Source organism: Arthrobacter sulfonylureivorans (assembly GCF_022637435.1).
Lineage (GTDB): Bacteria > Actinomycetota > Actinomycetes > Actinomycetales > Micrococcaceae > Crystallibacter > Crystallibacter sulfonylureivorans.
Genome location: NZ_CP093326.1, coordinates 3,927,712 through 3,972,796, shown reverse-complemented (window position 1 = coordinate 3,972,796; position 45,085 = coordinate 3,927,712). Strand labels below are relative to the sequence as shown.

Below are 45,085 nucleotides of genomic sequence, written 5' to 3'. Positions count from 1 at the left end.
TCTGAGTCGCTGCTGCTGAAGCAGACAAAACAGCGGCCAAACCCCTTCAAAATACGCCAGGTTCTGGTGCGTTTTACGCGCCTCTGGGGGGGACTTGTTTGGGGGCCGGGATTCGGACCTGAATCCGCCGGAAACGGCGATTTGCAAAGGTCGCGGGAACCGGGTAAGTTAGAAAAGTTGCTCCGGAGCGATGGAGGGCCTGTGAGGGTCGTCTTGGTGCCGGGTGCTCCTGTTGTTTGAGAACTCAATAGTGTGCCAAGTTTGTTGATACCAATTATTTATTGGTTGAAGTGCCGTGGCGTGCCGCCCCTGTGGTGTGTCGCGGTTTTATCAGCCTGGTTTGAATTTAGTGCAGTGTCTTTGGTCGTTTTCCCGGCCTTTGGTGCTGTGTCTGTTTGAAACATTAACGGAGAGTTTGATCCTGGCTCAGGACGAACGCTGGCGGCGTGCTTAACACATGCAAGTCGAACGATGATCCGGTGCTTGCACCGGGGATTAGTGGCGAACGGGTGAGTAACACGTGAGTAACCTGCCCTTGACTCTGGGATAAGCCTGGGAAACCGGGTCTAATACCGGATATGACCTGTCACCGCATGGTGGTGGGTGGAAAGATTTTTTGGTCTTGGATGGACTCGCGGCCTATCAGCTTGTTGGTGGGGTAATGGCCTACCAAGGCGACGACGGGTAGCCGGCCTGAGAGGGTGACCGGCCACACTGGGACTGAGACACGGCCCAGACTCCTACGGGAGGCAGCAGTGGGGAATATTGCACAATGGGCGCAAGCCTGATGCAGCGACGCCGCGTGAGGGATGAATGCCTTCGGGTTGTAAACCTCTTTCAGCAGGGAAGAAGCGAAAGTGACGGTACCTGCAGAAGAAGCGCCGGCTAACTACGTGCCAGCAGCCGCGGTAATACGTAGGGCGCAAGCGTTGTCCGGAATTATTGGGCGTAAAGAGCTCGTAGGCGGTTTGTCGCGTCTGCTGTGAAAGCCCGGGGCTCAACCCCGGGTCTGCAGTGGGTACGGGCAGACTAGAGTGCAGTAGGGGAGACTGGAATTCCTGGTGTAGCGGTGAAATGCGCAGATATCAGGAGGAACACCGATGGCGAAGGCAGGTCTCTGGGCTGTAACTGACGCTGAGGAGCGAAAGCATGGGGAGCGAACAGGATTAGATACCCTGGTAGTCCATGCCGTAAACGTTGGGCACTAGGTGTGGGGGACATTCCACGTTTTCCGCGCCGTAGCTAACGCATTAAGTGCCCCGCCTGGGGAGTACGGCCGCAAGGCTAAAACTCAAAGGAATTGACGGGGGCCCGCACAAGCGGCGGAGCATGCGGATTAATTCGATGCAACGCGAAGAACCTTACCAAGGCTTGACATGGGCCGGACCGGGCTGGAAACAGTCCTTCCCTTCGGGGCCGGTTCACAGGTGGTGCATGGTTGTCGTCAGCTCGTGTCGTGAGATGTTGGGTTAAGTCCCGCAACGAGCGCAACCCTCGTTCCATGTTGCCAGCGCGTAATGGCGGGGACTCATGGGAGACTGCCGGGGTCAACTCGGAGGAAGGTGGGGACGACGTCAAATCATCATGCCCCTTATGTCTTGGGCTTCACGCATGCTACAATGGCCGGTACAATGGGTTGCGATACTGTGAGGTGGAGCTAATCCCAAAAAGCCGGTCTCAGTTCGGATTGGGGTCTGCAACTCGACCCCATGAAGTCGGAGTCGCTAGTAATCGCAGATCAGCAACGCTGCGGTGAATACGTTCCCGGGCCTTGTACACACCGCCCGTCAAGTCACGAAAGTTGGTAACACCCGAAGCCGGTGGCCTAACCCCTTGTGGGAGGGAGCCGTCGAAGGTGGGACCGGCGATTGGGACTAAGTCGTAACAAGGTAGCCGTACCGGAAGGTGCGGCTGGATCACCTCCTTTCTAAGGAGCTTCCTCGAACCGTTCCCAACACGCCACTGTGCGGGTTGGGTGGTTTGCAGGGCAAGCCCGTTGCGGACACGCAAGTTGTCCGGCGGGTGCTCATGGGTGGAATATCAACGGATTCGGTGTTGTCCGCGGTTCTCCGCATGCCAGTACGGTGCCCCTTTCGGGGGGTGCTTGGAACGTGTGGGGTGGGTCGTGGGGGGCGTCTTTTGGCACACTGTTGGGTCCTGAGGCAACAGGATCTTTGTCTTGCAGCGATGCGAGGTGGGGGCCGGTTGGTTTCCTCTTGTTCCCGCATTTTTCCGGTGCCGTGCACGTTGTGTGTGTGGTGTTGGTGGGTGACGGGGTTGTTGTTTGAGAACTACATAGTGGACGCGAGCATCTTAAAGCAATTTTTTTGATGAACCTGGTTTGGTCCCACTCCTTTTTGGGGTGTGGCTGTCCTGGTTCTCTCGAATAGCTGATTTTGATCTTTGTGGTCAAGTTTTTAAGAGCACACGGTGGATGCCTTGGCATCAGGAGCCGAAGAAGGACGTGGGAATCTGCGATAAGCCTGGGGGAGTTGATAACCGAACGGTGATCCCAGGATGTCCGAATGGGGAAACCCCGCCCGGCGCGCGAGTGACCGGGTGACCCGTACCTGAACACATAGGGTGCGTGGAGGGAACGCGGGGAAGTGAAACATCTCAGTACCCGCAGGAAGAGAAAACAACAGTGATTCCGTTAGTAGTGGCGAGCGAACGCGGAAGAGGCCAAACCGGTCCATGTGTGATAGCCGGCGGGCGTTGCATGGCCGGGGTTGCGGGACTTTCCGCTGCTGTTCTGCCGGACAGCGAAAGTGAGTGCGTGCGTATAGGTGAACGGTCTTGAAAGGCCGGCCGGAGAAGGTGTAAGCCCTGTAACCGTAATGCGTGACGCCGCTTGGAGAGTATCCCAAGTAGCACGGGGCCCGAGAAATCCCGTGCGAATCTGCCAGGACCACCTGGTAAGCCTGAATACTACCTGATGACCGATAGCGGACAAGTACCGTGAGGGAAAGGTGAAAAGTACCCCGGGAGGGGAGTGAAACAGTACCTGAAACCGTGTGCTTACAATCCGTCGGAGCAGCCTTGTAGCTGTGACGGCGTGCCTTTTGAAGAATGAGCCTGCGAGTTAGTGTTACGTCGCGAGGTTAACCCGTGTGGGGAAGCCGTAGCGAAAGCGAGTCTGAATAGGGCGATGCAGTGGCGTGATCTAGACCCGAAGCGGAGTGATCTACCCATGGCCAGGTTGAAGCGCGTGTAAGAGCGCGTGGAGGACCGAACCCACTTCAGTTGAAAATGGAGGGGATGAGCTGTGGGTAGGGGTGAAAGGCCAATCAAACTCCGTGATAGCTGGTTCTCCCCGAAATGCATTTAGGTGCAGCGTTGCGTGTTTCTTGCCGGAGGTAGAGCTACTGGATGGCCGATGGGCCCTACAAGGTTACTGACGTCAGCCAAACTCCGAATGCCGGCAAGTGAGAGCGCAGCAGTGAGACTGTGGGGGATAAGCTTCATAGTCGAGAGGGAAACAGCCCAGACCACCAACTAAGGCCCCTAAGCGTGTGCTAAGTGGGAAAGGATGTGGAGTTGCCCAGACAACCAGGAGGTTGGCTTAGAAGCAGCCACCCTTGAAAGAGTGCGTAATAGCTCACTGGTCAAGTGATTCCGCGCCGACAATGTAGCGGGGCTCAAGTACACCGCCGAAGTTGTGGCATCAGCGTATATATCCAAGCCTTCGTGGTTCAGGAGCGCTGGTGGGTAGGGGAGCGTCGTGTGGGCAGTGAAGCTGCGGCGGAAGCCAGTGGTGGAGCCTACACGAGTGAGAATGCAGGCATGAGTAGCGAAAGACGGGTGGGAAACCCGTCCGCCGAATGATCAAGGGTTCCAGGGTCAAGCTAATCTGCCCTGGGTAAGTCGGGACCTAAGGCGAGGCCGACAGGCGTAGTCGATGGACAACGGGTTGATATTCCCGTACCGGCGAAAAACCGCCCATGCCAATCCGGTGATGCTAACCGCCCTAACCGTTCATCCGTGCCCTTCGGGGCCAGTATGGGCGGGGCGCGCGGGACCCGATCCGGGGAGGTAAGCGTATTAACAGGTGTGACGCAGGAAGGTAGCCGAGCCGGGCGATGGTAGTCCCGGTCCAAGGATGTAGGGTGAACGGTTGGCAAATCCGCCGTTCGTGAAGCCTGAGACCTGACGGGACCCCCGTATGGGGGGATTCGGTGATCCTATGCTGCCGAGAAAAGCATCGACGCGAGGTTTTAGCCGCCCGTACCCCAAACCGACACAGGTGATCAGGTAGAGAATACCAAGGCGATCGAGAGAATTATGGTTAAGGAACTCGGCAAAATGCCCCCGTAACTTCGGGAGAAGGGGGGCCCGGACCGTGAAGAAGCCTTGCGCTTCGGGAGCGGGTAAGGGCCGCAGAGACCAGGGGGAAGCGACTGTTTACTAAAAACACAGGTCCGTGCGAAGTCGCAAGACGATGTATACGGACTGACTCCTGCCCGGTGCTGGAAGGTTAAGAGGACCTGTTAGCCCCCTCGGGGGCGAAGCGGAGAATTTAAGCCCCAGTAAACGGCGGTGGTAACTATAACCATCCTAAGGTAGCGAAATTCCTTGTCGGGTAAGTTCCGACCTGCACGAATGGAGTAACGACTTCCCCGCTGTCTCAACCATAAACTCGGCGAAATTGCACTACGAGTAAAGATGCTCGTTACGCGCAGCAGGACGGAAAGACCCCGAGACCTTTACTATAGTTTGGTATTGGTGTTCGGTGTGGCTTGTGTAGGATAGGTGGGAGACTGTGAAGCCCGGACGCCAGTTCGGGTGGAGTCATCGTTGAAATACCACTCTGGTCACTCTGGACATCTAACTTCGGCCCGTAATCCGGGTCAGGGACAGTGCCTGATGGGTAGTTTAACTGGGGCGGTTGCCTCCTAAAGAGTAACGGAGGCGCCCAAAGGTTCCCTCAGCCTGGTTGGCAATCAGGTGGCGAGTGTAAGTGCACAAGGGAGCTTGACTGTGAGAGCGACAGCTCGAGCAGGGACGAAAGTCGGGACTAGTGATCCGGCGGCACATTGTGGAATGGCCGTCGCTCAACGGATAAAAGGTACCTCGGGGATAACAGGCTGATCTTGCCCAAGAGTCCATATCGACGGCATGGTTTGGCACCTCGATGTCGGCTCGTCGCATCCTGGGGCTGGAGTAGGTCCCAAGGGTTGGGCTGTTCGCCCATTAAAGCGGTACGCGAGCTGGGTTTAGAACGTCGTGAGACAGTTCGGTCCCTATCCGCTGCGCGCGCAGGAAATTTGAGAAGGTCTGTCCTTAGTACGAGAGGACCGGGACGGACGAACCTCTGGTGTGTCAGTTGTACTGCCAAGTGCACCGCTGATTAGCTACGTTCGGATTGGATAACCGCTGAAAGCATCTAAGCGGGAAGCCGGCTTCAAGATGAGATTTCCATCCCCTTCGGGGGGAGAGGACCCCAGCCAGACCACTGGGTTGATAGGCCGGATGTGGAAGCGAGGACGAAAGACTCGTGGAGCTGACCGGTACTAATAGTCCGACAACTTACACCACACCACCCCTGCGGGTGGGTGATCAAAAGCATGCTACGCGTCCGCTATGTGGTTCCCAGACAACAACCCGTTGTCCCCAGGGGAACAAAACACAACTGAATACAAGTTCCAAGCACAAGCTTGTAGCCACAGATTTGCCGCCACACACCCCCAGGGGTGCCGGGCGTGCACGAAGGGTTACGGCGGTCATAGCGTGGGGGAAACGCCCGGTCCCATTCCGAACCCGGAAGCTAAGGCCCACAGCGCCGATGGTACTGCACTCGGGAGGGTGTGGGAGAGTAGGTCACCGCCGGACATTCTTTCAAAAGGGAAGGCCCCGCCAACGACGGCGGGGCCTTCCCCCGTTAACCCACCAATGCTGGCAGCCCCTGTCGCAAGCTTGGCCCGCTGGCGTAGCATGCACGTCATGGGGGATGACGAACTGCTCCGCCGCACGGCCGAACTTGCTGCCGACTATCTGCGGTCGCTGCCGGAACGCCCGGTCAAAACGGGAATGGACGTAGCCGAGTTGCGCCGGGAGCTGGTGGGTCAACTGCCGCAGCGGGGCGAGGACCCGCGGAAGGTCATTGAACACCTGGCCGACGTCGGCGGGCGGGCAGCTGTGGCGATGGCCGGCCCACGCTATTTCGGCTTCGTGATTGGCGGCGCCCAGCCCGCGGCACTTGCCGCCGACTGGCTGACGTCCACGTGGGACCAGAATGCCGGACTGTATGTAGCCGGCCCGGCCGCATCGGTGGTGGAAGAGGCAGTGGGCCAGTGGCTGCTGGACCTGTTCGGCCTGCCGCTGGACTGCGGCTTCGGGCTGGTCACCGGCTGCCAGATGGCCCACTTCACCTGCCTGGCTGCGGCACGGACAGCAGTGCTGGAACGTGCCGGCTGGGATGTGATCAGCGACGGGCTTTTCGGCGCACCGGAGATCGCCGTCGTTGTTGGAGAAGAAGCCCACAGCACCGTGTTGTCGGCCTTGCAGTACTTGGGGCTGGGGCGCCGCCGCATTCACCTGGTGGACACGGACGAGCAGGGCCGGATCACGCTGGAAGCACTCGACGCCGTGCTGGAACGGATCCCCGAGGGTCAGCCGCTGATCGTGAACCTGCAGGCCGGCAACGTAAACACCGGTTCGTTTGATCCCCTCCGGGCGGCTTTGGAGCGCGTGCAACGGCGGGACGGCGCCTGGGTGCACGTGGACGGCGCCTTCGGACTGTGGGCCACCGCGAGCCCAGAGCTCCGGCACTTGCTGGACGGCGTGGAGCTTGCGGATTCGTGGGCCACCGACGCGCACAAGTGGCTCAACGTTCCCTATGACTCAGGTGTCGCCATTGTCCGCGACTCCGATGTGCACCAGCGCACCATGTCCCCGCCGCATGCGGCCTACCTTGAGTACGGGCAGGAGCGGGACGAGGTGGCCTGGGTGCCGGAGTTCTCCCGGCGCGCCCGCGGTTTCCCGGCCTACGCCGCGCTGCGGACCCTTGGCCGCGACGGAGTGGCGGACCTCGTGGGGCGCTGCTGTTCGCTGGCAGCTCGGATGGCCGGGCAACTGGCTGGAGCAGACGGCGTCCAGATCCTCAACGACGTAGTGCTCAACCAGGTGCTGGTCCGGTTCACGCCGGAGGACGGCTCCGACCCGGACGAGTTCACCCGTGAAGTAGTCCACCGGGTACAGGAGGACGGGACGCTCTGGCTCTCCGGCACCACCTGGCACGGGATGGCGGCGATGCGGATCAGCGTCAGCAACTGGTCCACCACCGAAGCGGACGCCGACCGAAGCGTAGAGGCCATCCTGCGCTGCGCGCAGTGATGCTGGCCGAGAAGCCCGGGCGCACCGCCGTCGTGCCGGCGGGATCCGGAAGGCGGCCGCCGCGCTCGACCCGGCGCACCGCCGTCGTACTCTGAATGCAACGTTCCCACCTGCGCCGATGAGTTGACCTTAGGTAGGCTGGAAGGACACACGCCGCCAGCAAGACGGGAGCGCATCATGAAGATCAGCGTCGGACAGCTCAACCCCAGCGGGGAGATGTCGGAGAACCTTGCGACGGTGCGCTCGCTTGCGGAAGAGGCCAAGGCCGACGCCGCGGAACTGATTGTGTTGCCGGAAGAATCGATGTTCACTGTGCGGCATGTGCAGGGCGATCTGGCCGCTGCCGTGGACGCAAACTGGACCAAGTTCGTGCAGCAGCTGTCCTTCATCGCTGCTGAGGTCGGCATTGCGATCATCGCGGGCGGCTACGAATCCAGCGGCGAGGAGCGGCCGTACAACACGCTGGTGATCGTGGACTCCAACGGCCGGATTGTGGACACCTACCGCAAGCTGCACCTGTACGATGCCTTCTCCTACCAGGAGTCCAAGCGGATCAAGCCCGGGGACGGCGGCCTGAAGATCGTGCAACTGGGGGAACTGAACATCGGCGTGCTCACCTGCTACGACCTGCGCTTCCCCGAGCTGGCGCGGGCGCTGGCCTCGCAAGGGGCGGACCTGCTGTGCGTGCCGGCCGCCTGGTTCAAGGGCGATCACAAGATTGAGCACTGGGAAACGCTGCTGCGCGCCCGCGCCATCGAGAACACCTGCTGGGTGGCCGCGGCGGGGACCTCGAGCACCAACACCGTGGGACATTCGGCGATCCTGGACCCGATGGGGATCCCGGTGGCTTACCTGGACGACGAACCGCGCGGCGTGGTCACCGTCGACGTGACCCGGCGCCGGATCGACGAAGTACGCGAATTCCTGCCCGTGCTCAAGAACCGCCGGCTCGCCAGCACGGTGGAGATTGTCCCGGCGCACTGACGCCGGGAGAGAGCACAGCTATGCCGGCCACGCGATGTCAGCGCCCGGCAAGCGGTGGTGGACAGTTGCCATCATCACCGTGTCCATAGTCCATTCACCGGGACGTTGTCCGCCGCCGAGTCTGGCTCTATCGCCGAGGACCGGACCCTCTACGCCGCCTTGCTGGACCGAGGGCCGGCCACCCGCCCTGCTGGCGGCGTGGGGGATGTCGTTGAAGCCGGCCGCTGCCGGGCAAGTGCCGGTAGGACGTGAGGATCTGCGCGCACGCATTCGGCAGGGTTTGCTACGCGTGGCGGGCCGCCGAGGGCCGGCTGAACGCCGCGGCGCCGGGTATGGACGCCTACCAGTCCGGCCCGGTGTAGAGGCCTGGCCCGACGACTTGACCGCTGACAGATGACGATCTGTCAGCGGTAGCTCGAGAGCGGAGAGAGCCACTGTCCGGGGCGGTCCCGGAGCAGATTAAGCCACTCTGGGAGCAGCTTAAGACTGCGATGGGCCAGATCCCTGTCACGCGTTACCCCTAGGGTTTATCCAAGAAGCGGTTGATAAACGTAAAGGAGTTCTCATAGGCAACTAGAGAGGCTCTTCGTGGAAACGGCAGCGACGAAAATACCGCTCGGAGGTCAAAGCACCGCCAGCAGGAGCATCAGCGTCTCCCAGCGCGAGCTCGATAGCCGTCGTGCGACCGGCGGGGACGAGCGTTCCTGGGGCAGGGATTTGCGGTTTCGCTTGCTGCTGACCGACGCGTTGGTGATCGGGGCGTCAGTGGTGCTGGCCCAGATACTCTGGCTGGAACTGCCCGGCCATCACGTTCTGGTTGCTGGACTCGGCATTCCGTACACGGCGGTCACGGCCGTCTTGGGATTTGTCTGGCTGATTGCGCTGGGCACCAATCAGAGCCGTTCGGTGCCCATGCTGGGCTCGGGAACCGACGAGTACCGGCGGGTCATCGAGGCGACGTTCAGCGTGTTCGGCCTGTTCGCTGCCTGCGCGATGTTGCTGAAAATCGACCTTGCCCGCGGCCTGCTGGCCGTCGCCCTTCCGTTGGGGCTCTTCGCGCTGCTGGCGACGAGGCACCTCTGGCGCCTATGGCTGCGCGGCCAGCGCTCCCTGGGAGCATACAGCGAGCGGGCTTTGCTGGTGGGGAGGACAGCGGACGTCGCATTCGTAGCGGAGCGCATACTGAAGGCTCCGGATGCAGGCTACCGCTTGGTTGGTGCCGCCATCAGTGCCGCACAGGGGGAGAACGAAGCCTCTAGCCTCTCCATTGGACGTGCGCACAGCATTCCCGTCATCGCCGATCCGGATAACATTGTCGAGGCAGTGAACCGGCACAACATCGACGCGGTCATCATCGCGGGCACGGACGAGAGCAGGACGGCGCTGCGAGAGCTGGGCTGGGCCCTAGGCGAAACCGGAACGGTGTTGGTCGTAGCAAGCAATGTCGGAGACATCTCCGGCCCGCGCATCAACTGGCGGCCGGTCGAGGGGCTTCCCTTAATGCGTATCAGCCTGCCGGCGTTCGAGGGCTCCAAATATATCCTGAAGCGCGCTTTCGACGTCCTTACCACCGGCGTCGGTCTGCTGTGCGTCCTTCCGCTGATGCTGCTCGTTGCCATCGCGATCAGACTGGACAGCGCCGGACCCGTCTTCTTCAGGCAGGAGCGTATCGGATTGAACGGCAAGCCGTTCTGGATCCTGAAGTTTCGCTCCATGTACACGGACGCGGACAAGGACGTGGCCGGAGTGCTTGATTCAGGAATGCGTGTTTTCTACAAGGCCAAGTGTGATCCACGGATCACTAAGGTGGGCGCGTTCATCCGGAAGTACTCGCTCGACGAGCTTCCGCAGCTGTGGAACGTCCTGCGGGGGGACATGTCCCTGGTGGGCCCGCGGCCGCAGATAAACGAGGAAGTGGCGCTCTACGACTCGGCCATGAACCGGCGCTTGTTGGTCAAGCCCGGAATCACCGGCCTGTGGCAGGTCAGCGGCCGCAGCGACCTTGACCTAAATGAGAGCGTCCGCCTGGACCTGTACTACACGGAGAACTGGTCGCTGGCCGGGGACTTAACCATCATCATGCGGACTGTCAGGGCCGTAGCGAAGGGCAGTGGAGCTTACTAAGCCCGCCGCCTACTGTGGACCCCGGCTGCTGAGCCGGCCATAGGAGGACTCATGAACCGATCGGCGTCGGATCCATTGACCGTCAGCGTGGTCGTGCCGGTGTTCAACCGGGTGGGGACGGTGGAACGGGCGCTCCGCAGCGTGCTGGAGCAGCATCCGGCGGTTCACGAGGTAATCGTTGTGGACGACGGCTCCACCGACGGCACCCCGGATGTCGTGGCCGCCATGGCAGCCGAGGACGGCAGGATCCGTTGCCTGCACCAAACGAATCAGGGCGCCAGCGCGGCCCGCAACCGCGGGATTGCCGAGGCCACTGGCCAACTGGTTGCATTCCAGGACAGCGACGACGAGTGGCTCCCCGGTAAGATTGCGCGGCAACTCGAAGCGCGCGAGCATTCGGGCCCCGGATTCGTATTTTGCCGGCTGGCAATCCATCAGCCAGGAGCACGGACCATGACAGTCCCGTCTCCGCGGCGGACGCCCGGTAAGTATGCACTGCTGTGGGAAAATTTCATTTCCACCCAGACAGTGCTTGTGGACCGGGCCGTCTTGGCGGAAACGCCGGGTTTCGATATCCGCCTGCGCCGACTACAGGATTGGGACCTCTGGCTGGAGATCCTCAAGCGTCCTGCGGTCCCACTGGTCTTCGTACCCGAAGTGCTGGTTCATGCCTACCGCCAGCCGGACAGCCTCAGCGCGAGCGAGGCGGCGTTCTATTCAGCCATGGAGCACATCATGGGCAAGCATTGGAAGTTGATCGCAAGACATCCCTGGGGTCTTCTCCGGCACTGTTACCGCATTGTTAAAGGACGCGCTCTGCAGCTTGTACAGGCATAGACCACCCGGGCCGCATCGGGTATGAAGAGGACGTTCACTGCTTCGCTGAATGTTCAGGGACCCCAGGGGACAAAGGCACGGTCTGGAACCCTGAGTGTTTACCTTCGGCCGATTCCGGAACCGCGCCGGATATGTCGGCGGCAGGAATGGGGGCGTCCACGTAGTAGTTCTGCCCGTAGTATCCATACCGCTTGGCCTCAAAGCCATGGTTCGGGGCCCGGTTCAAAATGACGCCGAGGACGCGTGCTCCGACGAGGGAAAGGCTCTGACGGGTTCGCTCCAATTCTTCGATCCGGCTCCGTCCGGCGCTCACCACCACCAGTGCCCCATCCGCAATGCTGGCCAGAATGGCGGCGTCGGTGACCGACAGCATCGGTGAGGTATCGATCAGGACAACCGATTTGGCAGCCAACTCCCTGAGCATGTGGGTCATGGCTGCCGAGCCCACCAGTTCGCTGGGGTTTGGCGGGACACGACCGGCGCCGAGCACCATCAGGTTGGGCTGCGGCCCCCACGGCTGCAGGACGTCGTCCAGCTCGGCGCGTCCGGTCAGCACGTCGGTCACTCCGGCACCGGGAACCAGGCCGAAGGCCTCGGTGAGGGAGGGACGGCGCAGGTCGCCATCGACCACGGTCACTTGCTGGCCGGAAGCGGCGATAATACTGGCTAGATTGGCCGTCACCGTGGTCTTGCCTTCATCGGGCAGTGAACTGGTGATCACCATGATGCGCGGCGGATTGTCCACATCCACGAAGCTGAGATTGGTCCTAAGTTCACGCAGGGCTTCCCCGACTGCGTGTCCGTTCCGGCGGTCCGTGGATGCCCGCCCGGGCTGCGCGACAAGCCTTCCGCCCGCATCCAATGTCCGGTCAAGCGGAATTGTTGCCAGCACCGGAATGCTGAAATTCTCCTCGATGGTCCCTGCCGTGCGGATACGCCTGTCGAAGTGAACCTGGGTCAGCACGTAGCACAGCCAAGCGAGCAGGCCGGTGAGTCCGCCGATCGCCACGGTGAGGTTGACGTTCGGGAAGACGGGTGCCGTTGGTGTCGAGGCCTCGGACAGCAGATCTATCCGGACCAGGGACTCTTTTCCTTCTGAAGATCCCTGCCCCTCGATCTTTCGTGCTTGTTCCGCCAACGCCAGCACCCAGGCATCGGCCAACTCTCTGGCCTGGGATGGGGTCCCGGCCTCCGCGGTGACCCGCAGGACGGGAGTGTCTTCCACCGCGTCGACAGAAATCCGGGATACGAGCTTGTCCGGCGTGGTTTCCAGCGCCAGCGCGTCGATCACCTGCTCGGCAACAGGCCGGGTGGCGGCGACAACCTCGTAGCCTGCTGCCTTGGACCTGGCGATGCTCTCGGCTGACTGCAGCGATGCCAGGTCCTCACCGGAGCCGACCGCCACATAACCACTGGACTCAGCAGTGTAGACGGGTCGTTGCAGCTGGAGCCAGCCGATGGAACCGAGGATCCCCAGTGCCAGGGCGCACAGCAGGGCGATCCAGTGACGTTTGACCAGTACGCCATAGTCGCGCAGCTGAAATGACCCCGGCTGCACTTGATGTGGTTTTGACTCCAGCACTTTTCGTTGCCCCCCATGCGACGCGATGGGTCGCAGTCTACAAGAAACGTTGCACCTTCCGCACGCTTGTCTCTATCGGTCGCACCGACCGGACAGTAACGTACAAGCCATGAACAAGTTGGGGGAACTGCTTCGCCTTGGCCGGAGGAGCAGTCTGGGACAGGGCGTCCTGCTGTCCACAGTGGGCAACGTGATGACGCCAGCCGTGGGCCTGGTCACCGCGCCCCTGCTGGCGCAGGCACTCGGGGCAGGCGGACGCGGCGAACTGGCAGCCGCGACTGCCCCTTTGATCCTGGCCACCACGGCGGCCGCCTGCGGCCTGCCCGAAGCGGTTACCTACTATGTCGCCCGGGGAGGGCAGAACGTGCGGCGGCTGCTTTCCCGGGCCTGCCTGACGCTGCTGGGCATCGGACTGGCCGCCACTCTGTTCGTTGTACTAAGTTCCGGGCCGCTGAGTAACAGCCAGCCCCGCCTGCAAGGCTTGATGGTGCTGGCTATCCTTGCGTTGATACCGGCTCTGTTGCTCGGTGCCGTCCGCGCCGCCGCTGCCGGGTACCACGCGTGGGCTCTTGTCGGGTTGGAGCGACTGACCGGGGCAGTGCTGCGGCTCGGGGCGATCGTGGCGCTGGCCCTCACCAACAGTCTGACGCTGGAAGCAGCTACGGCAACCATCGCCATCACCCACTTTGCCGGTATAGGGATATACCTGATTCTTCCGGCCGTGATTCGCCGGCGTTCCCCCGCGCCGACTGCCCGGGCGGCGGACGGCCTCTTCAGATACGGCATGGTCATCTGGCCGGGAGCGGTGTTGGGCATCCTGCTGGCTCGCGTCGACCAGATGCTCATGATGCCGCTGGCCGGAGCGGTGGAACTGGGTATCTACGCGGTGGCAGTGACCATCAGCGAGCTAGCACTAATCTTCAACGCTGCGGTTCGAGACGTGATGTTCGCCGCCGAATCCTCGCGTCCAGATCAGGCTCGGATGCTTTCGGCGGCCAGGATCTCGACCATGATAACTGGGGTGATATCGCTGGTCATTGCGCTCGCTGCCGCCTGGGCTGTGCCGGAGTTCTTCGGTCCGGATTTCGCACCCGCCGTACCGGTCATCTGGCTCCTGCTGCTTGGCACAGTGCTGGGCAACCCGGGCTCCGTGGCCGGCGCGGGACTGAACGCTCGGGGGCGTCCGGGTCTGCGCAGCTGGTCCATTGCCTTGGCCCTAGGCGCCAGCCTCGCGGCCTTGATTCTGTTGGCACCCCCGCTGGGGGCAATCGGGGCCGCGTCGGCCACATTGATCGGCAACATAGTGTCAGGTGGTCTGAACATCATCTGGATGCGCAAGTACTTCGCGGTTCCGGCAGGCGGTTTTGTCGGTATCCGCAGCGTGGACCTCCGCGTTATCGCGGGTATGCTGTCCCGAGGCAAGAACAGATCCGCTGCTCCAGCTCTGACCGGGCCGCACGGAATGCCTTAGGTTGAGCCAATGGGGGTTTCGGTGGGGGAAAGCGGAGGGAGTGCGCCCGTGGGCGGGGTTCGCCGGTCACCGGCTTTTCGCCTGGCGGCAGCTCTGGTCACCGTGGTGTTTCTCAGTGGGTTCATCAACCTCGTGCCGCTGGGAAGCCAGCTTTACGCGGCCACTGTGGCTATTGATGTTTTGGTCCTGGCGCTGGCTGGCCTGGCCATACTCCAAGCGGTCCAGCGGCGGGGCGGCATTCGGTTCAGCCTGTGGATGCTGGCCTTCGTCGTGCTAAGCCTCACCTACCTCGCACTGATGCTGCATGGCAGGGAACCGCTGTTCGACAAGGTACTGGACTTTCGCAGCCAGGTTTTGTACATCGTTGCCGGTGTCGCCATTGCCATGGTCCTGACGAACCGCGGCGAGCAGCAACGGCTGATGGACCTGGTACTGCGGTTCGCCGTCTTTATCTCTGCCGTAGGCATCTGCCAGTTTTTATTTCGCGACGTTCTGCCCGGCTGGCTCCTGTACTCGCGGGACACTGTCCTTTTCCGCTACCACGGTACGGACATCACCCGTTCCACCGGCTTACTGGGAAATACCATTGTCTACGCCAATGTGCTGCTGCTGCTGCTGGCCTTGCAGCTGAGCAGGCTGGCATGCTGCTTCAGCTGGAGCCGGCTGGCATCGGCCGCCGTGGTCTTTCTAGCAATTCTGACGACGTTCTCCAGGATGGCCATTGCCGGTGCCGTTGTCACCGCCGTCTGCCTCATGCTGCCGGCGCTGTTCCGTGCTCTGCCGCAGCTTTCCGTGTCCAACCCAGCCAAAACGATTGCGCTCACAGCGGTAGCGCCGCTGGTTGTCCTGATCGCGGTACTGTGTGTGTTCACGTCCAGGGTCTGGACGCGCAGCATCGGAGAATCATTCTTGGTGCGGGAGCTTTTCCTGATGGAGAACGCCTCTGTCCGCGAATCCACGGACACCCACAACGAGTTCATCTCGATAGCGCTGGATATTCTAGCGGCCAGCCCTGCGGTGGGTGCCGGGCTCCATTCGCAAAGTGCCGACTCAATCAATGCCGAAAGTTCTCCGGTGATTCTGGATGGAGCCATCTGGCAGATTCTGGGTGAAGGCGGCCTGCTGCTATTCACGGCGTACGCGCTGCTGGTCCTGCTCTGTCTGGCCACCATGTTCAAAAGCTGGAGATCCGGCTCAACTAATGACGGCGCGGCGCTCGGGTTGCTGGTCTTCTCCCTGTATGAATTCGGGTTTGCCTCTGTCTACAACTCGGCGTTCTTCGGCAAGCCGTCGTTCATTCTCTTCTGGCTGGTCTTCGGCTTAGTTGCAGCCATGCACGCCCTGTCGGAACCCCGCCTGCAGCATCTGCGCCAAAAAAACGCTCGGGTGCCGGGCGAGCAATGGGATTCGGGGATCGCCGCACCCGGGCCGCGTGCGTTTGTCCGGTTCGATCTCGACCAGCGCCAGCAAGGCCGGTAGCAGACCGACGTTCGATCGCTCATCGTCTTCCGGTCGCCCCCGGCCGACTCGGCCTGCCCCCGCGAGGCCTCCCGGTCTCCCTCCTATGGGATCAGCTGGGCGGCTGTTTCGGTGGCGGCAGCGAGCTTGGCCAAATCCGCAGCGTCATAGGTGGCGAGGAGCTGTGCGTCGTTTCCCCCGGCCTGCACATTGTGCTGTTGCAGGGCCTGTTGCTGCGAGCGGTGGACCAGAGGGAAGTGCCGGCTTCGGGCTGAGACCTGCTTGACCTTGGTGCCAAGGCGCAAGGCGACCACATTCAGCCAGACGTCGTCGGCCCGGGGGCAACGCTGCAGGAAAGCGTCCCCAAGCGCGGCGAGGCTCCGCTGCACGGCGGGTGGATACACGGCTCCGGATACACCGGTAACGAAATGGCGGTGCGAGGGCCGATCGGTACGAACTGGCTGCCACTGCCCGTAAGGCTTCAGGACACCGCCGGCCAGACCGATCCTGTGCGCCCGGAAGGCCACCACGGCTGGCGGTTGCTGGCTCTCATAGTCCACCAGCAGAGTGTGCAGCCACCATTTGGGGTAGAGGATGTCATCGTCGCAAGTCACCAGAGGCAGCTCGGGCTTGGAATTCTCCGAAACGTACGGGAAGTACTTGGTGTGCGGCCCGAAGCTGCCGTGCGATCCCCGAATTTCCAGTCCCCGCGATTCCAGCCGCCGCAGCGCCCCCGGGAGGGCATGCGCATCCACCGTATCGTCGAGCCAAAGGATGAGGCGCCGTGGGCGCATCTGGCCCCGGCCCACCGATTCGATGGCCAGGTGCGCCTGCTTAAGCCGCGGGCCGTAGGATGTCAGGCACACGACGGCGTCGCCGTCGCCAAGCACCGTGGCCCTACTCCACCGGTTGCGCAGCCGGAGGCTGAAGGCGATCAAGCGGGCAATCCATGACCCGCAACTCTGGAGCAGGCGTCTGGCCGCTCGCATCGGTGTCCACCGCAACTTGCCTTGGGCGTCATGCAGCGAGAGATTCATGCTGCACCTGTCTCATCAGAAGGGACCGGACCGTTCCTGAGGCGATTCACACCGATATGCCCCACCGGATGAGGCGGGAACATTCCTAGGGCGAGTCCGCGCAGCACAAAACGGCAGGCAACCAGATCACCTTGGGCCAGCCGTTTGCCCAGCCGCAGTAGCAGGCGCCATCCCAAGCCAGCATAGGCGGTGCCGCCCATCCGGCGCGCGAGAACCGCCAGCCCCATCATCGAATACAGGTCGATCCAGCGGCTTGCTTTTCCGTGCGAGGCGGAAAGCTCATGCCGGACCAAGGCATCGGGAACCACCGCCAGCCGCAGTCCTTGCCGACGGCAGCGCATCCCGTATTCCACGTCCTCCCAGTACATGAAAAATCCTTCATCGAGCATCCCGATCTGCTCCAGGGTGGAGACCGGAACCAGCACGCAGGCGAAGGTGAGGTAATCCGGGTGGTATCCGGGGCGCACGGCACGCACGGAAGCAGCCAGCGGCCAGAAGCGCTCGCCGGCTGACTGGACCGAGCCATCGGAATTCAGGACGACGGGGGCGAAGAGGCCTGCTCTCGGGTCCTGGCATGCCGCAACCAGGAGGGCAGGTAGGCACCCCGGCAGCAGCTCGGCGTCGTTGTTAATGACCAGCAGGTAGCGGGTTCCGGGCCTGCGGGCCGCCAAGCCAAAGTTGATGCCGGCGGCAAAGCCCAGGTTTTGGCGGGACTCGATCAGCCGTACCTTGCCGGGCGGGAACCTGTCCGACAGGCCGCGCAGCAGACCTTCCGACTCGTTGTCTACAAGGATCACCTCTCCGGGCCCGCCCGGTCCCAGCAGGGAAGCAATGCACCTCGTCGTGCGTTCGGTGTCCTTCCAGTTCAGGACGACAGCGGTCACGTCCTCAGCAGCGGTAGGCATCCAGTACCTCGTTCACAGTGTCGGCTACCCTGTTCCATGAGTAGCGTGCGGTGTCGAAATCGACGCGGCTACGTGCCCGGCGCAGCATCCCCTGCATCAGCCGCGTCCATTCGGCCGGGTCATTGGCCTCGCGGAGAGCGAGGCCGTAACCGTCGCAGATCTCATGAACGCTGGCGCAGCCACGCCAGTACAGCACTGGGGTACCGCAGCTGAGCGACTCCACGGCAGGCAGGCCGAAACCTTCACGAGTGGAGGGGAACAGGGTGGCGACGGCCCCACGGTACAACTCAGCCAAATAAGAGTCGGGCACTGAACTGAGAACAGTGGACCGGCCGGCGACGCCGGCCGTCTGGAAGAGCCGGGTAAACCCGCCAACTTCCCCGGAGACCACCAGCAACTCCGCTTCGGGGACCCGGGCGAGGGCATGCAGGATCACGTCCACATTCTTGTGCCGCCGGGTGTTGCCGACGTAGAGGAAATAGGGGCGGTCCCCTGTATGGGCCTTACCGGTGGGGGTGAACACCGGGGAGCAGCCGTTGCCGGTGTTCACGATCTCCACCGACGAGCGACCGAGCCACTTGCGCAGCTCTAAGGCGGATGTGCGCGAGACTGTGAGCACCGTTCCGGCCGACCGAATGCGCGGCTTGATCACTGATTCGTAATAAACGCGGTAGGCCAGCGGCTGTGGGCCTGATCCCCCCAGATGGATCAGATCATGGATGGTGACCACCTGAGGCGCCTTCGTGGCCACAACGTTGAAGCCGGGGGAGTAGACCATCCTCGTTCCGGGCGGCAGCTTCCACCCGTCCAGCAAGCCCTGCACAGAAGCAGGGTTTCGGCTGCCGGGAAGCGCGGTCCAAGGCACGGTAAGCCGTCCGGTCACCTCGCGGGCATAGCGGGCAATTCCATGGTTACCGGTGAACCGAGCGTCTACGGCAATCACGTGGCGCCGCCGGAGTCTGCAGAAATGCCCGCATACCGGGCGGTCCAGGCCAGAATGCGGCTCTGGAAGATCTCCTCGGAATAGCTGGCCGCGCGCAGTCTGGCTGCTTCGGCTGAGCCGGAATTGGCCCGGCTGATGGCCTCCTCCAGTTCGTCCGGTCGCGTGAAGTCCGTCAACGCGCCCGTGGCGCCGTCGACGACGGTCTCTGCGGTGCCGCCGACCCGGTTGGCCAGGACCCGGGCGCCGGCAGCCATTGCCTCTACCGGCATGATGCCGAAGTCCTCCACCGGCGGAAACACGAACAACCGGCACCGCTGGTAGAGGGCAAAAAGAAGTTCGTCGGAGACAGTGCCGGGAAAATGCACCGGGACCCCCGCACGGTGTGCATCTTCGCGAAGCCGGGCACCGAGCGGGCCGCTGCCGGCCAAAACCACGGGCAACTGCATGCGCGCGCCAACCTCAATAACTCGATGGAGATCTTTGTAGCCGATAAAGCGTGAGGCGCCGAGCACGAACTCGGCAGGCAGAGCGGCCAGCAGATCCGCGTCCCGGCCGCCCAGCCGATGGGCCCAGTCAGGAACGGCCTGAATACGGCCGACATCGACCGGCGGGTGGATGACTTCGGCATCCAGGTCCCAGACCCGGCGGATCCTATCCCGGATGAAGGCGCTGTTAGCGGCCAGCGCCACGGATTCGCGGCTGCGGCGCCGGTCCAGCGGCTTCAGCAGCGACGCTGCGGCCTTCAGGACAGGGGCGCTGCCGCGGCTGTCCTGCTCCGGCGCCCAGATGTAGCGCGCTGGTGAATGAATGTAGCTGAGCTTGACCGCGTGGCGTGCGGGACCGGTGAAGCGTGCGTGATGGGCAAACAGATGGGAGCTGACCAGCATCCAGTCGTAGGCCTTGACTGCAGGCAGGGCGCTCCAGGTCCCGGGCATGAAGGGCAGCGCTGCCAGCTTGCTGCGGCGAAGCGGGGTGGCGGCCAACCACGTCTGGTGCACGTTTCGGCCCGGGAATCGGTCCGGAACATCCGTCCACAGGCACTGCAGGTCGGCCAGCGGAAACATTCTGGCCAGTGAGTCCAGCACTTTTTCCGAGCCGCCGGTGGCAGCGATCCATTCATGCACGAGTACGCCGGCCATACGGTTGTCCCCCCGGTCCCCATCCCCCAACGGTGTTCCAGTTCCCAGCTTACGGACGCAGTCAAGGGGCGCGGGGCCGTCTCTTTGCCGGCCGATGACGACCCAGCCGGATTTCTGGCATAGACTCGCATCGATTTCGATGTCAGGAGGCTGGCCCAGACCATGATCCGGATATTGGTTGTCTGCACGGGTAATGTCTGTCGTTCGCCTTTGGCCGAACACGTGCTCCGGCACAGGCTGGATGAACTGCGCCCCGGGATGTTCGAGGTCCGCAGCGCGGGTATCCAGGCGTTGGTGGCTGCACCGATGGATCAGCGGACCCAAGCGTTGCTGCACACTCTCGGCCTCGAGTCTTCGGGATTTACTGCCCGGCAGCTTGAGGACTCCCATTTGGATTCACCGGATCTGGCGCTGGCGATGACCACCGGGCATCGGGACTCTCTCGTGGCCATGGCGCCTCGGCTGCTTAAACGGACCTTCACCGTCCGGGAACTGGCCCGGATGCTGGCGGCGCTGGCGGCGGATCCGGCGATCCGGGTACCCTGCGGCCGCGCCGCCCCCGAGGTCTCGGAACGGTGGCGCCGTCTGCCGCAGCTGGCTTCCCTTAAACGCTACGCGGTACTGGCCACCGACCCGGCAGCGGACGACGTCGTCGATCCCTATCGGCAGGACGACTCCGTTTTCGAGCAGATGGTGCGGGAACTGATGCCCGCGCTGGACCGGGTGGTCGCTTTCGAGGCGGCGGCGGCTGGAGCCGGCTGAGGTTCCTGCCGCCACATAGAATGTGCCTGCGCAGCGGGGCTGCGCAGGCACATTCTATGTTGTGGAGCGGCTGGGTTACGGGGTCGGAACCGGATTCTCAGGGCTCGGAACCACGGAGGTTGCGTTCGAAACTGCGACCTCGTTGGTGCCTTGATCGTCCGTGTACGCGATCGTGAGCCTGATCTGCTGGTTCTGCTGGTCGGCCGTCACGATAAACGTATTGTCCGTTGTGCCATCGCCGGTCGCGCCCGGGATGTCGGTCCAGCCGCCGGCGTCACTGCCCTGCTGCCAGGTGTACACGCCGCCCGGCTCCTCCAGCACACTTTCGGCACCGTCACCATCGAACAGCTGGGTGCTGATGTGCAGGACGTCTCCTACGCTCGGAGCCGCCGGTGCGATCGCCAAGCCCGTGGGCTCGTCGTTGACGTTGGCGACTGGATCCGTGGCCGCGGAGGCGATCTGCTCGTGCGTACCTGCGCCGTCGACATAGGTCACCAGGACACGAACCGGGAATCCTACTTCGGCGTCGCCGAGGGTGAATTCGCCCGACTCGTTGGCCTGGGTGGTGACCCACACGTTGGTGAACGGATCGGTACCGGCCTCGATGAGGACCTGCAGTGAGTACGTCAGGTCGGAATCGATTCCGTCGGCGTCCGTGACACCGGAGGCGTCGGTGGTGAGGACTCCATTCTCCGTGATCGGCTCGTCGTGGCTGAGCAGGACCTCGCCCTCGGCCTGGCCGCAGTTGGCCGTGCTACCCAGCGGTAGGCAGATGACTTGATCATTGAACTGCAGCCGCTCGATATTCCTGACCACATTGGCCATCTCCGGGGCCTCCAGTGTGTTGGAGACTTCGAAGATGTTCGGCTCGAGTTCCGTGACGGTGTAGTCATCGGCGACACCCTCGAACACTGCCGTGTCGATGGTGCCCGGCTGGTTCTCCAGGCTGACAACCTCGCGGACAATGTGCAGGTCCTTGGGGTTGATCTGGCCGTTGAAGATCCGGGTGTTGTAAGCAGCCATGCTGTTCTGCGTCTCCACCGGGCCGTTCTCCGGACGGTGCTCGATTCGCACGTTCAGCCAGGCATCGCCATCGACGAAGTTGCGGCCGTCACGCGGTTCGATCAGGTCGCTGCCCCGGCCGCCCATGAGGATGTTGTTGTTGACATCCCCGTCGTAGCTAACCGGATCGTCCTGAAGGAACGGCCTGGCGTAGTCGGGAATCTCCCCGCCGCCGAGCAGCTCGCGCAGCCCGGTGACCCGGTCCAGATGCTCCTGGGTCAGGTCGTGGCCGTAGCCGATGGCTTCATTGTCCGGGCCGAAGGTCAGATCGATCCCGCCCTGCGAACCGCGGATGATGTCGTTGCCGTCCCAACCCGAGAGCGCCTCGGTCTGCAGGTACCTGTCGCGGACGCTCGTCACATCCTGCGGCATGCCGACGATGAAGCCCATGTCAGCATTGACCGGCAGCTTGTGGTCCTTGTAGGTCACCCAGTCGAAACCGAGCACGCCCGAGAACCTGTCCGTGCCGGGGCCGGCGACCATGATGTCGTCACCGCCTTCGGCATCGAGGTCGTTGTTCCCGCCGTTGCCGATCAAGACGTCGTGGCCTCCGTGGTACAGGTTCGGGTCATTGAACATGGTGTTGCCCATGTCGCCCTGCACCAGGTCCGCGCCGTTACCGCCTTCGAGCCAGTCGTTGTGCTCGTCGCCGTAGAGGACGTCCGGCCCCGTGGAACCGAGCAGGAAGTCATCGCCCAAGCCGCCGTGGGCCGTCACACGGTCCTGGCCGCCGAGCATGAAGTCCTTGCCGGATCCGCCGAAGGTCAGGTCGCCGACACCTGGGCCCGGGTTCAGCGCATCGTTGCCGCTTTCGCCCTGGAGCCGGTCACCGTCGCCGAACAGGTCGGTGATGATGTCGTCGCCGTCGCCGCCCATCAGGGCATCGACGCCGTCGTCGCCTTCGATCCGATCATTGCCGCCCTTGCCCCAGATGGAGTCGTCACCGAGACCACCGCGGATGTTGCTGGGCTGGTCGGTGTCCTGGATGACGATATGTTCGGCTCCGGTGTACCTCCAGCCGCCTCCCTGGCTGCCGGTGAGCCCCGCCGCATTCAGGTCCGCCTGCGGGCTGTCGAGGTTGAACGTGACCTGCGGCGATGCGAAGACATCGTGCGGGACGCGGTCCGCCGTGGTGTTGCGCAGGACAATCTGGGACAGCGAGTTGCCTTCCAGAGAGTGGAAGAGCGTGTTGCCCAAGTTGCGGGTGAGGTAGTAAAAGCGGTCGCCGTTCTGCAGGTCCTCGAGCTGCTGCTCAAAGACATGGTTGAACGTGGAGCCCAGCATGCCGCCGAAGATGTACGGCTTTTCGGCCATGCCTCCCATCCAGAAATCGATCCGGTTTACGCCGGTGTCGGCGGCCGGGGCGTTCATGAACTCTTCGTCCGCAGCCAGCGCCGTGCCGGCGGCTCGCTTGGCATCCAGCGTCTCAGCCTCCGCTAGGGTCGGGTGGATGCCGTAGGCGGCGATGAAGTTGACGATCGACTCGGGATTCTTCATGGCCAGGCGGAAATCCTCCCAGCTGGTGTACGGCTCCAGCTGCGAGTCGCCGGAAAGCTCGAAGAACTTGGCCCGGGCCGCCTGCAGCGGAGGAACGCCCGTGTCGCGGGCCCGCAGCATGTTGATCGTCGCCAGGTCCAACGGCAAGCCGAGGAGTTCGTTGCGAAGCGTATCCGTGACGAATTCGTCGATGCCGTTGGCGGTCTGATTGGCCAGGCCTTTCAGGATGGCGCCGGCCGCCTCGTCATGCGGGATGACGTTCCCGTCTGGGTCCCGCTCAAAGGCCGCCGGGTTCAGGAACGCCTGCAGCAGCGGCATCTCGTGCACCTGGCCGTTGAACTCGCGCGGCACTGTCTGGGTCAGCATCGAGTGGCCGAAGCGGTACACCGCGTGGGCGAACTCGGCCGAAATCGCCGAGTTGATCTGCGGCTGGTACGAGTTCTCGTTCAGGACCACCGGGTCGATGGCTGGCTGGACCCGGCGGGCGAATTCCTCGAACACCAGGTGCTGATACTGCATCTCGGTCAGGAACCGTCCCGCCTGGAACAGGCGCTCGCCATAGTCCCAGAAACCGTCCTCCTGGAAGCGTTCGCGCAGCCCGGCCGGCATCTCGTTCTCAAGAATGTCGCGGACCTGCTCGGTGACGCGATTGTGTTCGGAGTGGAACACGTGGTGCACGGCGGTCAAGCCGATGTTCTCGTTGCCGCGCCCGTCGCCGGTGATGTAGTGGCGGTCCAGCGAGGCGTTGTCGTAGCCGCTGGGGTCATCGGTGGGCGTGGCGCCGTGGGCGATGTCGTCCAAGAAGGAGACCCCGGCCCTGAGCGCGTCGGCAGTGGAGACCGGATCGGCCGGATCACCTTCCACCAAGGCGGTCTCGTTGCCGCCGGACACGGCCAGTTGTGGGAAGCCGTCCGCTCCCGGTATGAAGTGACCGTAAGGGTCGGTGGCCAGCAACGGCACGTCGAGCACGTCCTTGTCTACCAAGTCGATGCCCAGGACGTCACGGGCCTGCTTCTTGACGTCCGCCCAAGTGGCCAGGCCTTCGCCGCCGACACCGTTCAGCAGCCGGCCGGTGGGCACCGGAACGCCGCCCTCGAGCATGTACTCGCGCACGAAAGCCTGGTGAGAGGCATGCGAGGTGTAGGTCTGGTTCTGGTCCACGAACGGGGTGGTGCGGTTCGTATGCTCGCGGCCTTCGCCGTCAGCAATGGTAGCGCGGGAAAGTGTCAGGAAGTTGGTCCTGGATCCTTCCACATACAGCGGGTCGTCTTCATTTAGGGGGACGACAACGGTGCCGTTGCCGCCTTTCTCTACCAGGTCCAAGCCGTGGTCGAAGAATTGGCCGAAAATCACGAACAGCGATGTAGCCGACGCGGACAGCCCTTCATCCGTGGCGACGTCCGGGATGAAGATCTTGGTGCCGCTGAGAAGTGATTGGATTTCAGCCTGGATCCCTTCGCTGACGGTCGTCGGACCGCCGAGCACGGTGACCCGGTCAGGGTTCAAGCGCTTGAGCTCCTCCACGGTGGTAGCCGGCAGTTTGCCCGACTGCGGGACCAACAACAACGGTGCCTTGCGCTGCCCCGCCACCGGGACAGCCCCCAGCGCGTCGGGGAAATTCATGCCGGTGGTGATGAAGACATCCGAGGTGGCCGGTGCATAGCTGGCCGCCGAGATGGCTGCCGACGTCGCGAACCGGTCGGGACCGGCCAGACGAGTGACGGACCCGCCGTTCGTATAGCTGGCGAGCTGCGACTGGACGGCTGCCGTGACGGTTGGCTCGCCGCCGAGGACCACGATATCCGTGGGGGCCAGGCGCTCCAGCTCCGCCTTTACCTCGGCGGGGATGGCGTTGCGTTCCACAAGCAGGACGGGGCTTCCGTCCCGGGCTGCCGGAGCGGCGCCGGAAAGGGAGTCCGGGAAGTTGTCACCGGTGGCGATGTAGACCTTGGCCAGTCCTTCGGCGAAGACATCCGCGCTGATCGCCGCGGAGGTCGCGTACCGGCTGGAACCGGCAATACGGTCAATGGTTGCGCTGGGATGGGCCGCGACCAACTGATTGAAGACCGCACCGCTGACGCTGCCTTCCCCGCCGACGACGACGATGCGGGCCGGATTCAGCCGTGCCAGCTCGTCCGCCGTGGCCTGCGGGAGGCCGGCACGATTCGTCAGCAGCAGCGGTCCCTTGCCGGCGGCGGCCGCCGGACCGGCGGCCAAGGCATCCGGGAAGTTCTCGCCGGTGGCCAGGTAAACCACCGGGACGCCGGCCCCGAAATTGGCAAAACTCAGCTGGGCTGCGGTCGTATACCGATCGGGGCCGGCAACCCGGCCCACCGCGGAGGGATCGACCTTGCCAGAGCCCTCCACCCGCTCGGAGACTGCGACGGCAGCGGGATTGTCCGTGGTCTGATCCACGATCAAGTTGCTGACGGTGCGCGGTTCGGAGTCGTAGACGAAGCCGTCTGTCTGCTCGTAGCTGGTGGTCGCGTCCGGTTCGTCCGGGTTGTAGCCGGGAGCGAACGGCGGAATGGTCTCCGCCTGCCGGTACTGGGGATCGAGCAGACGCGGGAAGGTGGTCAGCGCACTTCCGTGGCGGTCTTGGGCGGGCATCAGGTTGTTCCACCGGCCGTCGACGGTCCGCAGCCCGTACGGCAGCAGCGGCGAGCCCACGCAGGGATCACCGTCGAGGTCGATGTGGGTCTGGCTCGGGATATCAAACTTCGCGGTCGACTTACACAGCGGTGACGAGTTTGGATTGGCCAGCGTGTCTTCGGCGTGCGCCTCCGAAATCTCGATCTGCTTGATGATGAACTCAAGATCGCCCTGCGAAACGTTGAAGTCCTGGCCCGGCGGTGGTGCAGCCGAGGCTGTGCTTAAAGGTAAGAGTATGCCGGACAAGACGACTGCACTCGCCGAGGCTAGTGCGGTGATCTGTTTTCCGGCCGGGCGGCGCCGTTTAGCGTGCCGCGGCGATTTGGCCATGATCATGTCTCCCCAATTTGCCGGTCCGGCTCGCGGCCGGGCCCGTGTTTGATCCTCATAACAGGCGTGAGCGCGGTCCAGCGTCCAGCTCAACCGATCAGTGCGCCATGCCGTGGAGACTTCCATCGTGACCTTTGGAAAAGTTTGGGCACGTTAAATAAGCCCGCCCGGATGAGCGCCTTCCCAAGGGAAGGACTGTCATCCGGGCGGGCTTCCTGCTGTGTCGGGGCGCGTTTGTGGGACGCCGCCAACCGGGGTACTTCTAAGCGGTCAGCTGGCGCTTGGAGGAGATCACGCCGGTGTCGAAGCCGGCCAAGTGCAGGCCGCCGTGGAAGCGGGCGTGCTCGATCTTGACGCAGCGGTCCATTACCACGTTTAGGCCGGCGGCCTCGGCCTTGGCCGCGACCTCCTCGTGCCAGGAGCCCAGCTGCAGCCAGATGGTCTTGGCGCCGACGGCCAGCGTCTCCTCCAGCACGGTGGGCAGGTCGTCGTGCTTGCGGAACACGTCCACCAGGTCCGGGACCTCGGGCAGGTCCGCCAGCGACTTGTAGACCGGCTGGCCCAAGATCTCTTTGGCCACTGGATTCACAAAGTAGACCTTGTACGGCGAGCTGGACAGCAGATATGTGGCCACGAAGTAGCTGGCGCGGCTGGGCTTGTCCGAGGCACCGACGATGGCGATGGACTTGGTGTTGCGCAGAATGTTCAACCGTTCCGGGGCGGAGGGTCCCACCCACGCGCGTTCTGCTGTGGCGGTCACTTGGCGGCTCCTTCTTCGGCTTCGATCAGTTCTTCCACTGACTCGACAACACGGGTTCCCGGCTCCGTCCGCGCGGCGCGCGCGGCCGGGATGGTGCACGCCTCGCCCGCGTAGGTGGGCGAGGCGAACTCGGAGGTGTCGAAAGTGTCGTCCTCATGGTCACGGCTCGGGCCGTGCTCGGCGCCGGCCTGCTGCGAGAGCGCGAGGGCCTGGTCCAGGTCCCAGAGGATATCGTCCACGTCTTCCAGCCCCACGGAGATGCGGATCAGGTCTTCGGGCACGCCGGCGGCCACCAACTGGTCGGCGGTGAGCTGCTGGTGCGTGGTCGATCCCGGGTGCAGTACCAGGGTACGGGCGTCGCCAATGTTGGCCAGGTGGCTGGCTAGCTGCAGCGATTCGATGAACTTCTGGCCCGCCACCCGGCCGCCCTTGACGCCGAAACTGAACACCGAGCCCACGCCCTTGGGCAGGTAATGCCGGCCACGCTCGTAGTGCGGGTGCGCCGGCAGGCCGGCGTAGCTGACCCACGAGACGCGCTCGTCGGCCTCCAGCCACTCGGCCACCTTGCGGGCGTTGGCCAGGTGCTCGTCCATCCGCTGCGCCAGCGTTTCCACGCCCTGCAGCAGCTGGAACGCGGACTGCGCGGACAGCGACGGCCCGATGTCGCGCAGTTGCTCGGAGCGCAGCTTGGTGAGGAAGCCGTACTCGCCGAAGTTGCCCCACCAGGACACATTGCCGTAGCTGGCCACCGGCTCGGTCATCTGCGGGAACTTGCCATTGCCCCAGTTGAAACGCCCGGATTCGACGACGACGCCGCCCAGCGTGGTGCCGTGCCCGCCCAGGAACTTGGTGGCGGAGTGGATCACAATGTCCGCGCCGTGCTCGATCGGCCGGATCAGGTAGGGAGTGCTCAAGGTGGCGTCCACCACCAGAGGGAGGCCGGCGTCGTGCGCCACCGCGGCAAGGCCTGCCAGATCGGCGATGTCGCCGGACGGATTGGCCACGATCTCGGTGTAGACCGCCTTGGTGTTCTCGCGGATGGCCGCGGCGAAGTCGGCCGGGTCGGTGGAGTCAACGAACGTGGTCTCCACGCCGAACCGGCGCAGCGTCACGTCCAGCTGGGTGATGGTGCCGCCGTAGAGCTTGGACGAGGCCACAATGTGGTCGCCCGCGCCGGCCAACGCCGCGAAGGTGATGAACTCGGCGGCCATGCCCGACGACGTGGCCACCGCGCCGATGCCGCCCTCAAGCGAGGCAATGCGCTCCTCGAACGCGGCCACCGTGGGGTTGCCGATGCGGGAGTAGATGTTGCCGTACTTCTGCAGCGCGAAAAGGTTCGCGGCGTCGTCGGTGTCCTTGAACACGAACGACGTGCTCTGGTAGATCGGCACGGCCCGCGCGCCGTGCTCGGCGTCGGGCGTGCCGCCGGCGTGCAGGGCACGGGTGCGGAAACCGAATGTGCGTTCAGCCATCAGGCAGCTCCTTAAAAACTTAGGTTCCCGAGGCAATGACGGTCCTGGCGGCGCGCCCGGATGCGGGGGCGCCATCCGGATCAAAGATTGCTTGCGCTCTCTCCATCGCTTCTGGCGGTAGCACCTTTCCGGTTGGCCGGATGGTTGCTGCGGTGTCAAAGAGCCAGATCTCTCAACCGCTCGGGATGGTCCCGTCCATTCTCGCAACTTCCGCCGTAGCCGCCAAAATTGTTGAGCCGCGTTGCGTCTTGCCTTGAATTCCCAGTACGACGGCGGTGCTTGCCGCAGGTGGGCCCGGAACCCACACCTGCTGCCTGGTTCGCAGAAACCCACCGGTCCGGGTGGGTTAGCAGACTCCCCGGCACAGGTCCGGGTGGGTTCGCAGACTTCCCGGCACAGGTCCGGGTGGGTTCGCAGACTTCCCGGCACAGGTCCGGGTGGGTTCGCAGACTTCCCGGCACAGGTCCGGGTGGGTTCGCAGACTTCCCGGCACGGGCCAGGGTGGTGCGCAGACTCCCGACAGGCCCGGGCGGTTCCCGTAGATTGGGTGCATGGCTGAGCTCACGGCGCTGCAGCGCCTCGCACGGGAACACGGCGTCGGCACTACTTTCCGCGGTTGGGACGGCATTGAGCAAGCGGTCGGCCCGGCAACGCTGGTTGCTGTCCTCACCGCGCTGGGTGTCCCCTGCGAGACCGACGACGATGTCACCGTCTCCCTCCGGGCCGCGGAACTCGCGCCGTTGCAGCGCACGCTGCCGCCCGCCGTCGTCGTCCGCCAAGGAGACGCCGCTGAGGTGCCGGTAAATGTGAGCCCGGGCGCCCGCCCCCGGGTGCAGATCGTATTGGAGGACGGGTCGCGCCGCGACGTCGAGGTGGTGGTCGGCGGGCCGCATGAGGCAGTGGGCGTTCCGCGTGATCGCCTGGCCGCGGTGGTGCCGGCCGACCTCCCGCTGGGCTGGCACACACTCGAGGTGACCGAGGCCGGAGCCGACCAGGCTCCAACCGGCCAGGCCGGAGCCGGCCAGACCGCAACCGACCGGCCCCGAACCGGGCGTCTCACCAGCCATTCCCCGGCGACGCCCGGCAGCCATCCCCCGGCGACGCCCGGCAGCCAGGCGCAGTGCGCGCTGGTGGTCACCCCGCAACGGCTCACCACCGCCGATCGGCTTGACCGAAGCTGGGGCCTGATGGCGCAGCTGTACTCGGTGCGCTCGCGGTCGTCCTGGGGCATCGGCGATCTTGACGACCTGGCCGTGCTGGCCGAAACGGCTGCCGCCAAGGGCGCCGGGTTCGTCCTGATCAACCCGCTGCACGCGGCACAGCCCAAGCCGCCGGTGGAGCCCTCGCCCTACCTGCCCGCAACGCGCCGCTTCGTCAACCCGATCTACCTGCGGGTCGAGGACGTGCCTGAAGCCCGTGACATCCCGCTGCGGAACGATTTCCACAACGCGAACCTCGACGCCGGCATCCTGGACCGTGATCCCGTTTTCGCGGCCAAACTACAGGCGCTGGAGGCGGTCTTCGCGGTACCTCGGTCCGCGGAACGGCAGCAGCAGTTCGACGCCTTCCGTGCTCAAGAAGGCGAGGGGCTGGAGCGTTTTGCCCTGTGGTGTGCGCTCGCCGAAACCCTTCCGCCCGGCGCTCCCGAGTGGTCGGATCCGGAGTTCATCGAATCGCAGCGCAGTGCGCTCAAGGACCGGGTCGAGTTTCACGAGTGGCTGCAGTGGCTGTGCGACGAGCAGCTTGAGGCCGCGCAGCGCCGCGCCCTCGATGCGGGAATGAACCTCGGGATAGTGCATGACCTCGCGGTCGGCGTCCATCCTGCCGGCGCCGATGCCTGGAGTTTGCAGGAGGTGCTGGCCGCCGACATCTCGGTGGGCGCGCCGCCGGACATGTTCAACCAGCAGGGCCAGAACTGGTCCCAGCCCCCGTGGCATCCCGAACGCCTCGCCGAGTCCGGCTATGCCGCCTACCGGGACATGCTGCGGACCATCTTGCGCCACGCCGGCGGCATCCGGGTGGACCACATCCTCGGGCTGTTCCGGCTCTGGTGGATCCCCGTCGGTGGCCCGCCCGGCGAAGGCGCCTACGTGTACTACGACCACGAGGCCCTGATCGGCATCCTCGCCCTAGAAGCCGAACGGGCCGGCGTCGTGGTGATCGGCGAGGACCTCGGGGTCTTCGAGCCCGGTGTGCAGGACTATCTGGCCGAGCGCGGCATCCTGGGCACCTCCATCCTGTGGTTCGAGTACGACGGCGCCACGCCCCGGCCGCCGGAGAGCTACCGCCGCTCCTGCCTCACCAGCGTCACCACCCACGACCTTCCGCCCACCGCCGGGTACCTTGCCGGCGAGCATGTGGACCTGCGCGACTCGCTGGGCCTGCTGAACCGGCCGGTGGAGGAGGAGCGCACCCTGGATCAGGCAGCCCAGGAGTCGGTGCTTTCCCTGGTGCGTTCGCGGGTTCCGGCTGCTTCACAGCACGACGGCGGCGCCGGCACCTCCGGCGAGCAGCGGACCGTGGAGGCGTTGCACGCGTTCATCGCCCAGACCCCGTCGGTGCTGCTGGGCGTTGCCCTGACGGACGCCGTGGGGGAGCGGCGGACGCAGAACCAGCCGGGCACCGCGGACGAATACCCCAACTGGCGGATCCCGCTGGCCGGCCCGGACGGGGAAGCCTTCCTGCTTGAGGACCTGGCCGCCAACGAGCGGTTCGACTCGCTGGTGCGTGCGTTGCGGGAGCGGTAGACGGTCCCAGACGGGCAGCGCGGCAGTGGGTGCCGGACGCGTCTCCTACCGCGCGTTGTCCCCTTGAACCCCGCGCGTCGTCACAACCGGGCCAGCAGTGCCTCACCGGTTTCGGCACGCCGGAGCGACGCTGCTGAACGTGACCGGTTGTCCATGTTCAGCGGGAACTGTCCATGTCTTGGAACGGCGTCTGGCGCTGACTAGGACAAACGCAAAAGCTTCCCGCAAAACATGGACAGGCCGGGATCGTGGCCGGCGTCGTCACAGCCGGGCCAGCAGCGCCTCCCCGGTTTCGGCCCGCCGGTAGAACACCTCGCGGCCGGAACGCATGGTGGCCGCCAAACCGCTTTCGGACATCACCTTCAGATGCTCGTTGACCGTCCCGGCGGCGAGGTCCAAGCAGCGGGCGAGCTGCGTCGTCGTCATTGGCACGTCGAGTTGCGCCAGGATCTGCGCCCGGGTCTTGCCGAGCAGTCGGGCCACCGGGCTGTGCGTCGCCTCGCGGCTGGCTTCCCAGAGCCGGCCGACTCCGCGCGGTGCGTAGGTGAGCGTGGGCACGAACGGCCGGACGTTGAGCACCAACGTGTTGGGCCAAACGAATGCGTTCGGCACCAGCAGCAGCCCGCCGCCGGGCTCGGGAACGTCGTCGGCCTCGCAGCCGCGCATGATTTCCAGGCCGGTGGGCGTGGGGCGCACGCTGGGGTGCAGGCTCTTGAAGACCTCGAGGATGCCATCGCGCGACAGTTGGGCCAGGCGGCTGTCGATATCCGCCAGCAGAAGGGAGCGCAGGCGCGGCCACACGGGTTCGATGGCGGTGCTCCAGTACCACTCGAGGGCGGCGGTAATGCGCGGGATGCCGGCGTCGAAGTCCTCCGCGAGCCGCTGCAGTTCCTCGCGGGCGTAGTCGGCCGGACTCTGGCTGAGCAGGTGGGTGACGTCGCGCTGCCACACCCCGGGCGGCACACCGGCGACGGCGGCAAGGCCCTCGGCGAACGTGCCTTGGTACTTCGGCGTTGGGGTGATGGAGTCAGCCAGGAAGCCTTTCGGCGGAACCAGCGCGGTGAGCAGGCGCAGGTGGTCGCGGGCTTGCGGGTCGGCCGACTCGGCGATGCGGCGCTTGGTGGCCTCGATCCATGGGCGGTGGATGGGCGTGCCCACCTGCAGGGCGCGAAGGCTGGCGACAGTTTCGCCCAGCGGCGCCGCCTCGAACCGGACCTTGGTCAGGTCCTCGCTGCTGAGCGTAATGTGCATGGGAACAGCGTAAGGTCGCCCGCCGCGCCGGTCGAGGATTCGGGGTGGACCGAATCGTGGGCACGATCGGAGCGTGGAGACCGGAGCGCGATTTTGAGTGCCGGCTGCCTAGCTGCGGGCGGCTGACCCAACCGCCATGGAGGGGGCCCAGCCCGGATCCCGCGGCGGCAGCCGTGGCCGGAGCGATGACCCGCGGTAGCCGCTCGTGCGGCGCCGGCCCCCGGGACCTTTCTGCTCCAAGTGCTTTGCGGATTTATTCCCGATTCGGGTTCTGCCGAATCGTGGCTCTTGCCTGCGAGTGCGCGGAATCTGAAGCCATGACTACTTCAACGCATTCCCGACACCACCGCGACATCGCTGACCGGACACACCGCTTCGGCGCGTCCTTCACCCCCTCATCCATCCAGCCGGCCACGGCAAGCGTTCGGTCGACCATTTCAGTGCCGGCTCGCGAGGCTGCCCGCCCTGGTGCCATCGGTGGTATCCGGCCCAGGGTAACTGCCCTGTTCCATGCTCTGGCGGCAACTGCTCGCAGGCTCAGCGCCTCGTGGCAAGACGGCGCCGCCAAAGACGCCCTGATCGAGGAGCACCGCGACAAGGTCCGTTCGCAGATCCACCTCTTCGGCGGCCGCTACTGAAGGCAACGGGCTCTGGGGCGTCCTCATACAGGGCCGCGCACCCGACCTCCCTTGGCTGAGTTGGCAGGGCCTGATCTGGCGACGTAGTTCGTTGTCCACAAGAATTGCGGCGATCTATCAGTCCGCGACCGCAGCCTCCATGCTCGTGAATATGGGCGACGCAATAGCCGGTTACATTGAACGGCGCGGTGGAACACTCCAGACCAGCGAGCTGGTCCGATGCGGCTATAGCCGAGTCCAGATCCAGGCAGCTATCAAGAATGGCGCGATCACCGTGCTCCGCCAAGGAGTCGTCGGGACGGAGAGCGCTGACGCCGAGCAACGCGTAGCGGTACTGGCCAACGGACTGATCACCTGCATCTCGGCGGCTCAGGAACTCGGGCTCTGGACGATCAAAGACCCGGAGCAATTGCACCTTTGGACGCTCCATAGCCGGCAGCCGGCGTCCACGATCAAGCACCGAGGAGACTTGGTGAGGCCGCACCGACCGGGGAATTACGTGGGCATCCTGGACTGCTTACTGCACGCCATTCGGTGCCGGCCTCGGCTGGAGGCGCTGGTCATAGCGGAATCGGCGGTGCGCCGGGGCGCAGTCAGCAAAGCCGAACTGCTGGAGTTGCTTCCGGGCAAGCGGAACGGTATTCGACGGGCAGTCGTTTTAGGGATCGGTGATGACGCGGATTCGCCGCTCGAGATTATCGCCCGCGACCTGTTCCGGGCCGTCGGGCTGCGGGTGGAAACCCAGGTTCCGATTCCGGGGCTTGGTCGGGTGGACATAGTGGTGGAAGGCCGGATCATCATTGAGCTCGACGGGTTCGACTTCCACTCGGACCGTGCGGCCTTCAAGAAAGACCGCAAAAGGAACAACGCCGGCATGCTGAGCGGGTTTCCCACTCTGCGGTATGTGTACGAAGATCTTGTCTTCACGCCTCAGAACGTTGTCGCCGAGGTCATGACGATGCTGCGCCGGGTTGCCTGAACGCCAGAGGTTTTGCCTCCAGAACGTCATGCAGGCGGCCACGCAGCCGGTCCGCTGTCCAAGTTCAGCAGGAACTGTCCATGTTTTGGAGCGGCATCTGGCGCTGACTAGGGAAAACGCTCAGCGGTCCGCCAAGACATGGACAGCCCGGCTGGTGAAGCCAGGAGGCCGGCCAAAGTCCGGGAAGTTTTGGCCGGCCACGGCGAAAGGCCGCCGGCCGCGGTAAAGCCCCTACCGCGGCTGGCAGATGGCCTGGATCTCTGCGATGCACGGCTCGTTCTGCAGCGACGTGGTGTCGCCCAGCGTGGTTCCCTCAAACAACTGGGTCAGCAGCCGGCGCATGATCTTGCCGGACCGGGTCTTGGGCACATCCGGTACAAACACCACGTCGCGCGGCTTGGCAATCGGCCCGATCTGCGTGGCCACGTGCTCCCGCAGCGCGGCAACCGCTGCGGCCTGCTCGGCCGTCAGCGCCGCGGCCGCCGCACCCTCCGCCCCGATCAGAGACTTGTCCAGCGGCACCACAAACGCGGTCGCGGCGTGCCCGGTTTTCGCGTCGTACGTCGGGCAGACGCCGGCCTCCACCACGGCAGGATGCGAGACCAGCGCGGACTCGATCTCGATCGTGGACAGCCGGTGGCCCGAGATGTTGATGACGTCATCCGTCCGGCCCAGGATCCAGGTGTCGTCATCGGCGTCGAACCGGGCGCCGTCGCCGGCCAGGAACCAGCCCTGCGCCGCGTACTTCTCCCAGTAGGAGCTGAAGTAGCGCTCCGGGTTTCCCCACACGGTCCGGGCCATCGACGGGCCGGTCTTGGTGACCACAATGTTGCCCTGCTGTTCGGCACCCACCCGGGCACCGCCGTCGTCCACAATGTCCGTGGCCAGCCCCGGCAACGCGCGCGTGGCGCAGCCGGGCTTGAAGGAGGCGTCCGTCTGACGCGGCGAGAGGACGGTGGCGCCGGTTTCGGACTGCCACCAGGTGTCCACCATGGGAATGCCCGACGACGGGTCCCCGGCAACCAGCGAATCGCGGCCCACCTGGGCGCGCAGCCAGCGCCACGCCTCCGGGTTCACCGCCTCGCCCACGGTACCGGCCAGCCGGATGGAGCTCAGGTTGTACTCGGCGGGAATGCCGTCCGGGAACCAGCCCATCAGCGACCGGACCAGCGTGGGCGCGGTGTAGTAGCTGGTCACGCCGTAGCGCTGGATCACCTCGAAGTGCCGGCCGGGGTGCGGGGCGTTCGGCACGCCCTCGTAGATCACCTGGCTGACACCGTTGCTCAGCGGCCCGTAGATCTCGTAGGTGTGCGCGGTGACCCAGGCCAGGTCCGCCGTGCACCAGTGCACATCGTCCGCCCGCGTGTCCGGGTCCGGGTTGCTGAACAGGTACGAGTGGCTGAACGAGGCCTGCGTCAGGTACCCGCCGGTGGTGTGGACCAGGCCCTTGGGCTGGCCGGTGGTGCCGGAGGTGTACATGATGAACAGCGGCGTCTCGGCGTCGAACGCCTCCGCCTGGTGCACCCGCGGCTGCGACTCGACGACGTCGTGCCACCAGACGTCGCGGCCTTCCACCCAGTTGATGTCCGTGTGCCCGGTCCGGTTGATCACCAGCACGTGCTCGATCGCGTTCTCGCCGGAGACGGCCTCGTCAGCATTGGCCTTGACCGGGACGGCGGTACCGCGGCGGTACTGGCCGTCGGTGGTGACTAGCAGCTTGGCACGGGTGTCCTCCACCCGGAACTTCAGCGCCTCCGCAGAGAAGCCGCCGAACACCAGCGAATGCACCGCGCCGATCCGTGCGCAGGCCAGCGTGATGACGATGGTCTCCACCAGCACCGGCAGGTAGATGACCACCCGGTCACCCTTGCCGATGCCCAGCGCCAGCAGCGCGTTGGCGGCCTGCGAGACCAGTTCCTGCAGCTCGCGGTAGGTCACCGTGCGCCGGTCGCCGGGTTCGCCCTCGAAATGAAGGGCGACCTTGTCGCCGAGCCCGGCCGCCACGTGCCGGTCGGCGCAGTTGACCGCGGCGTTCAGCCTGCCGCCGTCGAACCAGCGCAGCTCCGGGCCGCGGCGCGCCTCGGTGTCCACCGGGGTGGCCGAGTGCGCGGTGTGCCACGGCTCGTTCCACTCCAGCCGGGCGGCGGCGCGCTCCCAGAACGCAATCCGCTCGGCCTCGGTCTGCGGTTCCGGCCAGGCGGTGACCTGGTCGCGGTACGGCGCCTGGCCCTCTTCCAGCACGACGGCGGTGCCTCCGGCGGTTGTCCGGACGGCGGCGGTTTCGGCTACTTCTATGCCCATCTCTTGACTGCCCATTTCTCCGCAACTCCCAGGAGCGCGTCGGTGATTTTGCCGATGATGGCCAGCAGGACGATGGCCAGCAGCAGCCTGTCGGTGCGGCCGTTGTTCTGTGAGTCCGTGAGCAGGAAGCCCAGACCCATGGAGGAAGCGATCAGTTCCGCAGCCACCAGGAACAGCCAGGCCTGGGCCAGCGCCAGCCGCAGGCCGGAGAACACTGCCGGGACCACTGCCGGCAGCTGCACGGTGGTCAGCAGCTTCACGCCCTTCAGCCCGAACGCGCGGCCGGCCTCCACCAGGTTGTTGTCCACGTGGCGCAGCGCCAGCGAGACCGTGGTGAACACCGGGAAGAATGCGCCGATCAGGATCAGCGTGACCTTGGAGTCCTCGCCGATCTTCATCCACAGGATCAGCAGCGGCACCCACGCCAGCGACGGCACGGCACGCAGCGCGCCGATGGTGGGGGAGAGCAGCACATCGGCAACCTTCGACAGGCCGATCAGCGCGCCGAAGACCAGGCCCAGGGCGGCGCCGAAGGCGAAACCGAGCAGCACGCGCTGGGTGGAGATGGCCACGTGCTGGGCCAGCTCGCCGCGCTGAATCAGGTCAACCGCGGCCTCGACGACCGCCCCGGGCGCCGGCAGCTGGACGGAGCTGAACAGTCCGGCCGAGGTGCTCCACTGCCACGCAGCCAGCACGGCAGCCGGCAGCAGCAGGCCCAGCAGCAGGCGCGCCCAGCCGTTGCCGAGCACCCCGGCCGCGGAGCGACCGCTGGCCGGGCTCCGTTCCGGCGCGGGGCCGTCCTGGTGCGGCCGGTCCGTCTCTGCGGTCTTGAGGACGCCGGAGGCTTTGAGGCCTTCCTGGCTGGTGGCGTAAACGCTGTTGCCGGATGCGCCGGGGTTGCCGAGGTGCGTCATTAGGATGCCTTGATGACCGACGGATCGGCCTTCTTCACCAGCGAGTCGTCAAGCAGGGTGGCCAGGGCCTCGTCGATGTCGGCCTGGCTCTTCACGTCACCGGTCTCGACGAACGCCGGGCCGACCTTCTCCAGCACGGCGCGCTGCTTCTCGCCCGGAGCGGCTTCCACGTCCAGATTGCTGCGCTCGGTGATCACCTTGGTGGCGACCTCAAGGTCCAGGCCGGCGACGTCCGCGAGGATCTGAGCGGTTTCCTCCGGGTTTTCGGCGGCCCAGGCGCGGGCCTTCTCGTAGGCGTTCACCACGGCCTGGGCGAGCTCCGGCTCTTCCTGCAGGAAGGACTCGGTGGCGTTCAGGAAGCCGTAGGTGTTGAAGTCCAAGTTCCGGTAGAACAACTCGGCGCCGTCCTGTTCGGCACCGGCCATGATCGGATCCAGGCCGGACCAGGCATCCACCGAGCCCTGCTTCAGCGCGGTCAAACCATCGGCGTGCTGCAGATTCTCCACGGTGACGTCGTCAGCGGAGAGGCCGGCCTCTTCCAGCGACTGCAGCAGGAAGAAGTAGGGGTCGGTGCCCTTGGTGGCGGCCACGGACTTGCCCTTGAGGTCCTCCACGGAGTCGATGCCGGAGTCGGGCAGCGTGACCAGTGCGGCCCATTCCGGCTGCGAGTAGAGGCTGATGGTCTTGATCGGCGAACCGTTGGCGCGGGCCAGCAGCGCGGCGGAACCCGCGGTGGATCCGACGTCGACGGCGCCGGAGCGCAGTGCCTCGTTGGCCTTGTTGGAACCGGCCGACTGCAGCCAGTTCACCTCGACGCCGTCGTCGGCCAAGGTGGCCTCCAGCCAGCCCTTCTCCTTGATGATCAGGCTCAGCGGGTTGTAGGTGGCGAAGTCGATGTTGAGCACACCGTCGCCGGTGCCCTCGGCCGCGGTGGCTTCGGAGTTTTCACCGGCAACGCAGCCGGTCAGGGCCAGCGAGGCGGTGGCGGCGACGGCGGCCGCGCCCAGGATCGAGCGGCGGGAGAAGCGGCGGGCAATAGACATGGTGGTCCCTTCGAACGGTGCGCGGAACAGGAGAAGCTCCGCGGTTACGGGTGGTTTTGGGCACGGACGGCCCGGAAAGTGCTGAAGGTGTGAGGCGGCCTAGTGGCCGTCGACGCCGAGGCTTTCGAGCAGTGAGCGGCGCATTCGGGCCAGCTCCACGGAACCGCGGTCCCGCGGGCGGCTGCCGGGAACCTCTACGGTGCGCACAATCGTGGCGCCGTCGTGCTCGCGGCCTTCTTCCTTGCCCAGCAGGATGATCCGGTCCGCCAACTGCAGGGCTTCGTCCACATCATGGGTCACCAGCAGCACGGTGGTGGGTTCCGCCGCGTGGATGTCCAGCAGCAGATCCTGCATCTTGATCCGGGTCAGCGCGTCCAGCGCGCCGAACGGTTCGTCCAGCAGGAGTACCCCCGGGTTGCGGGCCAGGGCGCGGGCCAGCGAGGCTCGCTGCGCCATGCCGCCGGAAACTTCGCGCGGACGGTGCTTGGCGAAGGTGTCCAGGCCCACCAGTTCCAGCAACCGGGCGACCTTGGACTTGCCCTGTTTGGCGCTGGAGGACTTGGGCAGGCCGATGGCCACGTTGGCCTGCAGGGTGTGCCAGGGCAGCAGCCGCGGTTCCTGGAACGCGACGGCGCAGCGCGAGTCGATGCCCTGGACCGGCGTGCCGTCAATGTCCACGCTGCCGCGGCTGGGCGCGTCGAGTCCGGCGGTGGCGCGCAGCAGGGTGGACTTGCCGCAGCCGGACGGGCCCAGGATGGCCAGCACTTCGCCGGGGCGTACGTCGAAGTTCACGTCACGCAGCACGGTGTGGGCGTTCTCGCCGGCGCCGAAGGTGCGGTTCAGGCCGCGGAAGGAAACCGCGAGGGCCGAGCCGGAACCGGAAGCGGGTGCAGCGGAAGCGGGAGCCACGTCGCGGGACGACGACAGTACTGCAGTCATGGGATCACTCCATCGATCCTGGCAGTAGCACCCTACGGTTCAAGCCGTTCGTCCGGCTTCCGCCGGCCGTACCCGTGGCTTGTCACCTCGTTATCACCGGCAGTCTGGGATGGCTTCCGGTGACCAGGGTTGCTGCGGCGTCGTCGATCCAGGTCTCTCGGCCGCTCGGGATGGTCAAGACTAACTAAACGGCACTCCCGGCATCCGCGGCAAACGGCCCGTAATAAAGCGGCGTAACAAACCGCGGCACAAAGATCGGCTCACGCCGGTTGCCCGAGCGCGCAAATCCGTAGACGCTGGTCTGTGCCGATGGCAGGATGGCCGCATGAAAATCAACCGTCACATCATCGTGTTCGACGCCGCCGACCTGGACGCGGAGAGCAGCTTCTGGGCAGGCATGCTGGACGGGACGGTCAAGGCCGAGGATGACTGGCATACCGTTTCCGTGGCTGGCGAGCCGCAACTGGCGGTCCAGTTGGCGCCCGACCACACCTCGCCGGAATGGCCCGACGGCGCGCCGCAGCAGATCCATCTGGACCTCTACATCGATGACTTGGCCAAGGCCCATGAATTGGCAACGTCACTCGGCGCCAAGCTGCTGAAACCCGCCGACGACGCCGCGGCCGACTCGGGATTCCAGGTCTACGCGGACCCCGCCGGCCACCCGTTCTGCTTCTGCTGGGGCGCCGGTTGACCACACGCGCTGAGCTCATCACCGGGATGGGGAGCGCGGCAGATAACGCCTTTAAACCGCCGTTAGGACGTTAGCTCATTCCTCGTTTCTGGCAGCTGGGTGGGGGGAGCCGCGGGCGAAGGTACCGGTAGCGGGAACTCATGGGTAGGGTGGCGCCATGGCACACCAGAATGATCCCGAAGTCGTCAGCCGGCTGCTGAGCACGCCCGGCCGCTGGGCCGTCGTCGGCCTGTCCACGAACCCGCACCGGGTCGCCATGCGCATCTCCCGATACCTGATGGACCAGCTGGACATGGAGGTGGTCCCGGTCAACCTGCAGGGCGACGACGTCCACGGCCTGACCGGCTACCGGAAGCTTGCGGGCATTCCGGGCCAGATCGACGTGGTGGATTGCTTCGTCAACTCCCAGAAGGTCGGCCCGGTGGTGGACCAGGCCATTGAGGTGGGCGCGAAGGCGGTCTGGCTTCAGCTGGGCGTCGTCGACGAAGCCGCCGCGGAACGGGCCAAGGCCGCCGGACTCGACGTCGTGATGGACACCTGCCCGGCCATCGAAGCCCCGCGCTTCGGCCTATAAGCCGCGCTGCAGCGTAGGCATCAGGCGGATCGGCAGGCCAGGGCGACCGTGTCAGATCACAGCGGTTTTCGCTCACGCCGAACGGAGATGCCGCCGTGCAAGAGGAAAGCCCGCCGATGGGGGACCGGCGGGCTTTCAATTGTCGATACTAGGCGAACAGTTTTCAGCCATCGAATGGAGGAACTGGTCCTCATGCTTTGATCTCCCAGGCTCTCGGCCCGGAGCCCCGGGAGGTGAAAGGCGCGGGGCTCGCGTGGCGGTTATCCGCTAGTCCAGCCGATCTTCCCTCTTGCCCAGGTTGCAGCCTGGTCAGGCAACCTGGAGCGAACTGCCTCCGCTAACAACCGGTAAGTTCTTCTGACCTGGTCGGAACCGATCGAGGCCGGCGCAGCGGCGTCGTCATTATGAGGGGCCGTAACATTCGGCAGCGGAACGTCATGGCCCGTCACATGCTTCACAGCGCCGGATCGCGCCCGGCAGACTTTCCCCAAGATCAAGAGTCCCAACGACAAGCTCTGGCTGGTTGGGCGGCAACCCTCTTCCGTAGCGGGGTGCCCCAGATGAGGATCCGGCCGCGCACAGATCGGTGCCCGGCAAGTACGGCCCCCGCCAGGCTGCGTCGTCGACCGTAATGGTTGCTGCGCGCCGCAGGCAGGCGGGAGCCCCTGCATGAGGAGGCGCCATGGCCGCCGTCGTTATTGAAGAAAACCAGCAGACCCGCCGTTCGCCCTGGACCGGACACGCCAGCCGCGAAGAACTCGCCCACTGGCAGCAGATCACCGAGGGCGTGGCCGCCGTGCTGAGCGCGGACGTGCTGGAGCGGGACCGCCGCAACGCGGACCCGCAGGCCGAAGTGGAGCTGCTGCGCAGTTCCGGCCTGTTCAACCTGATCATCCCCACCGCGTGGGGCGGCGGGGGCGGCCACTGGGAAAGCGCGCTGCACGCCGTTCGCATCCTGGCCCGCACCGATGCTTCGATCGCGCAGATCCTGGCCTACCACTACGCCAATCTCGGCGCCGTGGTGTTCTACGGCGACGCGCAGGTCCAGGAACGCCTGCTCCGCCGCTCGGCCCAAAGCGGCTGGTCCTGGGGCGACTCGGTCAACCCGGTGGACCCGAATCTGGAACTGGTCCCCGCCGGCGATGGCTACCGGCTGGACGGCGTCAAGCACTTCTCCACCGGAGCGTCCGTGGGCGACGCGATCCTAGTCAACGCCGCGGTCACGGCCGGACCCGACCAGGGCAAGTTCCTGGCGCTGGCGCTGGAACATGACCGCGCCGGGATCTCCTTCCTCGGCGACTGGGACGCGCTGGGCCAGCGCCTCTCCGCGAGCGGCTCCGTGAAGTACGACGGCGTGGCGGTCACCTCCACTGACATCATCGGCGAGGTGGGGGAGGAGCCCTTTTCCAGCCTGGTGACGCCGTACATCCAGTTGGCGTTCGGCAACCTCTACTTGGGCATCGCGCAGGGTGCACTGGAACGCGGGCGCCAGATCACCCTGGCGCGCAAGAACTCCTGGTTCCTCAGCAGCGCCGAAACCTACGCCCAGGATCCGCTGACCCAGCGGGTCTACGGGGAACTGGCGTCCCGCGTGGCAGCCGTGGAGGCCTTGGCGGACCGGACGAACGAACGCTTCGACGCCGCCATCGCCGACGGTGGGCAGCTGACGGTCGAAGCACGCGCCGACATCGAGATCGAGATCGCCCGGCTCAAGGTCGTCTCCACCGAGGTGGGCGTGGAGGTGGCCAACCGCATCTTCGAGGTGACCGGTTCCTCCTCCGCGAAAACCGAGGTGGGGCTGGACATCTTCTGGCGCAATGTCCGCACGCACACGCTGCACGACCCGGTGGACTACAAGAAGGTGGAGGTTGGCGCCCACTTCCTGCTGGGTGAAGTCCAGCCGATCTCGCTCTACACCTGATCCGTGCCGGGGCCCGCCCCGCGCAGCGCCCGTCCCGCGCAGCGCCCGTCCCGCGCAGCGCCCCCCCCCGCGAAGAACGCGTCACGCAAACGCATCACGCAAGACCCCTTCCGTGCAGAGCCCGGTCTGCGCGGCATCACCACCCGTCCCACCTCGGCCGTGCACGGCCGAGACCTCCAGGAGCACCACCATGACCGAAACCCTTGACCACGCAACCACTTCCCTCCACCCGACGCCGGCCTTCGAAGTGGCCGCCGCCAAGTACCGTCCGATCTTTCAGCGCATCGCCGCAGGAGCACTGGACCGTGAACTGGCCCGCGAGCTGCCGTTTGAGCAGATCGGTTGGCTGAAGGACGCCGGCTTTGGCGCCGCCCGGATCCCCGCCGAGCTCGGCGGCGACGGGTTGGGCTGGGAGGAGTTCACCGAACTGCTGATCCAGCTGGCCGCCGCGGACAGCAATATTCCGCAGGCGCTGCGCTCGCACATAGCCCTGGTGGAGGAGAACCTGTACCACCACGGCCGCAGCGGCGACCGCAGCAACTGGCTGCAGCGCTTCGCGTCCGGTGAGCTGGCCGGCAACGCGTGGACCGAACCGGGTGCCGGCGGAACCGCCACGGTGCTCTCCGAATCCGGCGGCAAGCTGGTGCTGAACGGGCGCAAGTTCTACACCACGGGCACCATCTTCGCCGACTGGATCGATGTCACCGCCAAGCGGCCCGACGGCTCGGACGTCTCGGTGATCATCTCCACCAAGACAGCCGGCGTGGAAACCTATGACGACTGGGACGGCTTCGGCCAGCGGCTGACCGGCAGCGGCACCACGGTGTTTACCGACGCCGAGGTGGACCCGGCGAATGTGTCAGCGTTCGCCGACCGCTTCCCGTACCAGACGGCGCTCTACCAGCACATCCTGCTGGTGGCCCTGGCCGGCATCGCGCAGGCGGTCACCACCGACGCGGCCACGAACGTGCGGGAACGCAAGCGGGTGTTTGGCCACGGCAACGCGCCGCTGGTCCGGCACGACGCGCAGATCCTGCAGGTGGTCGGCGGTATCAGCGCCAAGGCCTACGCCGCCAGGGCAACCACCCTGAGCGTGGCGCGCAGCCTGGATCGGGTGTTCGCCTCCCGGCAGGAAGGCGCCGACGCCGAGAAGGCGGCCAACATCGCCGTCGAACTGGAATCCGGCCAGGCCCAGATTGTGCTCAGCACGCTGGTGCCGCAGGCAGCCGGCGAACTGTTCAACACGCTCGGCGCCTCCTCCACCAGCACCGGCAAGTCGCTGGACCGGCACTGGCGCAATGCCCGCACCGTCGCCACGCACAACCCGTTCATCTACAAGTCCCGGATCGTGGGCGATTGGGAAGTCAACGCCACCGAACCCCCGTTCGTCTGGACGATCGGCGAGGCCAACGCCGACGCCGCGCGCCAGCCACACAGCCCCGCCGCCCCTTCCGCGGCAGTCTAAGAAGAAGGCCAGCCATGTCTGTTTCCAACCCCCAAACCCTCGCGGCCCCGCAGGCCGCACCCGCAGGCTCGCCCGACGCTGGAACCGCGCCGCGGCTCTCCGGCCGGCTCGGCGTCGCTAGCATCGTGCTGATCGTAGTGGCCGCCGCTTCGCCCCTGGGCGTCATCGGCGGAACGGTTCCGCTGGCCATCGCCAGCGGCAACGGCGCCGGTCTCCCGTTCATCTACCTGCTGGCCACCGCAATCCTGCTGTTGTTCGCCGTCGGTTTCACCACCATGACGCCGCACGTGCCGTCGGCCGGCGCGTTCTACAGCTACGTGGACAAGGGCCTGGGCCGCCGCGCCGGACTGGGCGCGGCCTTCGTTGCCTTGCTCTCCTACCTCGCGCTGGAAGCCGGTGTTTACGGGCTCTTCGCCCCGGCCGTCGACGAGGTGGTCCGCGCCTACGGTGGTCCCGCGCTGCCCTGGTGGGTGTGGGCCGCCGCCGCGCTGGTTGCCGTGGCGTGGCTGGGGCACCGCAACATCGAGTTGTCCGGCAAGGTGCTGGCCGTGCTGCTGGTGGCCGAAGTGCTGATTGTGCTGGTCCTGGATGCGGCCATCGTCTTTGGCGGCGGCGGGTCCGAGGGCCTCTCCGCCGGGTTCATTACCCCGTCCACCGTGCTGTCCGGGGCGCCCGGGATCGCGCTGCTGTTCGCCATCCTGAGTTTCATCGGCTTCGAAGCCACCGCCGTTTTCCGGGACGAGGCCCGCGACCCGGACAAGACGATCCCGCGCGCCACCTACGTGGCCCTCCTAGTGGTGGGCGGTTTCTATGCGCTCTCCAGCTGGCTGCTGATCAGCGTCTGGGGTGACAACGGGATTGTGCAGAAGGCCACGGACGCACCCGGGACCCTGCTGTCCGAGACCACCGCGCTCTACCTGGGCACGGCCGGCAGCCACATTGTCCAGGTCCTGCTCGCCAGCAGCCTGTTCGCGTGCATCCTGTCCTTCCACAACATCAGCTCCCGCTATTTCTTCCAGCTGTCGAGGAAGGGAATCTTTCCGCCCAAGCTGGCCAGCACCCACGCGAAGCACCGCTCTCCGCACCGGGCCTCGGGAGCGGCCACGGCCGTGGTGGCCCTGTTCCTGCTGGTCGCGGTGGTGGCCGGGTGGGATCCGATCGTGCAGTTCTACACCTGGTTCGCCGGCTTCTCCTCGCTGGGCGTGGTGGTGCTGATGACGCTCACCAGCGTCGCCGTGCTGGTCTTCTTCCGCCGGCAGGGAGCACCGGCCC

General features: G+C 65.2%; 28 protein-coding genes, 3 rRNA genes and 2 riboswitches (1 of these 33 cut by a window edge). Of the genes, 18 read left to right on the top strand and 13 right to left on the bottom strand.

What is annotated here, in order from left to right; all coding sequences use genetic code 11:
- Positions 1-403 precede the first annotated feature (403 nt).
- The 7 genes from MNQ99_RS18210 to MNQ99_RS18180 all read left to right on the top strand — a co-directional run bounded on the left by MNQ99_RS18210 (position 404) and on the right by MNQ99_RS18180 (position 11,277).
- Positions 404-1,927: ribosomal RNA gene (locus tag MNQ99_RS18210) — 16S ribosomal RNA — on the top strand.
- Between the two features lie 480 nt (positions 1,928-2,407).
- Positions 2,408-5,535: ribosomal RNA gene (locus MNQ99_RS18205) — 23S ribosomal RNA — on the top strand.
- Between the two features lie 177 nt (positions 5,536-5,712).
- Positions 5,713-5,829, top strand: a 5S ribosomal RNA gene (rrf, locus tag MNQ99_RS18200).
- Together the 16S, 23S and 5S rRNA genes form the textbook arrangement of a ribosomal RNA operon.
- Before the next feature lie 111 nt (positions 5,830-5,940).
- Positions 5,941-7,332, top strand: coding sequence for a pyridoxal phosphate-dependent decarboxylase family protein (locus MNQ99_RS18195; protein WP_241913985.1), 1,392 nt, complete (start codon positions 5,941-5,943; stop codon positions 7,330-7,332).
- A gap of 177 nt (positions 7,333-7,509) precedes the next feature.
- Positions 7,510-8,316: a carbon-nitrogen hydrolase family protein gene (locus MNQ99_RS18190; protein WP_241913984.1), complete on the top strand. Its 807-nt coding sequence runs from the start codon at positions 7,510-7,512 to the stop codon at positions 8,314-8,316.
- A 588-nt stretch (positions 8,317-8,904) separates the two neighbouring features.
- Positions 8,905-10,440, top strand: a complete 1,536-nt coding sequence (locus MNQ99_RS18185; protein WP_277883570.1) for a sugar transferase — start codon at positions 8,905-8,907, stop codon at positions 10,438-10,440.
- Between the two features lie 51 nt (positions 10,441-10,491).
- Positions 10,492-11,277 (top strand): glycosyltransferase family 2 protein, encoded by a 786-nt coding sequence (locus MNQ99_RS18180; RefSeq protein ID WP_241913983.1) that lies wholly within the window; start codon positions 10,492-10,494, stop codon positions 11,275-11,277.
- Between the two features lie 34 nt (positions 11,278-11,311).
- On the opposite strand, the gene MNQ99_RS18175 is transcribed toward MNQ99_RS18180, so the two are convergent.
- On the bottom strand, positions 11,312-12,835 hold the full coding sequence (locus MNQ99_RS18175; protein WP_241913982.1) for a tyrosine-protein kinase domain-containing protein: 1,524 nt from the start codon (positions 12,833-12,835) through the stop codon (positions 11,312-11,314).
- A gap of 133 nt (positions 12,836-12,968) precedes the next feature.
- Between MNQ99_RS18175 and MNQ99_RS18170 the strand changes: the two genes are divergently transcribed.
- Both MNQ99_RS18170 and MNQ99_RS18165 read left to right on the top strand, forming a co-directional pair.
- Positions 12,969-14,330, top strand: a complete 1,362-nt coding sequence (locus tag MNQ99_RS18170) for an oligosaccharide flippase family protein (RefSeq protein ID WP_241913981.1) — start codon at positions 12,969-12,971, stop codon at positions 14,328-14,330.
- A gap of 48 nt (positions 14,331-14,378) precedes the next feature.
- On the top strand, positions 14,379-15,809 hold the full coding sequence (locus tag MNQ99_RS18165; RefSeq protein WP_241913980.1) for an O-antigen ligase family protein: 1,431 nt from the start codon (positions 14,379-14,381) through the stop codon (positions 15,807-15,809).
- 83 nt (positions 15,810-15,892) lie between these two features.
- On the opposite strand, the gene MNQ99_RS18160 is transcribed toward MNQ99_RS18165, so the two are convergent.
- Genes MNQ99_RS18160 through MNQ99_RS18145 form a run of 4 tightly spaced genes read right to left on the bottom strand, consistent with a single transcriptional unit; the run spans position 15,893 to position 19,812 of the window.
- Positions 15,893-16,825 carry a hypothetical protein gene (locus MNQ99_RS18160; protein WP_241913979.1) on the bottom strand — a complete coding sequence of 311 codons (933 nt, stop codon included), beginning with the start codon at positions 16,823-16,825 and terminating at the stop codon, positions 15,893-15,895.
- The gene (locus MNQ99_RS18155) at positions 16,822-17,730 is read right to left on the bottom strand and encodes a glycosyltransferase family 2 protein (protein ID WP_241913978.1); all 909 of its coding nucleotides are present in this window, start codon (positions 17,728-17,730) and stop codon (positions 16,822-16,824) included. Before MNQ99_RS18155 ends, MNQ99_RS18160 begins: the two co-directional genes overlap by 4 nt.
- On the bottom strand, positions 17,714-18,673 hold the full coding sequence (locus tag MNQ99_RS18150) for a glycosyltransferase family 4 protein (protein WP_241913977.1): 960 nt from the start codon (positions 18,671-18,673) through the stop codon (positions 17,714-17,716). The genes MNQ99_RS18155 and MNQ99_RS18150 overlap by 17 nt, the downstream gene beginning before the upstream one ends.
- The gene (locus tag MNQ99_RS18145) at positions 18,670-19,812 is read right to left on the bottom strand and encodes a glycosyltransferase (protein WP_241913976.1); all 1,143 of its coding nucleotides are present in this window, start codon (positions 19,810-19,812) and stop codon (positions 18,670-18,672) included. Before MNQ99_RS18145 ends, MNQ99_RS18150 begins: the two co-directional genes overlap by 4 nt.
- A gap of 162 nt (positions 19,813-19,974) precedes the next feature.
- On the opposite strand from MNQ99_RS18145, the gene MNQ99_RS18140 reads away from it, so the two are divergent.
- Positions 19,975-20,574: an arsenate reductase/protein-tyrosine-phosphatase family protein gene (locus MNQ99_RS18140; RefSeq protein WP_277883569.1), complete on the top strand. Its 600-nt coding sequence runs from the start codon at positions 19,975-19,977 to the stop codon at positions 20,572-20,574.
- 75 nt (positions 20,575-20,649) lie between these two features.
- Here MNQ99_RS18140 and MNQ99_RS18135 read toward each other — a convergent pair whose 3' ends face one another.
- The 3 genes from MNQ99_RS18135 to MNQ99_RS18125 all read right to left on the bottom strand — a co-directional run bounded on the left by MNQ99_RS18135 (position 20,650) and on the right by MNQ99_RS18125 (position 28,347).
- Entirely contained in the window at positions 20,650-26,115 is a 5,466-nt protein-coding gene (locus tag MNQ99_RS18135) for a peroxidase family protein (protein WP_241913974.1), read from the bottom strand.
- 262 nt (positions 26,116-26,377) lie between these two features.
- Positions 26,378-26,875, bottom strand: coding sequence for a CoA-binding protein (locus MNQ99_RS18130; protein WP_241913973.1), 498 nt, complete (start codon positions 26,873-26,875; stop codon positions 26,378-26,380).
- Positions 26,872-28,347 (bottom strand): O-acetylhomoserine aminocarboxypropyltransferase/cysteine synthase family protein, encoded by a 1,476-nt coding sequence (locus tag MNQ99_RS18125; protein WP_241913972.1) that lies wholly within the window; start codon positions 28,345-28,347, stop codon positions 26,872-26,874. Before MNQ99_RS18125 ends, MNQ99_RS18130 begins: the two co-directional genes overlap by 4 nt.
- A gap of 99 nt (positions 28,348-28,446) precedes the next feature.
- Positions 28,447-28,539: riboswitch (SAM riboswitch) on the bottom strand.
- A 359-nt stretch (positions 28,540-28,898) separates the two neighbouring features.
- Here MNQ99_RS18125 and malQ point away from each other — a divergent pair.
- Positions 28,899-31,094 carry a 4-alpha-glucanotransferase gene (malQ, locus tag MNQ99_RS18120; RefSeq protein ID WP_241913971.1) on the top strand — a complete coding sequence of 732 codons (2,196 nt, stop codon included), beginning with the start codon at positions 28,899-28,901 and terminating at the stop codon, positions 31,092-31,094.
- Positions 31,095-31,355: 261 nt separating this feature from the next.
- On the opposite strand, the gene MNQ99_RS18115 is transcribed toward malQ, so the two are convergent.
- Positions 31,356-32,345 (bottom strand): ArsR/SmtB family transcription factor, encoded by a 990-nt coding sequence (locus MNQ99_RS18115; protein ID WP_241913970.1) that lies wholly within the window; start codon positions 32,343-32,345, stop codon positions 31,356-31,358.
- Positions 32,346-32,662: 317 nt separating this feature from the next.
- On the opposite strand from MNQ99_RS18115, the gene MNQ99_RS18110 reads away from it, so the two are divergent.
- A complete protein-coding gene (locus tag MNQ99_RS18110; RefSeq protein WP_241913969.1) occupies positions 32,663-32,983 on the top strand; it encodes a hypothetical protein in 321 nt (106 codons plus the stop codon).
- Positions 32,984-33,134: 151 nt separating this feature from the next.
- Positions 33,135-33,962, top strand: coding sequence for an endonuclease domain-containing protein (locus MNQ99_RS18105; RefSeq protein ID WP_241913968.1), 828 nt, complete (start codon positions 33,135-33,137; stop codon positions 33,960-33,962).
- Positions 33,963-34,193: 231 nt separating this feature from the next.
- Here MNQ99_RS18105 and acs read toward each other — a convergent pair whose 3' ends face one another.
- From acs to MNQ99_RS18085, 4 genes are all read right to left on the bottom strand, one after another.
- A complete protein-coding gene (gene acs, locus MNQ99_RS18100) occupies positions 34,194-36,263 on the bottom strand; it encodes an acetate--CoA ligase (RefSeq protein WP_241913967.1) in 2,070 nt (689 codons plus the stop codon).
- A complete protein-coding gene (locus tag MNQ99_RS18095) occupies positions 36,254-37,177 on the bottom strand; it encodes an ABC transporter permease (protein WP_241913966.1) in 924 nt (307 codons plus the stop codon). Before MNQ99_RS18095 ends, acs begins: the two co-directional genes overlap by 10 nt.
- Positions 37,177-38,220: an aliphatic sulfonate ABC transporter substrate-binding protein gene (locus MNQ99_RS18090; protein WP_241913965.1), complete on the bottom strand. Its 1,044-nt coding sequence runs from the start codon at positions 38,218-38,220 to the stop codon at positions 37,177-37,179. The genes MNQ99_RS18095 and MNQ99_RS18090 overlap by 1 nt, the downstream gene beginning before the upstream one ends.
- A 99-nt stretch (positions 38,221-38,319) precedes the next feature.
- Positions 38,320-39,159: an ABC transporter ATP-binding protein gene (locus tag MNQ99_RS18085; protein ID WP_241913964.1), complete on the bottom strand. Its 840-nt coding sequence runs from the start codon at positions 39,157-39,159 to the stop codon at positions 38,320-38,322.
- 325 nt (positions 39,160-39,484) lie between these two features.
- Between MNQ99_RS18085 and MNQ99_RS18080 the strand changes: the two genes are divergently transcribed.
- The 5 genes from MNQ99_RS18080 to MNQ99_RS18060 form a co-directional block, all read left to right on the top strand.
- Entirely contained in the window at positions 39,485-39,853 is a 369-nt protein-coding gene (locus MNQ99_RS18080; protein WP_241913963.1) for a VOC family protein, read from the top strand.
- Positions 39,854-40,010: 157 nt separating this feature from the next.
- The gene (locus MNQ99_RS18075) at positions 40,011-40,427 is read left to right on the top strand and encodes a CoA-binding protein (RefSeq protein WP_241913962.1); all 417 of its coding nucleotides are present in this window, start codon (positions 40,011-40,013) and stop codon (positions 40,425-40,427) included.
- 491 nt (positions 40,428-40,918) lie between these two features.
- A riboswitch (SAM riboswitch) is annotated at positions 40,919-41,033 on the top strand.
- Positions 41,034-41,109: 76 nt separating this feature from the next.
- A complete protein-coding gene (locus tag MNQ99_RS18070) occupies positions 41,110-42,348 on the top strand; it encodes an acyl-CoA dehydrogenase family protein (protein WP_241913961.1) in 1,239 nt (412 codons plus the stop codon).
- A gap of 190 nt (positions 42,349-42,538) precedes the next feature.
- Positions 42,539-43,813, top strand: coding sequence for an acyl-CoA dehydrogenase family protein (locus MNQ99_RS18065; RefSeq protein WP_241913960.1), 1,275 nt, complete (start codon positions 42,539-42,541; stop codon positions 43,811-43,813).
- Positions 43,814-43,827: 14 nt separating this feature from the next.
- Positions 43,828-45,085: the 5' portion of an APC family permease gene (locus MNQ99_RS18060; RefSeq protein WP_241913959.1), read on the top strand. 212 nt of this gene lie beyond the right edge of the window; the window shows 1,258 of its 1,470 coding nt (coding positions 1-1,258); it begins with the start codon at positions 43,828-43,830; its stop codon lies off the right edge, out of view.

Bases quoted from the DNA above. Each gene is read 5' to 3' on its own strand.
- MNQ99_RS18195 (WP_241913985.1), top strand. From the start codon at position 5,941: ATGGGGGATGACGAACTGCTCCGCCGCACGGCCGAACTTGCTGCCGAC.
- MNQ99_RS18190 (WP_241913984.1), top strand. From the start codon at position 7,510: ATGAAGATCAGCGTCGGACAGCTCAACCCCAGCGGGGAGATGTCGGAG.
- MNQ99_RS18180 (WP_241913983.1), top strand. From the start codon at position 10,492: ATGAACCGATCGGCGTCGGATCCATTGACCGTCAGCGTGGTCGTGCCG.
- MNQ99_RS18170 (WP_241913981.1), top strand. From the start codon at position 12,969: ATGAACAAGTTGGGGGAACTGCTTCGCCTTGGCCGGAGGAGCAGTCTG.
- MNQ99_RS18160 (WP_241913979.1), bottom strand. From the start codon at position 16,825: ATGAATCTCTCGCTGCATGACGCCCAAGGCAAGTTGCGGTGGACACCG.
- MNQ99_RS18155 (WP_241913978.1), bottom strand. From the start codon at position 17,730: ATGCCTACCGCTGCTGAGGACGTGACCGCTGTCGTCCTGAACTGGAAG.
- MNQ99_RS18145 (WP_241913976.1), bottom strand. From the start codon at position 19,812: ATGGCCGGCGTACTCGTGCATGAATGGATCGCTGCCACCGGCGGCTCG.
- MNQ99_RS18140 (WP_277883569.1), top strand. From the start codon at position 19,975: ATGATCCGGATATTGGTTGTCTGCACGGGTAATGTCTGTCGTTCGCCT.
- MNQ99_RS18135 (WP_241913974.1), bottom strand. From the start codon at position 26,115: ATGGCCAAATCGCCGCGGCACGCTAAACGGCGCCGCCCGGCCGGAAAA.
- MNQ99_RS18125 (WP_241913972.1), bottom strand. From the start codon at position 28,347: ATGGCTGAACGCACATTCGGTTTCCGCACCCGTGCCCTGCACGCCGGC.
- malQ (WP_241913971.1), top strand. From the start codon at position 28,899: ATGGCTGAGCTCACGGCGCTGCAGCGCCTCGCACGGGAACACGGCGTC.
- MNQ99_RS18115 (WP_241913970.1), bottom strand. From the start codon at position 32,345: ATGCACATTACGCTCAGCAGCGAGGACCTGACCAAGGTCCGGTTCGAG.
- MNQ99_RS18110 (WP_241913969.1), top strand. From the start codon at position 32,663: ATGACTACTTCAACGCATTCCCGACACCACCGCGACATCGCTGACCGG.
- MNQ99_RS18105 (WP_241913968.1), top strand. From the start codon at position 33,135: ATGGGCGACGCAATAGCCGGTTACATTGAACGGCGCGGTGGAACACTC.
- acs (WP_241913967.1), bottom strand. From the start codon at position 36,263: ATGGGCATAGAAGTAGCCGAAACCGCCGCCGTCCGGACAACCGCCGGA.
- MNQ99_RS18095 (WP_241913966.1), bottom strand. From the start codon at position 37,177: ATGACGCACCTCGGCAACCCCGGCGCATCCGGCAACAGCGTTTACGCC.
- MNQ99_RS18090 (WP_241913965.1), bottom strand. From the start codon at position 38,220: ATGTCTATTGCCCGCCGCTTCTCCCGCCGCTCGATCCTGGGCGCGGCC.
- MNQ99_RS18085 (WP_241913964.1), bottom strand. From the start codon at position 39,159: ATGACTGCAGTACTGTCGTCGTCCCGCGACGTGGCTCCCGCTTCCGCT.
- MNQ99_RS18080 (WP_241913963.1), top strand. From the start codon at position 39,485: ATGAAAATCAACCGTCACATCATCGTGTTCGACGCCGCCGACCTGGAC.
- MNQ99_RS18075 (WP_241913962.1), top strand. From the start codon at position 40,011: ATGGCACACCAGAATGATCCCGAAGTCGTCAGCCGGCTGCTGAGCACG.
- MNQ99_RS18070 (WP_241913961.1), top strand. From the start codon at position 41,110: ATGGCCGCCGTCGTTATTGAAGAAAACCAGCAGACCCGCCGTTCGCCC.
- MNQ99_RS18065 (WP_241913960.1), top strand. From the start codon at position 42,539: ATGACCGAAACCCTTGACCACGCAACCACTTCCCTCCACCCGACGCCG.